The sequence below is a fragment of the Thioalkalivibrio sp. ALE14 genome, from assembly GCF_000376845.1.
Classification (GTDB): Bacteria; Pseudomonadota; Gammaproteobacteria; order Ectothiorhodospirales; family Ectothiorhodospiraceae; genus Thioalkalivibrio.
The window spans coordinates 223649-278053 of the sequence record NZ_AQXY01000028.1 but is presented as its reverse complement, the minus strand read 5'-3'; the positions used below and the strand labels follow the sequence as shown (position 1 = coordinate 278053).

The window sequence follows — 54405 nt, the reverse complement described above, 5'->3', positions numbered from 1 at the left end:
CCCGGACATCCTGGTCGTGGCGGCCTACGGGCTGATCCTGCCGCGCGCCGTGCTCGCGATCCCGCCGCTGGGCGGCCTCAACATCCACGCCTCGCTGCTGCCGCGCTGGCGCGGTGCGGCACCGATTCATCGCGCGATCCTGGAGGGGGATGCCGAGACCGGGGTCTGCCTGATGCAGATGGCGCCGGGGCTGGATACTGGGCCGGTGCACGCCTGCCGCCGCGTCCCGATCACGCCGGAGACCACCACCGGGAGCCTGCACGACGTCCTCGCCCGTGCGGGGGCGGAATTGCTGGTGGAACAGCTCCCAATGATTGCGGCGGGCGAATCCGCGCCCTGGCCGCAGGATGACACGCAGGCCACCTACGCCCGCAAGCTGGAAAAACAGGAGGCCTGGATGGACTGGTCGCAGCCGGCCGCGGCCCTGGATCGCCAGGTGCGCGCCTTCAATCCCTGGCCGGTGGCACAGGCCGGCTGGCAGGGGCAGGCGTTGCGGGTGTACGCCGCGACCCCGCTGTCTGCCGCGTCCGATGCGTCGCCGGGAACCATCCTGCGCGCCGGCCCGGAGGGTGTGGATGTGGCCACGGGCGACGGTGTCCTGCGGTTGCAGGCCGTGCAGCTGCCCGGTCGTCGTGCGGTCGCGGCGGCCGACTGGGCCCGCAATGCGGATCTGGTCGGCGAAACCCTGACGGGGGCGGCCTGATGGCGGGCAAGCCGAAACGCGTGGTGCCCTCGCGGGTGGACTCGCGTTCGCCGCGCCAGCGTGCGCTGGAGGCGGTGGAGCGCGTGGTGCTGCAGGGGCAGTCGCTGACCCGGGCGGTGGAGCTGGTCACCGAGGGGCTCGCGTCGCGCGACGCGGCCTGGGTTCAGGCACTCGCCTACACCACGCTGCGCTGGTATCCGCAGCTGCAGGGGCTGGTCGGCGGCTTTCTCGACCGGCCGCTGCGCAAGAAGGATGCCGTGATCGGCGTGCTGCTGGCGCAGGGCCTGGCCGAAGTGCTGCATTTCGGTACGCGGGATCACGCGGCGGTGCGCGAGACCGCCGAACTGGCGCGCGAGATCCATCGCCCTGGTGCGGTGGGCCTGATTAACGCGGTGCTGCGCCGTGCCCTGCGCGAGCAGGACGAGCTGGCCAGCCAGATCGAGGCCGACCCGATGCTGCGCTATGCGGTCCCGGAATGGCTGCTGGAGGCCATTCGCGAGGCCTGGCCGGAAGACTGGGAGACGCTGCTGGAGGCCGCGACCCGCCCCGCGCCGATGACCCTGCGCGTGAACCTGCATCGCGACAGTCGCGAGGCGGCGCTGGAGGCCCTGTCCGCGGCCGGCATCCCGGCGCGCGCGCACCCGGCGCTGCCCTGCGCGATGACCCTGGACGACCCGGTCGACGTGGCCGCACTGCCAGGGTTCGGCCACGGGGCACTGTCGGTTCAGGACGCCTCGGCGCAGTGGGCCGGCCAGTTGCTGGACCCCCAGCCCGGCGAACGCGTGCTGGACGCCTGCGCGGCGCCGGGCGGCAAGACCGGGCATCTGCTGGAGCGCGCCGGCGGGAAACTGGACCTCACCGCGCTGGACAACGATCCCGAGCGCCTGGAGCAGGTGCGCGAGAACCTCGACCGGCTGGGGTATGACGCCTGCCTGGTCGCGGCCGATCTGGACGCAATCGATGACTGGTGGGATGGCGAGCCCTTCGACGCGATCCTGCTGGACGTTCCCTGTTCCGCCACCGGTGTGATCCGGCGCCACCCGGACATCAAGACCCTGCGCAGGGCGGATGACATTCCGCGCCTGGCCGCGGAGCAGGCCCGCCTGCTGGCGGGTGCCTGGAAGCTGCTCCGGCCGGGCGGCCGGTTGCTGTACGCCACCTGTTCGCTGCTGTCGCCGGAGAACGAGGCGGTGGTTGCCCCGTTCATGGAGGCGAACGCGGATGCGCAGGCCCGGCCGCTGGAGGGCGAATACGCCATCCCGGGCAGCAAGGCCCGTCCGGTGGGCGTGTCGCTGCCGCTGGGGCTGGAAGGCGGGGACGGCTTCTATTACGCGCTGCTGGAGAAGCAGGCCCCCTGATGCCGGGGTATTCGACGGCCTGGCGCGGCGGGCCCCTGGCAGCGCTGTGCGGGCTGCTGGCCCTGCTGGCACTGCCCGCGACGGCGCACGCGGTGGAGATCCGGGGTGCTAATCACATGTGGCTGGATGACGCCACCGTGTTGGTGCGCCTCGATATCGACATGCGCCTGCCCGCGGTGCTGGAGGATGCGCTGGCCAACGGCGTGACCCTGGAGTTCGAGGCGGAGGCCCGGCTGGAGCGCGGCCGTCGGGTGGGGCGCGACACCCTGGCCCGCGAGACACGACGGGTCCAGCTGCAATACTTTGCGCTGAACCGGCATTACCTGGTAACCGCGGTGACCGACGAACGCATAGACCTGAAACCGACCCTGGGGGATGCCCTGGACGCGGTCGCCCGGCGGCTCGGGCGGCTGCGCCTGGATGAATTGCCCGAAGCGGCCCGCGCGAACCCCGGCGAGTTCGATCTGGCGGCGCGGCTGATGCTGGTGTATTCGGCCCTGCCGCTGCCCCTGCAGCTGGATGCCGGATTGCGTGGTGACCTGACGACGCGACAGGAGTGGAAGCGATGGTCGCTGGATTAGGGAAACGCTGGTCAACGTACACGCGCGCTGCTTCGTCGCTTTTGCGTGCGAACAAGGCGCGGCGACTGCCGTGCAGTCATTCTGCACAAGGGAGCCGCAACGCCGTGCGCGCGCCCGCTTTCATCAACAACGGGCGGCCGAGCCCCTGCTTTCGATGGTTCGTGGGGTTGGTAACGCAGGTTCCCCGATCCGGCGTTGCGGCCCGAATCAGTCAACAACGGGCCGGTAGAACCACTACCGGCTGCGGAGCACGCCTTGTTTCGGAAAACCTGGGTTGCCAACGCGAGGGTGTACGTTGATCAGCGTTTCCCTAAGGGGGTTCCCGTGGGGGCTCTTCGGCATCGGGCTTCTGTTCGCGCTGCTGCTGACCTCGCTGGTGGTGATGGGCGATGCCGCCCAGAATCAGGCGCGCTTCGAGCAGCTGTTCCTGTGGCTGCTCGTGTTCCATGTCGCCGTGCTGGTGGTGCTCGGGGGGCTGATTGTCTACCAGCTGGTGCGCATGGCGGTTCAGTACCGGCGCGGGGTGCCCGGCAGCCGGCTGACCCTGCGCCTGGTCGCGGTGTTCATGCTGGTCGCCGTGTTGCCGGTATCGGTGGTCTATTACTTCTCCTTCAAGTTCCTCAACGAGGGCGTGGACGCCTGGTTCGACGTGCGCGTGGAGTCGGCACTGGAGGATGCGCTGGAGCTGTCGCGTTCGTCGCTGGACCTGCGGGTGCGCCAGCTGGCGACCGAGACCCAGGAACTGATGAGCGACCTCGAGGGTGTGTCCGAGGGCCTGGTGCCGCTGGCGCTCAATGACTATCGCCGCCAGGTCGGGGCGCAGGAGCTGACCCTCGTCGGTTCCAACAACCGCATCATCGCCTCCAGCACCGACAGCCCGATCCGCCGCCTCCCGACCCCGCCAGGTTCCGACATCCTGATGCGGGTGCGCCCGGAGCAGCCGTATTCGCGCCTGGAGCCGCAGTCCGACGGCTCGCTGATCATCCGCGTGGTGGCCACTACCAGCAGCCGTCGGCCGGGCTCGGAGAACCGCATCCTGCAGGGGATCTACCCGGTGGACCCGCGCATGAGCGCGCTGTCGCTGCGGGTGCAGGACGCCTTTGCCGACTACCGCGAATTCGCCTATCTGCGTGGCCCAATGATCCAGGGGTTCGTGTTCACCCTGTCGCTGGCACTGGCGATCTCGCTGATGGCCGCGTTGTGGGCCGGGCTGCTGGTGGCCCGGCGCATGGTGCGCCCGATCTCCGACCTGGTGCAGGGCACGCGCATGGTCGCGCAGGGGGACTACAGCACCCGCCTGGCGGTGCAGCGTGCCGACGAGCTGGGATTCCTGGTGCAGTCGTTCAACACCATGACCCGTACCCTGAACGAGGCGCGCGACGAGGCCGAGCGCAACCGCCGTCTGCTGGACGCCGAGCGCGCCTATCTGGAAAGCGTGCTGCAGCACCTGCGCTCCGGCGTGCTGGCACTGGACGGCAGCCTGCGCCTGCGCACGGCGAACGCCGCGGCCAGCGAGATCCTGGAATGCGATCTGCAAGGGGCGCGCACCCGGGTGATGTCCGAGGTGGGCGACGAGTGCCCGCTGGTGGCCCAGTTCTTCGAAGCGATCAGCGACGCCCTGGTGAGCCAGGAGACGGAATGGTCGCGCCAGGTGGTGGTGTTTACCCGCAGCGGGCGCAAGGTGCTGATGACCCGCGCGGTGTGGCTGCCGACCTCCGGCTCCAGCCGCGGCCTGCACGCCATCGTGTTCGACGACATGACCGAATTCCTGAAGGCCCAGCGCGATGCCGCCTGGGGCGAGGTGGCGCGCCGCCTGGCGCACGAGATCAAGAACCCACTGACGCCGATCCAGCTGTCCGCCGAGCGCCTCTCAAGGCGTCTGGGCAAGGTGCTGGAGGGGGCCGATCGCGAGGTGCTGGATCGCGCCACGGGCACCATCGTGCAGCAGGTGGAGGCGATGAAGACCCTGGTCAACGCCTTCCGCGACTATGCCCAGGCCCCGCAGCTGGAGCGCGCCTCGGTGGATATGAACCAGCTGATCCGCGATGTCTGCGAGCTGTACCTGGACCAGGACGGGCGCTCGCGGGTCGGGGTCACGCTGGATGCCGGGCTGCCGCGCATCCACGGCGATGCCGGGCGCCTGCGCCAGCTGCTGCACAACCTGATCAAGAACGCGCTGGAGGCGGGCGAGGGCCACGAGGACATGGAGGTGCACGTGACCACCGCCTACCTCGACGATCCCGCCGGGCCGCACATCGAGCTGCGCGTGACCGACACCGGTCCCGGCATCAAGCCGGAGTTCCTCGAGCGGATCTTCGAGCCCTACACCACGGACAAGCCACGTGGAACCGGTCTCGGTCTGGCGGTCGCCCAGAAGATCGTGGAAGAACATGGCGGCATGATTGAGTGCCATAATGCGGAGTCCGGGCAGGGGGGCGCGGTCTTCCGCATCCGCATCCCGGTGGAGCATGGTCCGGTGGTTCACGAGGAGCCCGAATGAGCGAAGCCTACATACTCGTGGTCGACGACGAGCCGGACATCCGCATGCTGCTGCAGGATGTGCTGGAGGACGAGGGCTACCAGGTGGCGCTTGCCGGCTCGGTCGCCGAGGCCAAGGCCCAGCGCCGGAGCCGCCGCCCCGACCTGATCCTGCTGGATGTCTGGATGCCGGACGGCGACGGTATCTCGCTTCTGAAGGAATGGAGTGACGACGAAGGCCTGCCCTGCCCGGTGGTGATGATCTCCGGCCATGGCAATGTCGAGACCGCCGTGGACGCCACGCGACTCGGGGCCTACGACTTCATCGAGAAGCCGCTGTCCATCGACAAGCTGCTGATTACTCTTAACAACGCCCTGGAGGCCGCGCGCCTGCAGCGCGAGAACGTGGGCCTGAAGCGCCATGCCGGCACGGTCCAGGACCCGGTGGGCGATAGCGCGACCATGGTGAATCTGCGCGACCAGGTGCAGCGCATGGCGCAGCATGACACCTGGGTGTTGATTACCGGCGAACCCGGCGTTGGCAAGCAGACCTTCGCGCGGCTGCTGCATGCGCGCAGCGCGCGCCGCGAGAGCCCGTTCATCGTGGTCTCGGTAGGGTCGCTCTCGGGCGAGGAGGCGATCGCCGAGCTGTTCGGCAGCGAGCAGGGCGAGCACGTGCGCTACGGCTTGCTGGAGCAGGCGGCGGGTGGCGTGCTGTTCCTGGACGAGGTCGCGGAGATGGACCTGCAAACCCAGGGGCGGCTGCTGCATGCCCTGGACACCCAGCGCATCACGCGGATTGGCGGCAACCAGCCGATCAGCGTGAACGTGCGCGTGATCGCGGCCAGCCAGTATGACCTGGCCGAGGCAGTGGAGCAGGGCCATTTTCGCGAGGACCTGTACTACCGGCTCAACGTCCTGCCACTGGCGATCCCGCCCCTGCGCGATCACGCGGAGGATATCCCGGAACTGCTGGAGTGCCACATGCGCCACCTGCATCAGCAGGAGGGGCTGCCGGTGCGCGCCTTCCAGCGGCCGGCGCTGGAGCGGTTGCAGCAGTACCACTGGCCCGGCAACGTACGCGAACTCCGCAACCTGGTGCAGCGGCTGATGATCCTGGGCTCCGGCGACGAGATCACCCGTGACGAGGTGGAACGCACCCTGAGCGGGCAGCCGCAGCGGGCCGAGGAGGCCGGCGAGGGCACGGTTGCCATACCCGACCTGCCCCTGCGCGAGGCGCGCGAGCAGTTCGAGCGGGAATACCTGCAGCAGCAGCTGGAGCGTTCCGAGGGCAACATGACGCGCCTGGCGGAACGGGTGGGGCTGGAACGCACCCACCTGTACCGCAAGTTCAAGGCGCTGGGGATCGACCCCAAGCGCGTGAAATCCGATAGCTGAATCCGCTCCGGGACGGGAGACGCATGAAGCACATCATTATCCTCGGGGCCGGGCAGGTCGGGCAGTCGCTGGCGGAGGCGCTGAGCGCCGACGGGATCGACATCACCGTGGTCGACTATCGCGCCGAGATGCTGTCGGAGCTGGAAGATCGCTACGATATCAAGACGGTGCACGGTTTCGCCGCCCATCCGTCGGTGCTGGAGGCGGCGGGGGCGCGCGATGCGTCGATGCTGATCGCGGTGACCAACTCGGACGAGACCAACATGGTCGCCTGTCAGGTGGCCTCCACACTGTTCAATATCGAGACCAAGATCGCCCGCGTGCGGGCCCGTGACTACCACGACACGCCGGCGCTGTTCGCCCAGGACGCGATGCCGGTGGACATGCTGATCTCGCCCGAGGCGATCGTAACCAGCCACATCCAGCGGCTGATCGAGCACCCGGGTTCGCTGCAGGTGCTGGAGTTCGCCGAGGGCCGGGTATCACTGGTGGGCGTGCGGGCCTACTACGGCGGTCCGCTGGTCGGGCACGAGCTGAAGAACCTCCAAAGCGATATGCCCGGCATCCATACCCGGGTCGCCGCGATCTTCCGCAAGGACCGACCGATCCAGCCGGACGGCTCCACGGTGATCGAGGCGGACGACGAAGTCTTCTTCGTCGCCGCGAAGAAGAACATTCGTGCGGTGACGTCCGAGCTGCGCAAGCTGGAAAAGCCCTACAAGCGCATCATGATCGCGGGTGGCGGCAATATCGGCGAGCGTCTGGCCGAGACGTTGAGCAAGCGCTATCGGGTCAAGGTGATCGAGCGCGATTCCGACCGCGCCGACCATCTGGCGCGCACGCTGCCCAGTAACGTCCTGGTATTGCACGGGGACAGCTCGGACGACCGCTTCCTCGAGTCCATCAATGTCGAGCACAGCGACGTCTTCTGCGCGGTCACCAACGATGACCAGGCGAACATCTTCGCCGGGATGCTGGCCAAGCGCTGGGGTGTGCGCAAGGTGATGTCGCTGATCAATCGCCCGAGCTACGTGGACCTGCTGCAAAGCGGCACCATCGACGTCGCGATCTCGCCGCAGCAGGCGACCATCGGGGCGTTGCTGGCGAGGGTGCGCGAGGGAGGCACCGCCACCGTGCACACCCTGCGGCGCGGGGCGGCCGAGGCGATCGAGACCGTGGTCAACGGCGATGCCCGCACCTCGCAGGTGGTCAGCCGCCGGATCGACGAGATCGACTTTCCCGAAGGCACCAGCGTGGGCGCCGTGGTGCGCGAAGAGGAGGTCATCATCCCGCATCGCGACACGGTCATCGAGGCGGGTGACCACGTGATCCTGTTCGTGACCGACCGGCGCAAGGTGAAGCAGGTCCAGCGCCTGTTCCAGCCCACCGCGCTGTTCTTCTAGGCGGAGCGCGCGGATGCTGCATCTCGCCTCCACGGCCCGGTTGCTGGGTGTCCTGCTGACGCTGTTCAGTCTGGCGATGCTGCCTCCGGCGGCCATCGGCTTCCTGTACGGGGAGTCCACCGCCTTCGTTTTCCTGCAGGCCTTTGCCCTGCTCCTGCTGGTCGGCGGGTTGCTGTGGGCGCCGCTGTACCGAATGCGCCAGGAACTGCAGGCGCGCGACGGCTTCATCCTGGTCGTGCTGTTCTGGCTGGGTCTGGGGATCGCCGGGGCGACACCCCTGTTCCTAGATCCGAGCCTGCAGATCTCCTTTACCGACGCGGCCTTCGAGTCCATGTCCGGGCTGACCACCACCGGGGCCACGGTACTGACCGGGCTGGACGACCTGCCGCGGGCGCTGTTGTGGTATCGCCAGCAGCTGCAGTGGATGGGCGGCATGGGGATCATCGTGCTGGCGGTGGCCATCCTGCCGCTGCTGGGCGTGGGCGGCATGCAGCTGTTCAAGGCGGAGACCCCGGGCCCGATCCGCGACAACAAGCTGACGCCGCGCATCGCGGAGACCGCGCGCAACCTCTGGTACATCTACCTGGGCTTGACCGTGGCCTGTGCGCTGGCCTACTGGGCCGCCGGGATGGATGCCTTCGATGCTGTTGCGCATGCCTTTTCCACCGTCGCGATCGGAGGCTTCTCGCCCTACGACGCGAGCATCGGCCACTTCGACAGCGCCCTGATCGAAAGCGTGGCGATTGTCTTCATGATCATCGCGGGGATGAACTTCGCTCTGCACTTCCTGGTCATCCACCGCGCCACCGTTGCCCCCTACCGCCGCGATGAGGAACTGCGGACCTACCTGCTGCTGCTTGGCGGGGCCAGTGTGGTCGTGGTGACCTTCATGCTCGTGACCGGTTTCGCCAGCGACACGACGGAGGCGCTGCGCAAGGGTCTCTTCCACGTGGTGTCGATTGCCACCACCACCGGCTATGCAACCGACAGCTTCTACCTGTGGCCGGGCTTCCTGCCGGTACTCCTGATCTTCCTGTCGTTCATCGGCGCCTGTACCGGGTCCACCGGGGGTGGCATGAAGGTGGTCCGGGTGCTGTTGCTGGTCAAGCAGGGGCTGCGTGAGATCAAGCGGCTGATCCACCCGCACGCACGGATAACCGTGAAGGTGAACGGCAAGGAGGCCCCGGATCGCGTGGTCCAGGCCGTGTGGGGCTTTCTCGCCGCCTACGTGATGGTGTTTGTCGTGATGATGCTGCTGTTGATGGTGACCGGGCTGGATCAGGTCACCTCGTTCTCGGCGGTCGCGGCGACCCTGAACAACCTCGGGCCGGGGCTCGGCGAGGTCGGGGCGAACTACGCCGGCATTAATGACTTCAGCAAGTGGGTGCTGGTGTTCGCCATGCTGATGGGGCGGCTGGAAATCTTTACCGTGCTGGTGCTTCTGTCGCCCGCCTTCTGGCGGCGTTAGCCTGAACGCATCGTTTGGCCGGCGGCGCGGGAGGTGCCCCATGAGTGACATGATCGAACGTTTCCAGAACATGCTCGACGGCGGACAGGACTCTGCCATGCTGCGTTTCTCGCTGGGCAACGCCCTGGCGACCGACGGCCAGCTCGAGGCTGCGGTGCCGCACCTGGAGCGGGCGCTGGAACTGGACGGCGGCTATTCCGCCGCGTGGAAGCTGCTGGCCAAGACGCTGGTCCAGCTCGAACGCCCCGAGGCGGCGCTGTACACCTGCGAGCGCGGCATTCGCGTGGCCACGGACAAGGGTGACCTGCAGGCGGTGAAAGAGATGGAGGTCTTCGCCAAGCGCGCCCGCAAGCAGCAGGCCGCAGCGGACGGGACTGGCGACGAGTCCGGGGGCGCATGAGCGCAGCAGAAAGCGACCGAACCCGGAGCGAGGACGCCGGCGCCTACCAGGCCCCGCTGACCGCGGCCCACTTCGCCCCGCGCTACTGGGGCAGCTGGCTGCTGCTGGGCCTGGCGTGGGTCCTGCAGGAGCTGCCGCGCCCCGCCGTGCGGGGTCTGGCCGGCGGCCTGGGCCGGCTGATCCGCCGCTTTGCCGGGCGCAGCCGCGCGGTGGCGGAGCGAAACCTGGAACTGTGCTTTCCGCAGCTGAGTGCGGCCGAGCGCGCCCAGCGTCTGGAGGCCTATTACCGCTACCAGGCCCAGACGGTGCTGGATTACGGGCTGCTGTGGTTCGGCAAGCCGGGCCAGCACGCCGCGCGCATCCGCATCGAGGGCCTGGAGCACTACGAGCGCCTGCGTTCGGCCGGCACGCCGGTGATCATCCTGGCCCCGCACTCGCTGGCGCTGGACTACGGCGGCGTGCGCATGAGCCAGATGTTCGATGGCGTGTCCTTCGCCAAGCCCATGAAAAATCCGGTACTGGAGTGGATCAACCACCGCAGCCGCACGCGCTATTCCGGGGACATCTTCGCCCGTGACCAGGGCCTGCGCCCGGCGATCCGCCAGCTGAAGCGTGGCCGTTTCTTCTACTACCTGCCGGACGAGGACCTGGGCGCCGAGGGGGCCGTATTCGTCGACTTCTTCGGCGTGAAGAAGGCCACGCTGACCGCCCTTGGCCGCCTGGCGCGCATGTCGAAGGCCGCGGTGCTGCCCAGCTTTGCCTGGTACGACGCGGCGGCGGACCAGTACGTGATGCGCCTGTGGCCACCCCTGGAAGGCTACCCCACCGGCGACGACGAGGCGGATGCCCGGCAGATGAACGCGGCCGTGGAACGCGGCATCGAACAGGCCCCGGCCCAGTACCTGTGGTCCATGCGCCTGTTCCGCACCCGCCCCGAGGGCGAGCCGCGCCTGTACCCCGACCGCAGGCGCAAGGGAAACACTGATTAATGCACACACTCGCGTTGGCACCCCAGGTTTCCCGAGACAAGGCGCGTCGTGCAGTGGGTAGCGGTTCTATCCGCAAGCGGCGCAACGCAGGATCGGGGAACCTGGGGTACCAACCCCACAAACCATTCAATGCAGGGGCTCGGCCGCTTTTGAGCGCGCACGGCGTTGCGGCTCCCTTGTGCAGAATGACTGCACGGCGGTCGCCGCGCCTTGTTAGCACGCAAAAGCGACTCGAGCGCGAGCGTGTGCATTATTCAGTGTTTCCCTAACTCCGCCAGCCATGCCCGAGGGCGATACGATCCACAAGCTGGCGGCGGCGCTGCGCCCGGTGCTGGAGGGGGCGGCGTTGAGCAGAGTGGCCACGCGTGCGCGGCGGGGGGATCCGTTGCGGGAACACGGCGCGATGACTGCCGAAGCCGTGCAGGCCCGGGGCAAGCACCTGTTGCTGGATCTGGAGGCGGCGGATGGAAGCGCCTGGCAGCTGCGCACCCATCTAGGGATGTACGGGACCTGGCACCAGTACGCGCCGGGCGCCGCCTGGCACAAGCCGGCATCCGGTGCGTGGGCGTTGCTGACGCTGCCGGATCGCGTGCTGGTCTGCTTCCACCCGCGCGAGCTGCAGTGGCGCCCGCGCAAGACCGGGGAGCTGGATGCGCCCCGGCTGGATGCGCGGGTCGGCCCCGACCTGCTGGATCCGGCCGTCGACCTGGACGCGGTGGTTACCCGCGTGCGCGAGCGTGCCGATCCGGCGCGCCCCATCCTGGATGTGCTGCTGGACCAGTCGCTGGCGGCCGGCATCGGCAACATCTACAAGTCGGAGGTGCTGTTCCTGCAGGGTTGTTACCCGTTGCGGCCCTTGGGACAGATGCCGGCGACGAAGGTGGAGGGGTTGTACCGCGATGCGGAACGCCTGCTGCGGCGCAACGTGAAACCGGGGCCGCGCATCACCCGCGAGCGCGCGGAGGAGGGCGCGTTCCTGCACGTTTACGGCCGTCGTGGCAAGCCCTGCCACCAGTGTGGTGCGCCGATCGAATATGCCCTGCTGGGCGAGCACCTTCGTTCGACCTACTGGTGTCCGGTCTGTCAGGCGGGGAACCCGTAGACCGATTGGGGGCACCAACAGGGTACGACGTGCTTGCGAATCCTCGCCGCTTCGTGCGGGACCGCGTAGTACCCGCGAGGCGAAGGATCGCGTTTTCCAAGGAGGCGAACCATGCAGACGCGCACGATGAAAACGGGCCGCATCACTCTGGTCCCCGTGCTGGCGGGGTTGGTGATGGCCTGTACCGGGTCCTCCGGTGTCTCGGCCGAGGGCCTCGAGGCCGGGCAGCAGGACCTGCAGGTCAGTGTCCTGCACGAAGAACTCAACCACCCCTGGGCCATTGCCTTCCTGCCGGAAGGCGGGGCACTGATCAGTGAGCGCCCGGGCACCCTGCGCTGGTTCGAGGACGCCGAATCCTTCGAGGGTCGGGGCGCGCTGGTGCCCGGGCTACCGGAGGATATGGAGGCCCGCAACCAGGGCGGGTTGCTGGACCTCGCGCTGCACCCCAATTTCGCCGAGAACCGCTGGCTGTACTTTACCTATTCCGCCAGCGTGGACGGCGGGCTGACCACGCGCCTGGCACGCGGGCGCTTCCAGGCGGGCGAACTGCAGGACGTGGAGACGCTGTTTACCGCCGAGCCGGGCGTGCGCGGCGGGCGACACTTCGGTAGCCGCATCGTGTTCGATGATGCGGGTTACGTGTACATCAGCGTGGGCGATCGCGGCAACCGCGACCATGCCCAGGACACCGCCACGCATATTGGTACCATTATCCGGCTGCACGACGACGGGACGGTGCCGGACGACAACCCGCTGGTGGACGACGCCGATGCCCGTCCCGAGATCTGGGCCTGGGGCGTGCGCAACCCGCAGGGCATGGTGATCGATCCGGAAACCGGAACCTTCTGGCAGAACGAGCACGGCCCCCGTGGTGGCGACGAGGTCAACATCATCGAGCCTGGTCTGAACTACGGCTGGCCGGTGATCACCCACGGCCGGGAGTATGCCGGTGGCCAGGTGGGCGAAGGCATCACCGAGAAGGAGGGGATGGAATCGCCGCTGCATCACTGGACGCCGTCCATCGCCCCTTCGGGCATGGCGATCCTGCGCGACCCGGCCTTCGCCGACTGGGACGGTGATTTGCTCGTCGGTGGCCTTGCTCACCAGACGCTGCGCCGACTGACCTTCGACGGGCGCGAATTGGTGAACGAGAGCGAGGTGCTGCCGGATCTGAACCGCCGCGTGCGTGACGTGCGCGCCCATGAGGGGGCGATCTACGTCCTCACCGACCACAACCCGGGCGAGCTGATCCGGCTCGCCCCCGCCGACTGATGGAGCCGCCGATGTTTGGATTTTCCGAGCCGCGCATGCCGGCCCCCGAACAGGCTCTGCCGGGACGCGACGAACTCATGCCGGTACCCCAGCGCCACATGGTTCTGGGGGCACCGCTGGCGCCGCCGTACCCCGAGGGCATGCAGGTGATCCACTTCGGCATGGGCTGCTTCTGGGGCGCCGAGCGCCTGTTCTGGCAGCAGGACGGCGTGTATTCCACCAGCGTGGGCTACGGCGGTGGTTACACCCCGAACCCGACCTATCGCGAGGTCTGCAGCGGCCAGACCGGGCACACCGAACTGGTGCGGGTGGTGTTCGATCCGCAGCGGGTCGGGCTGGAGGCGCTGCTGCGTACCTTCTGGGAAGGACACGACCCGACCCAGGGCATGCGCCAGGGCAACGACGTCGGTACCCAGTACCGCTCCGCGATCTACACCACCGACGCGGACCAGATGGCGGCCGCCGAGGCCAGCCGCGAGCGTTTCCAGGCGGCGCTGGATGCCGCCGGGCGCGGGGCGATCACCACCGAGATCGCCGACGGCCCGGCGTACTACTTCGCCGAGGACTACCACCAGCAATACCTGGCCAAGGTCCCCAACGGCTACTGCGGCCTCGGCGGCCTCTCCGTGCCGTACCCGGCCTGAGCACCCACCCGGTTCTTGCCCACTACGAAGAAAAGCGATTCACAGGAAGACGCGAAGATTGGAAGAGAGAGGATGTTGGCGCCCTCTCGTGGCTGGGTGCGCGGTGCTTTACGAAACGATCACCGGTCCGATTCTCCACCCAAAAAAACCTTCCTGTCTTCCAAACTCCCTGTAAATCGCTTTTGACCTGCCCTCGCCTCGCCTCGCAGAGCGTTTCGTGGTGCGTCGGGTTTTCAGTCGTTCATGGCAGCGCGGACGAGGGCGTGGAACAGGCGCTGGTGGCGGCGCTTCTGGGGGAGGTATTCGGGGTGCCACTGCACGCCGATGCACCAGCCGCGTTCGGCCTCGATCGCCTGGACGACGCCGGTGGACTCACGCCCGGCGATTTTCAGGTCCTGCCCCAGGTTGTTGACGGCGTGGTTGTGGAGTGCGTTCACGTGCAGCGTCGTGTCGCCCAGGATGTCGGCCAGGTGGCTGCGCGGGTCCAGTTGCACGGGCTTGACCGGCAGCAGGCTGCGGGCCTGTGGGGTTTCCACGTAGAAGTCGGCCAGGTCGCGGTGCAGCGTGCCCCCGCGTACCACGTTGACCAGCTGCATCCCGCGACAGATGCCGAGAATCGGGCGGTGATCGTCCAGCGCGCGATGGATCAGGGCCTTTTCCAGCCGGTCGCGATCGCTGTCCAGCACGCCGCCGTGGGACTGGAACAGCCGACGCAGCAGCCACAGCGCCGGGTAGAAGAGGTAGCCGATCAGGCGCTGCGAGAGGCGTCGCTCCGCCTGCCGGATGGCGGCCGCATCCGGCCCTTCCGGCAGGGTCTCGCCATAGAGCTCGGGGTCGACGTCCGCCCCGCCGCCGACGATGAGGCCATCAAAACGCCGGTGACTGCGCGGCCTGCCCGGACGCAGCCGCAGCGGGCGGCCGCCGGCGCGCCATACCGCCAGTGCGGTAAACAGCCAGGCCGGACCGCCGCCCTGGTCGGGCCCGGTGATGGCGATCACCGGGCGGCGCAGGCGTGGTGCCGGGGAGTCGGCGATGGCCGGGGTGTCCTCAGAACCAGTCACGGAGGCGCTGGCTCCAGTCGTCGGCCCAGCGGCCGAGGGCCTGGCCGGGGCGTTCCAGGTATTCCCGTGACAGGCGCTCCAGGCGTTCCGGATCCGCCGCCAGGCGTTCGACCTCCACCCAGCCGTTGAACGGCCGCGCCAGGCTCCACTCCGCGTTGTCGATCTCGCAGTTGGGCAGGCGGTAATGGAAGGCGGGCCGTGGCTTGATCAGCTCGTGTTCCACCGGGGCGGCATCGACCCGCTCCGGGTCCAGGTGGGCGAACAGCGGCAGCAGATCCAGCGGACGGTTGCGGGTCGGGCTGTGTGCCAGGTAGGCATCGATCAGCCCGGCCTGGTCGGGCTGGAAGTCCGGGTCCAGCACGTAGCGCACGAAGGCGCCGGGGAAGGCGCGGATGTAGGGGGAAAGCCGCCGCGCCAGGTCGATCGCACCGGCCGCGGTCAGGACTTCGACCATCAACAGGAAGCTGCGCAGGATTGCGAGCAGCCATTCGGCATCGGTGCGGTGCACCTCGATGTTGATCTGCAGCCCGAAGGCATAGAGAAACGAGCGTTCCGTACCCAGGGCACCGGCCTGCTGCAGGGCCGCGCGCACCCGGTCCAGGCGGGGCAGGTCGGTGACCGGGATCGGCGGTGCCACGATCTCGTGCGGCACCAGGCGGCCCGCTGCGCCAGCCAGCCAGCGATCCAGTGCGGCCTCGTCGGAGTCGTCCAGCTCGATCCCCAGGCGCGCGAGGTGTTCGCGATACGCCCGGTCCTTCAGTACCCGCGCGTCCAGCTCCAGCTGGAAGTCGCCGACGTCCGTCTCGCGCACATGGAAGACGAAGGCGCTGTCCGACTCGACATGACCCCCGAACTCGGCCTGCACGGTTTCCGCCATCGACTCCAGCGAGACGCCGGCCATCTCGATCTCGACGCCGATGCGCCGCGGCTCCCCGTCCGGGTTGGCGGGCCAGGGGAGTTCGTGAAAAGGCTCGCTCATGCGGGTCTCGAGGCGGGTCAGTGCGGCCCTCCATGATAGCGGTTCGGTGTACCTTGTGTGGCCCGGGCAGTAGGATAGGCGCCGACTGACAGGAGCCGGCCGACCCCATGGATCGAATCTATCTTCGCAACCTCGAGATTGACGCCGTTGTTGGCGTCTACGACTGGGAACAGCGGATCCTGCGACGTCTGCGATTCGACATCGAACTGGCGGCCGATACCCGCATCGCCGCCCATTCCGGCGAGATCGGCGACACCGTCGACTACGAGGCGGTGGCCAACGCGGTACGCGCGATCGTCACGCGCGAGCCGCACGCCCTGCTCGAATCCCTCGCCGAGGAGATCGCCGAGACCCTGATGGCTCAGTTCGGTACTCCCTGGGTGCGCATCAGGCTGGGCAAGCCGGGGGCCGTCCCCGGCGTCCGCGAGGTCGGCATCGAGATCGAACGCGGCACCCTCGCAACGTCCGACTAGCCCCTCTTCTACTGCGGGCCCTTTCGGCCCGCTTTCCTGTCTCTTGTTTCGTGTCTGCCCCGCGCGGAGGCCGGACCGTGTTCACACTTTTCGTTGATCGCACTCTTTTGGTGCGTGTGCACTTTTAGTGCGCACCAATTAAAGGCAAAAGCCCGTGGTTGGGCCGCAACAGGTGTTGCGAAAAGCCGATTTTGCTCCCTTTTGGTACTTGGCACAGCCCGTGCAAGGACCGGGTGTCGACTACGCGACACTCGATTGACCAATCTGGGAGATGACCAACATGAAGAAGTTCACCCGTTCCGCGCTGGCCGCCGCTGTCCTCACTGTGGGCTCCACCGGTGGCGTTGCCTTTACCTCCACCGCCGCCGCGGAGCTGTCCGTGAACATCGGCGCGGTGTCCAATTACTACTTCCGTGGTTTTTCCGAAACCGACGACGGTGCTGCCGTTCAGGGTGGTATCGATTTTGAGCACGACTCCGGCTTCTATGTCGGTACCTGGATGTCCAATGTCGATTTTGGTGATGACACCGGCTACGAGCTCGATCTTTACGCCGGCTTTGCCGATGAGTTCGCCAATGGGTTCGGCTACGACGTCGGTTACATCTATTACGCCTATCCGGATGCCCGAGACGATACCGGTTCCCTGAGTGCCGACTTCGGCGAGATCTACGGCGAAGTCAGCTTCGATACCGGCGTTGTAGGACTGTACGGCGGTATGGCCTATGTCATTCACGACAGTGATGACTCGGCCCTGCAAGACGACGATATGTATTTCTACGCCGGCCTGGATGTCCCGTTCATGGATGTCTACAGCGCTGGTTTCATGGTGGGGCGCACCCGCTTCGACGATTCCAGCCTGGATAACTACACCCACTACACCGCCAGCCTCACTCGCGATGCCGGCGACTGGGGCGAGTTCAGCTTCAATCTCGAATATGTCGACGAGACCGACGAAGACCTGGGCGCCTGGGTGGGCTGGTCCAAGACCTTCTGATTCCGCATTACCGCCTAAAGCAACAGCGGGTCCGCCAGGTGGCGGGCCCGCCTACAGGAGTCTGACATGAAGATGATTACCGCCGTAATCAAGCCGTTCAAGCTTGATGATGTTCGCGAGGCGATCTCGGAGATCGGCGTACAAGGGATGACCATGACCGAAGTAAAAGGGTTTGGTCGTCAGCGCGGCCATACCGAGCTCTATCGCGGTGCCGAATACGTGGTCGATTTTCTGCCCAAGGTGAAACTGGAAGTGGCTGTCGACGAGAACCTGGTCGATCAGGTGGTCGAGGCCATTTCCAAGTCTGCCAGCACAGGCAAGATCGGCGACGGCAAGATCTTTATCACCCCGGTGGAGCAGGTCGTGCGAATTCGCACGGGCGAGACCGGCCCGGAAGCCCTTTAAGGCCTCCGTCATTCCATCGAATGAGGAATTTCAATCATGGAAATTGAACAGCAAGTTGTCGAACTCGCCTACGCAATGGACACCTTTTACTTTCTGGTGGCCGGCGCGCTGGTGATGTGGATGGCCGCGGGCTTTACCATGCTCGAGGCCGGGATGGTGCGCACCAAGAGTGTGGCCGAAATTGCAACCAAGAATATCGCCCTGTATTCGATCGCCAGCATTATGTACATGCTGATCGGCTACAACATCATGTACAGCGACGGCCTGAGCTCCATCATCCCGGGCCTGGGCTTTCTGATCTCGGGCGACAACGCGGTCGCGGACGTGCTGGGTAGTGGTGGCGACATCTACTACTCCGATCGTGCCGACTTCTTCTTCCAGGTCGTGTTCGTGGCCACCGCGATGTCCATCGTCTCGGGTGCCGTGGCCGAGCGCATGAAGCTGTGGGCCTTCCTGGCCTTCGCGGTCATCCTGACCGGCTTCATCTACCCGATCCAGGGCTTCTGGAGCTGGGGTGGCGGGATCCTCGACCAGATCGGCTACCTGGACTACGCCGGTTCCGGCATTGTCCACTTCACGGGCGCCGTTGCCGCGCTGGCCGGTGTGCTGCTCCTCGGGGCGCGCAAGGGCAAGTACGGCAAGGATGGCCAGATCAACGCGATCCCGGGCTCCAGCATGCCGTTGGCCACCCTGGGTGTGCTGATCCTGTGGCTGGGCTGGTTTGGCTTCAACGGCGGCTCCGAGCTGAAGGTCTCGGATATCGAGTCCGCCAACGCTGTGGCCGCCGTGTTCGCCAACACCAACCTGGCCGCGGCCGGGGGTGTGGTCGCCGCTCTGATCACCACCCGTCTGGTGTTCGGCAAGGCGGACCTGACCATGGCGCTGAACGGCGCGGTCGCGGGCCTGGTGTCTATCACCGCCGAGCCGCTGATGCCCAGCCCGTTCCTGGCGATGATCATCGGTGCCATCGGTGGTGTGATCGTGGTCTTCTCGATCGTCGCGCTGGACAAGCTGAAGATCGACGACCCGGTCGGCGCGATCTCCGCGCACGGTACCGCCGGTATCTGGGGTGTGATGGCGGTGCTGCTGTCCAACCCGGATGCGACCTTCTTCGGTCAGATTGCCGGTCTGCTCGCCATCTTCGCCTTCGTCTTCGTGGCCAGCCTGATCGTCTGGGCCATCCTCAAGGCGGTGATGGGCATTCGCCTGAACGAAGAGGACGAGGATGTGGGCGCCGACATCGCCGAGTGCGGTCTCGAGGCCTACCCGGAGTTCACCGGGAAGCAATAAACCCTCGTTAACCTGAACCGGGGTCGGGCCACAGGCCCGGCCCCGACATCGTCTCCTCCGACGCCGACAAGACAGTCTCCCAGGACTTGGATGTTGGCCTTTGGGCGCCCCTCCCCGGGCGCCCTTTTTTTGTTTCCAGAGCTGTGGGGCGGGCTCGCCCGCGAAGCCCCTGCCCGCGTCCGATAGTGCGATCGACATCCGCCGAGGCGACCCGTCACGGCGGAGCGTTCGTCTCGCAGCAAGCAGCGCCTGCCTGTCCGGCCATTCATCCCGCCGCCCCGGCTTCGGTTACGATCGCCATTTCGCCGCACCGGAACCCTGTCGCATGGATCGCCTGCTGGACGTTCGCCAACTGAAAACCGCTCATCTCGGCCCGCTGGATCTGGCGCTTCAGCCCGGGGAGCTGGTGCAGGTCACGGGCGCCTCCGGTTCCGGAAAATCGCTGCTGCTGCGGGCCCTGGCCGATCTTGACCCCAATACGGGGCAGGTCATGCTGAACGGGAAGCCGCGGGACGCCATGGCGCCGGTCGACTGGCGTCGGCGCGTGGCGTATGTGCCGGCGGAGACCGCCTGGTGGGGCGAGCGCGTGGACGAGCACCTGCCAGTGGACTTCGCGCGCGCGGCGGCCCTGCACCTGCTGGAGCAGGTCGCCCTGCCGGAGGCCTCTCTAGGCTGGGAGGTCGAGCGCCTCTCCAGCGGCGAGAAGCAGCGCCTGGGGCTGGTGCGCGCGCTGCTGAACCAGCCGCGTGTTCTCTTGCTGGACGAGCCCACCGCCAATCTGGATCTGGAAAACACCAAGCGCATCGAACGCGCGGTACGGGGGTATCTCGCCGAGGAAGACGCGGCGGCGTTGTGGGTTAGTCACGACACCCTGCAACGTCAGCGCCTGGGCGGCCGCATCCTGACCATCGCCAACGGCAAGCTGGAGGTGACCGCGTGGAGCTGATCTCGCTTTCCGCGCTGGATTTGTCGCTGGCGGCTTTGCTGGTCGTCGCGCTGGCAGGGCTGACCGTCTGGGCACGTATGGGGCTGGGGCGCAGCCTGCTGATCGCCGGGGCGCGCACCGTGATCCAGCTGCTGCTGGTCGGGCTGATCCTGCAGACGCTGTTCGACCATGCGCAGCTCGGTTGGGTGGCCTTGATGGCGGTGATCATGCTCGCTGTGGCCGGCTACGAGGTGATGGCACGCCAGCAGCGCCGCTTCGCCGGGCTGTGGGGCTATGGCATCGGTGCCGTGACCATGTTCATCTCGGCGTTCGCCGTCACGGTGCTGGCACTGACGACGATGGTCGGCCCGACCCCCTGGTGGGAGCCGCAGTACGCGATCCCGCTGCTGGGCATGCTGCTCGGCAACACCATGACCGGCATCGCACTGGGGCTGGACCGCCTGACCCAGACCGTCTGGCGCGAACGGCGCACCATCGAGGGCCGGCTGGCGATGGGCGCCTCCTGGAGCGAGGCGGTGACGACCATGCGTCGCGAGGCCGCGCGCTCCGGCCTGATGCCGACCATCAATGCCATGGCCGCCGCCGGCATCGTCAGCCTGCCGGGCATGATGACCGGCCAGATCCTGGCCGGCGCCCCGCCGGTGGAGGCGGTCAAGTACCAGATCCTGATCATGTTCCTGATCACCGCCGGCACGGGCTTCGGCACCCTCGGCGCGGTCTGGTTCGCCTCGCGCCGCCTGTTCGACACCCGCGAGCGCCTGCGCCTCGATCGTCTGAAGCCGGGCCGACACACGTAGCCATATCCACCACGAACGGTGTATTTCGCATTCGCTCAATGCGCCCTGCGGCGTTTGTGATGCCCGTCATCGCGAGGCGCGCAGCGCCGTGGCGATCGCCGTGGGCGCTCCCGACGCCGGCCCGGGCCGACGTCGGGGTTGCGTCGGGAGGTTCCTCGCTGCGCTCGCCCTTCGGGCCGGCCTGTGCGGCCGTTCAACGCGCTTCGCGCTTTTGTGCCAAGCCCCCCGGGGCCTCGCAATGACAGGAAGGGAATCCCGTCATTGCGAGCGCAGCGAAGCAATCTCCCGGCGATGGCACCGCGCTAAGGGGAGTTCGCCCGGGGTCAGGCGAACAGCTTGCGGCGGAAGAACTCGGGCGTGGCGCCGGCGGCGCGGTGGATGGCGGCGTTGTAGTAGTGGGTGACGAAGTCCAGCTCTTCCGCTGCCTCCTCGCGCAGGAAACTGACCGGGCAGTCCTTGGCGGCAATGGTGCAGGTCCACCAGCCGGAGGGGTAGGTGGCCTGCGGGAAGTGCATCGTCAGGGCGTCGATGAAGTTCGCCGCGCGCAGGCTGTCGTGCATTGGGCGGATGATGCTGTCGGTGTGCAGCAGCGGCGATTCGCTTTGCTGCACCAGCAGGCCGTCCGGGCCCAGGGCCTTCACGCAGTCCTTGTAGAACGCGGTGGAGAACAGGCCTTCGGCCGGGCCGACCGGGTCGGTGGAGTCGACAATGATCACGTCGATGGAGCCGGGGGCGGCGTCCTTCAGGTACTGCACGCCGTCGTCGAACAGCAGTTCGGCGCGCGGGTCGTCGTTGGCGTCGCACAGTTCGGGGAAGTACTGCTCGGACAGCCGGGTGACGCGTTCGTCGATATCCACCTGCACGGCCTTTTGCACCTCGTCGTGCTTGAGCACCTCGCGCAGGGTGCCGCAGTCGCCGCCGCCAATAATGACCACGTTCTTCGGGGCGCTGTGCGAGTAGAGCACCGGGTGCGACATCATCTCGTGGTAGATGAAGTTGTCGCGGCTGGTGAGCATCACGCAGTCGTCGATCACCATCAGGTTGCCGAAGGCCTCGGTCTCGTAGATCTCGATCTTCTGGTACGGGGTCTGTTCTTCGTGCAGCTTCTGCTTGATGCGAAGCGACAGGGCCATGTCTTCGTGCGGCTCGCTGAACCAGTGGTTGTCGAGTGCCATTGGGCGGCTCCCCTTGCGGATGCGGTGGACGGTATGATGCGCCGCTATGATAGTGCCCCGCACGCTGCGGGCAACTGGTCACACTCATGCGCAACCCCGGGATCGCCATGTCTGTCACGCCCTGGAATCTGGACGAGGCCCGCGCCACCTACGGGATTGATCACTGGAACGGTGGCTTCTTCGAGGTGAACGCCGCGGGCAACGTGGCGATGCGCCGCGCGGACTGGCCGGATCACCCCGGCGTGGACCTGTACGAGCTGGCGGGTCGCCTGCGCGAGGAGCATGTGGGTCCGCCGGTGCTGGTGCGGTTCCAGGATGTGCTGGACGGGCGCGTACGCCGCCTGGCGCGGGCCTTCGATACCGCTGCGCGCGAGCTGGAGTACGAAGGCGCCTTCACCGCGATCTACCCGATCAAGGTCAACCAGCAGCGCAGCGTGGTGGACCAGATCCTGGCGGCTGGCGATCAGCCGGATGCCGAGGGGCTGACCCCGCGCGTGGGGCTGGAGGCCGGCTCCAAGCCGGAGCTGATGGCCGTGCTGGCGCAGTCGCGCCCGGGTGCGGCGATCATCTGCAACGGTTACAAGGACCGCGAATATGTGCGCTTGGCGCTGATCGGGCGCCAGCTCGGGCATCGCGTGTACATCGTGATCGAGAAGCCCTCGGAGCTGGAGGAGGTGATCCGCCAGGCCGAGAATATGGATATCGCGCCGCTTTTGGGCCTGCGCGTGCGCCTGGCCTCGATCGGCAAGGGCAAGTGGCAGAACACTGGCGGCGAGAAGGCCAAGTTCGGCCTGTCCGCGGCAGATGTGCTGGGCATCCTCGAGCGCCTGCGCGGCCTTGGCTGGCTGGACCGGCTGCAACTGCTGCACTTCCACATGGGTTCGCAGATCGCGAACATCCGCGACATCCAGAACGGCATGGGCGAGGCGGCCAGCTACTTCGCCGCGCTGACCGAGGCCGGGGCGGCGCTGCGGGTGGTGGATGTCGGCGGTGGCCTGGGCATTGACTACGAGGGATCGCGCTCGCGCAACGAGTGCTCCATCAACTATTCGGTAGAGGAGTACGCGCTGAACATCCTGCGCCCGCTCAAGCGCATCTGCGACGAGCAGGGCCTGGCCATGCCAGAGGTCTTCAGCGAGTCCGGCCGTGCCCTGACCGCGCACCACGCGGTGCTGATCACCAACGTGATCGACTGCGAGCCGGCCCCGGGGGATGGCGATGTCCCGCCCGCGGACGATGGCGAGCTGCCCGAGATCGCCGCCATGCGCGCCTTGCTGGAGGACGGCGAGCGCCCGGCCTCCGAGATCTACCACGATGCCGCCTATGGCCTGGCCGAGGTGCAGGCGCGCTTTGCCCGCGGGATGCTGTCGCTGGTGGACCGTGCCCGCGCCGAGGCGATCTACTTTGCCCTGTGCCAGCGCCTGCTGGCGCGGCCCGAGGCCCTGCCGGCGGAGGTGCACGCGGAGCTGACCGACAAGCTGGCGGACAAGGTCTTCTGCAACTTCTCCGTGTTCCAGTCGATCCCGGACACCTGGGCGATCAACCAGATCTTCCCCATCATGCCGCTGCATCGCCTGGACGAGCGGCCCACTCGGCGCGCGGTGCTGCAGGATCTGACCTGCGATTCCGACGGCCATGTCGAGCACTACGTGGAGCGCGAGGGCACGCACACCACGCTTGCCCTGCACCCGTGGAACGACCGCGAGCCGTACTATCTCGGCATCTTCCTGGTCGGCGCTTACCAGGAGATCCTGGGCGATCTGCACAACCTGTTCGGGGACACCGACACTGTAAACGTGGAGCTGCTGCCGGAGGGTGGCTACCGACTGGTGGACCCGGAGCGTGGCGATACCGTCGACGAGCTGCTGTCGTACGTGCACTTTGCCCCGGATGACCTCCGCCGCGCCTTCCGCGCCAAGATCGACGCCGCCGGACTGCGTGGCGAGGCCGCCGGCCGGCTGCTGGCCGAGCTGGAACAGGGCCTGACCGGCTACACCTATCTCGAGGACTGAACCCATGCAGTGCTATGTCTACCGCGCGACCCGGCGCGCCGATACCTACGTCTACCTCCCAGAGAAGGACGACTTCTCCGAACTCCCCGACGGCCTGACCCGAGCACTCGGTCGCCTCGAATTCGCATTGGAGTTCGAACTGACCCCGGTTCGCACCTTGGCCCAGGAGGATCCGCAAAAGGTCCTGGCCAACCTCAAGGAGCAGGGCTTCCACCTCCAGTTCCCGCCCCCGGAAGACGAGCCCAGCACCTGATCTCCCGCGCGGCCGCCCGCACATGGCGCCGCCACACTCCCAGAACCAGCGCTCTCTTGGTCATCCCGGAAACCGCGAAGCGGTTATCCGGGATCCCACGCGTCGGGGTATTCCAAACCGTGGGGTCTATTCGGCGTGGGAGATCCCAGCTCTTCGTTGCGCTGCGGCCGGGATGACGTAGGGGGGTGTGGCTGTAGTGGGGTGACGCCGTGAAGCGTTTGCGACCGGCGCGGCAATTACCGATGCGGGTCTGGTGACTGGTGCGATGCGCCATCGACTCCTGGTGGTGACGGTGCCTGCGCATAAAACGCGGGAGTCGCAGCGCGGTCACGCATAAGTCTGTATAGTGTCGGCCCTTTTGCCAGTATCCAGAGTTTGCATTCCATGACCGAGAAGCTTCGCAACATCGCCATCATCGCCCACGTTGATCATGGCAAGACCACGCTGGTCGACCAGCTCCTGCGCCAGTCCGGCACCCTCGACAAGCGTGGCGACCACGGCGAGCGGATCATGGACTCCAACGCCATCGAGAAAGAGCGCGGGATCACCATCCTGGCCAAGAACACGGCCATCGAATGGCAGGACTACCGCATCAACATCGTCGACACCCCCGGACACGCCGACTTCGGTGGCGAGGTCGAGCGCGTGCTGTCGATGGTCGACTCGGTGCTGCTGTTGGTAGATGCGGTGGACGGCCCGATGCCGCAGACGCGTTTCGTCACCCAGAAGGCCTTCGCGATGGGCTTCAAGCCGATCGTGGTGGTCAACAAGATTGACCGCCCCGGCGCGCGCCCCGACTGGGCCGTGGATCAGGTGTTCGACCTGTTCGATCGCCTGGGCGCGACCGACGAGCAGTTGGATTTCCCGATCGTGTTCGCCTCTGCGCTGAACGGCTTTGCCGGCATGGATTCCAGCGTGACCGAAGGCGACATGACCTGCCTGCTGGAGACGATCGTCAAGCATGTCTCGCCGCCGAACGTCGACGCGGACGGGCCGTTCCAGATGCAGATCTCCTCGCTGGACTACAACAGTTACCAGGGCCTGATCGGCATCGGTCGCGTGAAGCGCGGGCGCATCAAGCCGAACACCTCGGTCAAGATCGTCGACCGCGAAGGCGGCATCCGCAATGGCCGCATGCTGCAGATCATGGGCTTCCACGGCCTGGAACGTGTGGAGGTCGAAGAGGCCCGCGCCGGCGACATCATCACCTTCACCGGGATGGACAAGCTGTTCATCTCCGACACCCTGTGCGATCCGAACCACGTCGAGGCGATGGAGCCGCTGACCGTCGACGAGCCGACCGTCAGCATGACCTTCCAGGTGAACACTTCGCCGTTGGCTGGCCGCGAGGGTAAGTACGTCACCTCGCGTGTGCTGCGCGATCGCCTGCAGGAAGAGCTCAAGCACAACGTCGCCCTGCGCGTCGAAGAGGCCGAGGACCCGGACAAGTTCAAGGTATCCGGCCGTGGCGAGCTGCATCTGGGCATCCTGATCGAGAACATGCGCCGCGAAGGCTACGAGCTAGCCGTCGCGCGCCCCGAGGTCGTCATCAAGGAAGTCGACGGCGTGAAGCAGGAGCCCTACGAACACGTCACCGTGGACGTCGAGGAAGAGCACCAGGGCACCGTCATGGAAAAGCTCGGCGAACGCCGCGGCGACATGACCAACATGGTCCCGGACGGCAAGGGCCGCGTGCGCCTGGACTTCATCGTCCCGTCGCGCGGGCTGATCGGCTTCCAGACCGAGTTCATGACGGCCACCTCCGGCACCGGCATCCTGCACCACGTTTTTGACCACTACGGCCCGTATCAGAGCGGTGCCGTGGCCTCGCGCCAGAACGGCGTGCTGATCGCCAATGCCGCCGGCAAGGCGCCGGGCTTCGCCCTGTTCAACCTGCAGAGTCGCGGCAAGATGTTCATCGGCCCCGGCGAAGAGGTCTACGAGGGCATGGTCATCGGCCTGCACTCGCGCGAGAACGACCTGGTCGTGAACGCGCTCAAGGCCAAGCAGCTCACCAACGTGCGCGCCTCCGGCACCGACGAGAACATCCAGCTCACGCCGCCGATCCGCATGACGCTGGAACAAGCCATCGAGTTCATCGATGACGATGAACTGGTCGAGGTCACCCCGGAAAGCCTGCGCATCCGCAAGAAGTTCCTGCTGGAGCACGAACGCAAGAAGGCCTCCCGCGCCGCCTCGGCGTAAGGCCGACGCCAACGCCCCGCCAGTGGGCAAGGCAGACAGAAGCGCCCGGTCGGATCATCCGCCGGGCGCTTTTTTGTGTCTCGTCCGCTGGGACCACGATTTTCGCCATCCCGAAGTCGCAAAGCTATTATCCGGGATTTCCATGCCGCAACCCCCGGAGTTCAGGGTTGTCGGTTTTACCATGAACGATGAGTCGAGTCGGGCGGGCCAGCGTGTTACCAGACGCAGCGTATCGGAAAGTCGCGTAAGGCCGGATCGGTGGTCAGTAAGGGGATCTGCTCGAGCTCTGCCTGGGCAGCCAGTATGCGGTCAAACGGGTCGCGATGGTCGACGGAATACGTCCCGGCGTGAATGGCTTGCGAGTAGTTAACGGCCAGATGCGTAAAGCCATCTGCGGTGACCAGCTCATCGAAGCGCTGGATGACCACACCGCCAATTTGCAGTTTGCCCAGGCGGTGCTTGGTCGCAATCTCCCATGCGCTGGCGGCGCTTACGAGGACGGTGCTTTCCAGGTCTCCAATAACTTCCCGTGCGCGTGCCGATAGCCGCGCATCGTTTGTGAACCACCAGAGCAACGCATGGGTATCGAGCAGGACTCGCACACTACTGCTCCCAGGCGGCGAGTTCATCCTCCGGCAAGGGGGCGAAGAATGCGTCTTCAACCTGGCCCGTTACGCGCCCGGGTTGGCGCCGTTGCGGAGTGGGCTCCAGCGGCACCAGCCGCGCATACGGCCGCCCGGACTTCGCCAGGATGATCTCCTCGCCGTCATGCGCGCGCTTCAGCAGTCGCGACAGGTGCGTCTTTGCTTCGTGTACGTTGACTGTCGTGCTCATGAGTTCGCCTCATCTGACTAAGTCCTATGACTAAGCCTATATGCCGGCGTTGCATCAATCAATGTTTCAGCGGGTTGCTCTGTCGATTGGGTCTCCGCCGGGCCCAGCGCAAAAGGCAAGGTTTGACCCCGAAGGCTTAACGCCGGGCGCTTTTTTGTGTGTATAGCCAACGGGCGTCTTACGCCCTATCCGTATCCGAAGGTAGATCTGTGGCCGTGGCTACCAGCAACTGGCGACGTCGCCGGTTCCACTGACGCCGCGCTCCCCGGTGTGATCCAGGGACAGCGTGCCGCAGCGGGTATCCCGTGTTGCCTGGACGCCTTGGGGAACGGCTGTCAGGTCAAAGCTGCTTCGCGCCGCATTGTTCACGTTGAACTCGTACAGATCATCCATTCGGCCTTCGGAGGCACACCCCAGGGTTGGGTCAGCGTTCTCGTAGGTGAGGTTGCTCGTGTGGTAGCGCTCCATGAACTGAGCGTGCTCGGTCAGGCAAGCTGTGGCGGCGGCCCGGTTCGAGGTTGTTACGTGGTTCTGGTAGGCGGGCCACGCGATGGCGGCCAGGATCGCGATGATTGCGACTACGATCATGACCTCGATGAGGGTGAAGCCCTCGTGCTGACCGGGCGTGCGACTCGCCTTCCGCATGTGGTGGTTCATGGTGTCATCCTGTTTTACTCGTGAAGCCTGCCAGCCGCGGGCGAGGCAAAACGCCCCGCCCGGGTCCGGCCGACTATTGCATGATGATCTCGCGCCAGGACATGCGGCCGGTGTCGGTCCCCAAGGTCTGGGTACGCACCGATTCGATCTGGCCGTCCTCGGTGCTGATCTGCATGGAATCCCCAACGAACGTTGGCTGGTTCGGGCTGCTCACCGTGCCGATGGCGGATACAGGTACCAGTTCGCCGTTGACGTCCATCATGTCGGCGTCGGTGAAGTCGCCGTCGCCATCCACGTCGAAGAATGTGAACGGGAGACGTGCGCCTGTAAACGGATTGATGGCGTAGATAAACCCGCGCCCTGTCGGTTCGCAGGGGTCACTTCCGTCGGGGATGCGGGTTTGCCCGATCAGCACGTTCGCCCGGAACTGATTGGGGGTCACCATGCGTTCGCCTTGGGGATTGCTGTTGGCGACCAGGTCGATGTACCAGCCGCGACGCTGTTCTCCAGTGGTGGCGTCTTCGAAGTCCGAGGCCGAACCATCCTCGATAGTCCTCACTTCGCGTCCGCTGACTGTGGTTTGTGCTTCGATCTGGCGTTCTACCAGATCATCGCGGTCGTCGATTGTGGAGCCGTCGTCGATCAGGCCATACCAGGTCTGCACGCTGGTGTCGTCGAGATCGCTCTCGCCCAGGTAGCGGCCGGTCCCCACGAACACCCAGGTGCGGCCGGTTTGCGGGTCAATTCCGACCAGCGGGGCGGCGGTGATGGGCTGAGGGTTGCCGCTGCTGTCTTCGGCAGCGAACAGCAGTTCCCGGCTGTTGTTGTCCAGATCAAAGCGCCAGACGTTGCCTTCCATGTCGCCGGCGTAGACCGTGTCGGTGAAGCCGTCGCCTTCGGCATCCCATGCCGCGATGCCGGCAAGCGCGTTGGAGTCACCCGTTTCCGCCAGGATGGTGGTGATGTCGCCATCGTCGATGCCGACCGAGACCAGTCGGGCACCGCCGTCGGAAGCGTTTGCTCCGTTGCCCATTAGTACGCGCCAATCACCATCGGCTACTTGCGCGATGATCGGCTTGCCGAGGTTTTGCCCCAACTCGTCGCCAAAGGCATCGCCGTCGAGTTCCCACAGGATTTCGATATCGTTGGGATCGGTTACGTCGAGCGCGAAAGCTCCTGGGCCACCGCGGCCCAGGGTCCCGACGAGTATCGTTTTCCAGCCTCCCTGCCCTCCGGGAAGGTAGACGTCCGCCACAGTGAGCTCGCCGTCGACGAAGTACTGGTGTTCGTAGGCGGGATCCGCCAGGGCGGCCAGGTCGTTCACGAGGAATCGCGGAATAAACGCAAAAAGCTCTTCACCCGTGTCGGCATTGAATCCGTGAAGCATGCCGTCATTGCCCCCAATGTAAACTACCGGTGTGCGGCCGATGTTGTCTTCCGCAAACTGCTGGTAGTCGTCCGAGCCGGAGAACCCCGCACCAAGAAAGCGTGTTAGCGACGGTGCACCAACGAAGACGGGTTGAGAGTTGATAAGAGATCCGAGAACCGATTCTCGGTCCCGGAAATCGCCGACGCCGTTTTGCTGCTCTAACGACTGGTCGCCCCGGATGTAGTCGAGAACCGCTTCGGAGCCAACCTCGCTGAATTCCGGCCACTCAAAAGGCTCCAGCAGCAGGGAATTCCCTTGGACCCGGGTAGAGTAAATCCCTCGATCATTCGGGAGGGGGAGTTCTTCGGAAGCCGACCACACGGGGTTGTCCGATGCGACTCCGGTATCCGGGTCCAGATCAAATGCGCGCAGATCCCCTGCCCACGTTCCGCTGACGTACTGGGCCTGATAGATGCGCGAGTCCGTCTCCAGTTCGGTAGAGTTCGCGGCAACCGACGAGCTCGCGCCAACCCGTTCGGTTGCTCTGCGAACGGCTTCGCGGATGCCGTCCGCGAACTCTTCCGGGCTTTGAGTGGCATAGAATTGCCCCCGGCTGTTGACCGCCGCGTGAGCTAAGTCGGTGATCGTTGTTGCTGTATTCGCGACCGGAGTGGGCCAGCCATCCTCGGGAAACTCGTCATCGTCATCGAGAATGGACGCGAAGATGCGATCAACGTCCCAGCCAGACGGTAATCCTGCCGGTTCTACCCCCAAGCCGAGGCCGATGGTGACCATGTGTTGCCAGAATGCTGGATTTTCCCGGTTAGTTGGGACGTTGTTGGTCAGGTCCGGTTTCAGGTCCCTTTTCCAGAAGTGCATGGCAATATCGGCCAGCATGTCGGAGTCATCGGCTGCGAACGGAGGTCCAGGTTGGTACTGGAACGCGCGCCCGGATGGGCCGGTGATTTCGCCCCCGCCCTGTCCATCCGCGTTCCCTAGTCCCGAGAAATTCCCGTTCCAGAACCCGTCCGTATTCAGGATGGTGTAGGACTGGCGGCACGATACGCCATCGTCCCAGGCATTCTCTTCATAGTATTCGCCTGCTTGATAAAGTGCGCGGCGTAGGGGCGTGCTGCCCGAAGCAGGCGTGTCGAAGATCCATTGAAAAAAGTTCTGGCGGTGTGTGCCCCCGAATTGGGCTAAGTCTTCTTCCACGGATGGGCTTTGGTTGATTCTCCCCCATCCGAGCTGGATATCCTGCCCGATCTCTGTCGTGCCATCTGACGCTAGGCCAAATTCCGAAAAGGCGATCGTCATGCTGGCCTTGGCGGACATGAGTCGTGTCCGGTAATAGCTGTACCAGTTGGCGAAATTCGTCCGTTCGTCCGCGCCGCCGGGTCCGGATGTGGCGCTTACCTGAACTTTGCTGTAGCAGGCATCATCATTCACGTTGCCGCAGCTGGGGGCGTATTCGAAGTAGTAGGCGGGCTCCTCGGGGCCTGCATAGGCTTGGGCAGTCCAAGAGTAGTACCAGGTAGGCCGGAAGTCGGCACTTAAATCCACCGTACTGTTATCACGGTTTTCGGCATACCCATTCGTCCATGCGGCGGTGAAGTCGGCATCACCCAGGGATTCTCCGTCGGCATCAACCGGCGGCTGATACGTGTACTCAGGGTCGTAATACTGGGCATTGAATGTGGAAGACTTGGCGCGGTCCGTGGTACGGGCACCGAATATCCCATCCGGAATGAAAGACCATTGCATGGACCCAGAATCATCCAGGATAAACAGGATGTTCGGGGGAATCGCCGGAGCGACGATCAATGGTTGTTGTGCCACGTCGACATTCGCCTGAGCGGTAGTGCCCCAGGTGAAGGTCGCAATGGCCAGGGCCAAGGCCATGAGGGCTTTTGTCTTGATGGTCGAGCGATGGATAGGTTTCATGATGTTGGCTCCGGGGCGGTTGGCCCGAGATCTAGTTCGCGACCTTGATGGTGCTCTGCAGAACCACATAGGAGCGGTCTTCGTCGACATTGGGTGCGCGGTTGCGCGCGGTGACGCGGAAGAAGTTGGCGATGGCGGTGCCATCGGTCGCGCCATACTGTTGGGCACCTGCGCTGCGGTCCTGTCCGAGGTCACTTTCGCCCGAACCGACCCCGAGAAACTGGATGTAATATTGCGCGGTGGTCTCCGTCAGGGCGGTGTTGACGGTGAAATTGCCTCCGACGTTTTGCCATACACCGCCGGTCCCCATCGGCACCACGTCGCAAAGCTCACCGGGGCGGCAGTCTTCGTGGGTTAGGGACTGCAGATCCGGGTCACTCCGGATTGCATCCTCGCCAGCACGGAGCGCAGCTTCGGCGGCCTGGAAGGCCAGGCTTCGGTCGTACTGGTTGCCGCTCATGCGTTCCTGGAGCGTAACGCCCTGCATGCCGGCGACACCCACCAGGGTGATGATGACCAGGAGGACCAGGGTGACGACGAGCGCTACACCACGCTGGTGGTGCTGTGGGGAGAAGTGTCGGCTGCCCAGGGGGTAAGGGTGGTTATTCATGGCAGACGGTTCCTCAGGGCGATCACGTGGGTGACGTCGCGCGACAGACGGCCATCGTCCTGGTTGGGGTTGGTGGTAATTCGATCGGCAGCGCTCAGGAAGCTCAAGGTCAGTTCAAGGGCGTCGACCTGTTCCCACGCCGTGGCATTCAGTGCGCTGGGGTTATCCCAGCCGTCCATGCCACTGCGGTGGGCCCGGATGGTCATGTCGCTAACGCCCGCTACAACCTCCTCGCGGACAACATTTCCCTGATTCACGCGTGCGCGGTAGAGCGAGAATCCGCCTTCGTCGTCGCGTCCGTTATGGCCGATGTACCAAGTGACAGATTTGAAGTAGGCGACGGTGGCGTTTGTGTCGTAGATGTAGGGGGTCCCGGGGTTCTGACAAACGGTTGGGTAGCCCTGTCCTGTAGAGCAATTCCCTGGGTTTCCGGCACCGGAATTGGCGACGACTGTGGTGTTCTGTTGCTGGTAGTTAGTGACCTGAAAAATCGTTGCCTGATTGGGGTCGCACACCATCAAGATGTCACCGGCTTCGAACTCGTCGGTCGGGAGATTCAGGAAGAGGTTCGCTGACTGTGCGGCGGACTGACGGTCGGCCAATCCAACCCCGAGGCCATCCGTACCTTGGATGTGTACCGCATGGGTGCCCTGCACACGATCGCCGGGATCAGTGCCGAACGGAGCCATGCCCGTTGCCTCGTCCCCTTCATAAGCGCGGATGCCGGCCCAGGTGGCCCATTCGTCGCTACCCGCATTGTTCAGGACGTTCGCGACCCGGGTGCTGTCTCCGCAGGCATTTCCGGCCGCCTGGCGAAGTTCGCGACCCAAAATTTCAAACGAGGTTCGGGCGCTTTCCTGGATCTGTGAAAGGCCTTCGTTGATGCGGTAGGTCTGCTGGTTGGAGAGGAAGACGCCGATGGTTGCGCCGACCACAAGCAGCCCGAGCACCATCGCGATCATCAACTCCACCAGGGTGAAACCATGGAGGGTGCGGGACGACATCCGCTTGCTGGAATGACGCTTGTTCATATCCGGACCTCGATTGTCAGAGTCTGCAATTCGTCGTCGTCAGCGCTTTGCGTGGCACGTGCCTGGTTCCAGCGGGTGGAGATGGTGCAGCGTTCGTTCTGGCAGTTGATCGACCCGGTCGCTTCCTCGCCCAGCAGGGCCTGGAGGTTTTGGCGCCAGGAGCTGACCGCCGTCGCGGCGAAGCTGCTACCCGTGGGGGCGTCATCGTCGATGCCGATCTCGAACGAAGAGAGGGGCTGGCCAGCGGGGTTGGCCCGAAGGGCGTCGGCGATGGAGTAGCTCTCCATCACCGCGACGCTGCGCTGGAATGCCGATTCGTTGTTGGCAAGGGCGCGGGTTTGCAGCGCGGCCAGACCCAGCAGACCAATGGAGAGCACAAGCACTGCGATCAGTATTTCAATGAGGCCGACCCCCCGAATGTGTGCGGGGTTCAGCCGATGGCTGCGGTTAGCGGTCGAATTCATGAACAGTCCCCCGACTGGCGGGCGATCGAGATGCGGCTGCCGGCGCCCAGGTTGATGCAACGGGTGTTCTCCGACGGGCCCGTGTTGGATTGCACCTGGATATATCGATCCTGAATGAGGTTGTCGCCGTCGTAGGTCAGACCGTCCCCGCGGATCAGCATCTCGTCGGAAGAGAGATCGGAGGTCGTCGTGAAGCGCCCGCCGAAATCGCTGACGGTTCCCCGACGGATGACGTCGGTCCCGCCGGCGGTGGTATTGGTTAACACGGCCCAGTCGGTCCATGCGCCCGAGTTGCCTGCGCATTGGGTGGCGGTGGAGCTGGTCGTGCGGCAAAACCGAACGCTGCGGTTGCGCTTGATCGCCTCCGAGCGCGCGATGCTTACGGCTGTAATCAGCTCGTTAGCCTGCGTGGTCAGGCCGTTGCTGATGCGCAGGTTCATGAAGCTGGGGACCGCGATTGCCATCAGGATGGCGGCCACCGCGATGGTGATCATTAGCTCTACGAGCGTGAATCCGTGGGGTCGGGTCATTGGGCGTCAGCCGTTCGGGGTTTCCGTAACCCTAGTGATAAGCACGCCATGCGTACACTGCAAGGTGCGGCCGGGTTAGTGGTCGAATCGCGCCGATGAGCGGTTGCCGTGACGGCTGCAGAGGCGTTATCGGGGGCGTGACGGCAAGCAGCCTCGGTTCAGGTGCAGTCGGTAGTGGCGACGCGAGGGCGGCCGGCGCTGCTGATGACGATGGCCCGGCCTTCGGCTCCTGTGGCGCAGATGGTGACGGTGCCCATGAGCAGGGCGCCGGAAAGTCGTTCGGATTGGCCGAGGGGATTGTAGGAGATGTGTTGGCTGACGGGCTGATTGCCGGTTACCGCGATGCTCGGGTCGGTCCAGGCGTTGCCCACGCGCAAGATGCTGTCAGGGTCAGTTGGCTGGTTGGAGCGGCCCGGATTGGCGAACAGGATCCAGCCAGCGTCCCAGTTTGTGTCGGTGCAGGTGGCGCCGTCGGTGGAGGTGCACAGCGTGACCAGGGCGCCACGGCGGATGGCCTCGCTGCGGGTCATGTGCAGGTTGGTCAGGAACTGGTTGGTCGTGGTGGTGAGACGGGTCTGTTCAGCGAGGTTGCTGAAGGCAGGGACTCCGATGCCGAGCAGGATCGACGCCACCAAGAGGGTAACCATCAGCTCCACGAGCGTGAAGCCACGCATATGCGGCATGTTTGACTCCTCCCTGAGTCCAAACAAGATCCGAAGCGTAAAATGGCGTTGCAGAGCCTGCAAGTGAAGGCGTGTCGGGGCGAACCTCGGGCGTTGGCGCTTGCCTACAGGAAGGCGGCGCAGGTGGCAGGCGGCGCTATCGTGTTGTCTGCATTGCCGGGTAGTTCGAACCGCCGGTTGGGATGGGTGGCGAAGAAGCGCCTGGGTTCAGGCAGGCGATTGCTTCGCTTCGCTCGCAATGACGGAGTGGGGATGGCAATGACAGGGTAGGGCTGGCAGTGACGGGATGTTGCGTCTGCTGCGAGATTGAAGGTGTTGGAGGTGAGCAGGCCCATGGTGAAGGACGTGCAGCGGTTGGATCAGGCGGATTTGCTGGATCTGCAGCAGCAGGCGGCGCGCCAGGCGGGCGTGGCGGTCGGGTTTCGTGACGAGGCGCGCTCCGGTGCGCCGACGCCGGAGCTGCAGGTGATCCCGGCCGGGGAGTTCGAGATGGGTTCGGATGCCTCGGAGTACGGCCATCAGCCGCACGAGGGGCCGCGCCGCTTCGTGGCGCTGGAGCGACCCTTCGCCCTGGGGCGCTACGCGATTACGCGCGAGGAGTGGGAGGCGTTCCAGGCGGCGACGGGTTGGGAGCCCTGGGAGTGGCTGGTGTGGCCGAGTACGCCGCGCATGCCGATCTTCAATATCAAGCCGGATAGCATCCAGCAGTATCTGGACTGGCTGAGCGAGGAGACGGGCAAGCGTTATCGCCTGCCGACCGAGGCGGAGTGGGAATACGCCTGCCGGGCCGGTACTCGCACGCCGTTTGCCTTTGGCGAAGTGGTGGGGTGTCGCGACGTGCACTTCAATTCGCTGTTCCCGTACGAGGAGCGACGCCAGCGGCGCAAGTGGTACATCCCGGCGTGTTTCCCGCTGTCGCGGCCTCTGGATGTGGGCAGCTTTCAGCCCAACCTCTGGGGGTTGTACGACATGCACGGCAATGTGCAGGAGTTTACTTCGACGCCATGGCACGACAGCCACGCGAACTGCCCCCGCGACGGTGTCTATCGCGCCGACCCGGACAACGAGTGGGTGGTCACCAAGGGCGGTTCCTGGTTCGATGCCGCCGTGAATACTCGCAGCGCCGCCCGGCGCCGCCGCAACATCGACGAGATGGATACCAACCTGGGCTTCCGCGTCCTGCGCGAGCTGGACGATTAATCGCTGGCCGCCCTTCGCACGACGCGTTTCGCTGCGCTCAACAGCATCCTGCGGCCGGGCTTGGGCACGTAGGGTGCGCTGAGCGTAGAGAACTGCACCATTGGTTTGCTGGTTACCGTTAAGCGTTATATTCTGTATCACATGATCAGGAGCTTTCGGTGTAGGGAAACCCGGGCGCTGTTCGAAACCGGAAGGAGTCGGCGTTGGTCCGGTATCAGAGCGATTGCGGAGCGCAAGTTGGTCCAGCTTCAAGCGGCGGAGACGCTGCAGGATTTGCGTTCGCCGCCGGGTAATCGGCTGGAGGTCCTGTCTGGAGATCGCGAGGGACAGCACAGCATTCGCATCAACGCCCAATGGCGTGTCTGTTTCCGGTGGACTGACGAAGGGGTCGAGGATGTGGAGATCGTCGATTACCACTGAGCACGAGTCTTCGGGAGGATTACTAGCATGAGCACAAACGGAATGCGGCCCGTCCATCCGGGAGAGATCCTGCGCGAAGAATATCTGGTACCGCTCGGGATGAGCGTGAACGCTCTCGCCGGTGCCCTGCATGTGCCGACGACACGCATGAATGACATCGTGCGCGAGCGGCGGGGAGTCTCTGCCGACACGGCCATGAGGCTGGCACGCTACTTCGGCACATCCGAGCGTTTCTGGCTGAACCTGCAGGTTGAATACGAATTGCGGCGCGCCCAGATCGAACTCTCGGACCGTGTGCGTGGCGAGATCGACCCCCGCGCTGCGTGACCGCGATTGAATGTAGGGAGCGCTGAGCGCGGCGAGACGCGCCGTTGGGCGATGGGGTGGCTTACAGCCAGCGGGCGAGCCAGAGGCGCAGGCGGAGTTCGAACGGGGGGGCGTAGCCCTGCTTGCGGAAGACGATCTCGCCGTCGGGGTTGATGATGAAGGTGGCCGGGACGCCACGCACGTTGTAGCGCGCGGCCAGGGCGCCGTCCGGGTCGTTGATCACGGCCAGTTCCCGCTCGCGCTCATTCAGGTGGTCGAGCACCTCTTCTTCCACGCCGGACTGCATGGCGACTGTCAGCACCGGGTGGCTTTGCGACAGGCGCACGATCTCGCCTTCCTCCAGGCGGCAGATCGGGCACCAGGTGGCCCAGAAGTGCAGCAGCATGGGTTCGTCCGCGTAGTCCGCGAGCGTCACGGGCGTGCCGTCCAGCAGGTGCGCCTCGAACGCGGGGGCCGGGCCCTCGACCATGTCGCGGGCCATCCAGGCACGCACGGCCAGGAAGATCACCAGTGCGAGGCCGATCTGGATGCCCCATGACAGCGCGCGGCGGCGCCCGGAGGGCTTCGGGCGTTTCGGTTTTTCGGGCGAGGTTTCGGTCAACGGATCATCTCGGCTTGTCCGGGGCGGGCGCGGGTGCCCCGCTTCTTGGGGCCCTTGCGCACGGCGATGCGTACCAGTTCGTCCTCGTCGTCCATCAGGCGTTCCCGCTGCGCTTCGGTCAGCAGCGGGTTGCGCGCGACGAAGTAGCGCAGGTTGGGGTCGCGGTCGTTCACGCAGGCCTCGACCTGCTCCGCGCTCAGGTCCGGGCGCTTGGCGCAGTTCAGGCGCACGGTCTGATTGGGGTCGGCCAGCAACAGCGTGACCTCCTCCGGCGTCAGGTCCATGCGACGGGAGAAATAGGCCTTCACCTGGGCGTGCTGGTCACGCACCAGCAGCGGGCGCCAGTGGTCCTCGAGGTCCCCGGACAGGGCCAGATCCATGCGTTCCTCGAACGTCATCGCCTTGTATTGCTGCTTCAGCTCGGTCATGGCCGGGGCATTATAGGCGGGGTGGTTGGGATGCGTGGGGGCGCCCCCACAATGTGTAGGAACGACAGCGCCCGGGGGCCTGTCGTACTATTAGAAGACAATGATCTACCCCGATCCCGGGGTGAGAGGACGCATGAACGCTCCGGTGACCGAAAAACCGATCTTCCACGTGCCCACGACGGCGCATGTGACGGCTTCGCTGCACGCGCTGACCGACTCCCAGCGTGATGAACTGGTGCGCCGTATCAAGCGGCTCCTGATCGAGCGCAACGCGGTGCTGGTCGCCCATTACTACGTGGATGAATCCCTGCAGCGCCTGGCGGACGAGACCGGCGGCTGCGTGGCCGACTCCCTGGAGATGGCGCGCTTCGGCAAGGATCACCCGGCCGAGACGCTGGTGGTGGCGGGGGTGCGTTTCATGGGCGAGACGGCCAAGATCCTGAGCCCGGACAAGCGCGTGCTGATGCCGACGCTGGAGGCCGAGTGCTCGCTGGACCTGGGCTGCCCGGCTGACGAGTTTGCGAAGTTCCGGGCTCAGTATCCGGACCACACCGTGGTGGTGTACTCGAATACCTCGGTGGACGTGAAGGCGCAGGCCGATTACGTCGTCACCTCCAGCATCGCCGTGCCACTGGTCGAGCACTTGCGTGATCAGGGCAAGAAGGTCCTCTGGGCCCCGGACAAGCACCTGGGCGACTACATCCGCCGCACCACCGGCGCCGACATGGTGCTGTGGGACGGCTCCTGCGTGGTGCACGACGAGTTCCGTTCCTGGGCGCTGGAGGACCTGCGTGGCCGCCACCCCGGCGCCGCCGTGCTGGTGCACCCGGAGTCTCCGCGCGAGGTGATCCACCAGGCCGATGTGGTCGGCTCCACCAGCCAGTTGATCGCGGCGGTGAAGAACCGCCCGGAACAGGAATTCATCGTGGCGACCGACAAGGGCATCTTCTACAAGATGCAGCAGGCCGCCCCGGACAAGAAGCTGATCGAGGCCCCGACCGGCGGTCACAGTGCCACCTGCACCAGTTGTGCACACTGCCCGTGGATGGCGATGAACGACCTGGTCTCGCTGGCCGAGACCCTGGAAGACACCAGCGAGCCGGCGAACAACGAGATCTTCGTCGACGAGACCGCGCGCCGGAAGGCCCTGGTCGCGACCCAGCGCATGCTCGATTTCGCCGCCGAACACCGCAAGGCCACCGCAGGCGACGCCTGACGAGGTGTCTTGTAGGAGCCTGCTTGCAGGCGAAGCCCCTGCCCGCGCCCGACTCTGGCGAACATGACATTCGCGGACCCGCTTGCTCCAGCAGTGGTCCGATAACGATACACTCCGCTGATACATTCTCTGGTCGTCTGCGCAGGAGGCCATCATGAGCGAGATGCAACGCATCACCTTTGATCCGGAAATCTGTGGTGGCCGCCCTTGCATCCGCGGTACCCGGATGCGAGTGCGGGATGTCCTTGACCTTCTGGCGGCAGGGGCCTCGCGGGAGGAAATTCTGGAGGACTACCCCTACCTGACGGGCGAAGACATCACCGAGGCTTTGCGGTTTGCCGCGCGCCAAACGGATCATCCTGTTCTTCACGTTGCCTGAATGCGCTTCTTGGTTGACGCACAGCTGCCGCCGGCCCTCGCGCGTTGGCTGGTTGATCAGGGTGTTGCAGCCGAGCATGTTGCGGATGTCGGACTGCTTGAGGCTTCCGATAAAGAAATCTGGGCGGAAGCTCTCCGCACGCGGGCTGTCATCGTGACCAAGGATGAGGATTCCGCTGTGTGGCGCTCTGCGGATTCGGGGGACTATCCGGCCGTCGTCTGGCTTCGAATCGGCAATACCCGGAAAGCGGCCTTGCTTGAATGGTTCAAGCCGCTTCTACCTCGCGTGTTGCAGGCTCTGGAGCACGGCGAATCGCTGATTGAAGTCGACTGACCGAGATTTCCCTCGGTGAGCGGCGCCCGACATCCCGTCTCTGTAGGAGCCTGCAAGCAGGCTCCTACGATGGGATTGCTGTTTACCGGTCGTTCAGCCAGGCGGCCCATTGAGAGTGGGTGGAGACGTCCACGCCGTCGGTCTTGGCGGCCTGCTGGAGGAAGGTCTGCAGGTCGGCCATCAGTTCGGAATCCATCAGATCGGGCTCCAGTGTCAGCTGCGCATGCAGCGTGCTGTAGACGAGCTTCAGTTCATTTACCGGGTAGTTTGACCAGTCGAGGTGGGCCATGGTGTCCGTTCTCCGTATGCGATGGGGAATCAGTATCGATCACGACAGCTTGGTGTTGACACCGGTCAGCGGACAAATGGGCTTGCGGGGCGTCGGAGATGTTTAAGCGCCGCGCGCGGTTGCTGGTGGCGGCCGAGCACCCCGATGGGCGTGCCGCCCGCGTGGCCGAACTGGCCGGGGCGGCGGAGTTCGAGGATTGGATCGAGGTGCGTCCCGCTCGCGCGATGGCCGAGGTGACGCAGGAGGAGCTGGACTGGGCGGACCTGCTGGTGGCGGTGGATGAACCTGCCGCGCGGGCTATGCCGGCCGGGCGCCCGGCTACCTGCCGTCCAAAGTACTGGCGACTCCCGCGCGAGACCGGGGCCGACTTCGATCTGCAGACGCTTGAGGCGCTTCGCTGCATGGTGGGTGGTATGCGCATGCTGGCGCGGGTGGATGCCGACGACGCCTGACGTCGTCTATCCGTTGGTCCCGCGCGGCACCTTCACCGAAGAAATCGTGATAGCCCATCCCTGGCCATCCCGGCCGCAGCGAAGCGGAGAGCCGGGATCTGCGGTCGTTACTTTGACCGGACGTATTAGATCCCGGATAACCGCTGCGCGGTTTCCGGGATGACGTCGAGAGGGGTGATCGGGGATACCCGGGCGTGATCGCGAGGGGCGCGCCCGGGTTGGTTCCGACCGATCGCCACGGCGCTGCGCGCCTCGCGATGACGATGCTTCTCGCAGTCCGCGTCATGGCGAGGCTCCGTCAGGGGCCGTGGCCATCTGCGGACGCAACCGCTGCGGGTTGCCTGGCTCTGCGTCGGGGCTGTCCACGCGGCTCGCTGCTGCACGTCACGCGATGACGGGTCAGTTTTCCCTGTAGGCCTCCTAGTCGGGGGTGTAGGGCGTCGGGGCGCGGGCGTGCAGCTGGGCCAGATGGTCCTCGTAGAGCGCCCAGATGCGCGGGGCGATGGCGCCGCGCGATCCCGGGTAGGTGAGGCGGTCGGGGTTGAAGCTGATCAGGCGTTCGATCTCGGTGCAGCGCAGCTCCTCGTTGATCACGTTGAAAATCAGGATCTGCGTGCCCTGGTCGGCGATGGGCAGCAGCGCCCCGATGATCCCGGTGTCGTTCAGGCCGGGTTCGCCGCGGGCATCGCCCAGTTCGGCCGGCGGGCGGACCAGCGTGCCCAGCAGCTCCTGATAGGCCTGGTCGCAGGCATAGCAGATCTCGGGCGCGCGCAGCCCCTGTACGCGCTCGCAGGCCTGCTGCACGGTGGTGTCGGGCAGGGCCATGCGTTCCGGCGAGAGTGCAATGCGGTTGTTCTCGCCGTTCGGCAACAGGCGCGGCACGGACTCCTGGCAGGAGGAACAGCGCCAGGTGGCGACCCGGGGGCCGTCGATTACGTTGCTGGGCGGCATCTGGCGACCATCATCCGGGGGTTCGGGGCGGTATGTGGCACGCGGTAGCGACCGCCTGGGTTGTTGGCTGATGAGGGCTGGGCAATTCGCGGGCAGACCCCCTCCCACAGGGGCGGGCCCACTTGTCCAGCCCCTTGGATCGTCCTCGATTCAAGCGGGGCGCTCAGTTCAGCCGAAGTAATCGGGCTCGTTGCCGGGGCGCCACTTGATATTGCAGCCGAGGCTGGGGTGTTGCGGATCCGGGGCCGGCTGCCCGGCGAGCAGGGCGTCGCTGGCGGCGCGCAGGTCGCGGCCGGTGACCGGAGTGTCCGATCCGGGGCGGGTTCCGTCGAACTGGCCGCGGTAGTACAGCTTGCGCTCGGCGTCGAACAGGTACAGATCCGGGGTGCAGGCCGCGTGATAGGCCTTGGCCACGGACTGGTCCTCGTCCAGGCAGTAGGGGAAGTTGTAGCCGAAGCGGCGGGCGTCATCCTTCATCTTGTCCGGGGCGTCGTCCGGCACGGCCTGGATGTCGTTGGAGTTGATGGCGATCACCGCGATGCCCTTGTTCGAATATTCGCGGCCGTAGCGGGCGAATTCGTGGCGGATCAGCTGCACGAACGGGCAGTGATTGCAGATGAACGCAATCATGTAGCCTTTTGCGTCGGGAAAGCTGTCGAGGCTGATGGTCTCGCCGGAGACGACGTCCGGCAGGGAGAAGTTCGGCGCCTCGGTGCCGAGTTCGATCATCTGCGAAGGGGTGCGGGCCATGACTGCTCCAGTAGTCGGATTTGCGACAATTATACGGCGTTGGCCGGGGGTGCTTGAAACCTTCCGGGCGCGCCAGCACTCTTTCAAATAATACCTGAGTAATGGAGTAAGGAATATGGGCTGGGTGACCGGTGTCGTGCAGGAGCGCAAGCAGTGGACGGACCGCCTGTTCTCGCTGCGCGTGGATGCCGAGGTCGAGCCGTTCAAGGCGGGACAGTTCAACCGCCTGCGCCTGGAGATCGGCGGGGAGATGGTGGGGCGACCGTATTCGTACGTGAACGCCCCGGGCGAGACCCCGCTGGACTTTTACCTGATCACCGTGCCGGACGGCCCATTGTCCAACCGCCTCGTGCAGCTGGAGCCCGGTGACACGGTGGAGCTGATGCCGCGCGCGACCGGCTTCTTCACTCTGGATGAACTCCCGGACAGTCGCGACCTGTGGCTGCTGTCCACGGGCACGGCGCTGGGGCCATTCCTGTCCATGCTCAAGACGGACACCCCCTGGGAGCGCTTCGAGAACATCCGGCTGATCCATGCGGTCCGCCAGGCGGAGGAGCTCACCTACCAGGAGACGATCCAGCAGTTTCAGGAGCGTGCCCCGAAACAGTTCCAGTACATCCCGTTCGTCAGTCGCGAGCCGTTCCCTGGCGGGCTCGAAGGCCGCGTACCGGCCGCAATCGCCGAGGGGCGCCTGGAACACCATGCGGGCCTGAAGATCACGCCGGAGCATTCCCAGGTGATGCTGTGTGGTAACCCGGCCATGGTGCAGGACACCACCGCCATCCTGAAGGAACGCGGGCTGGCCAAGAACCGCCGCCGCAAGCCGGGGCAGATTACGACGGAGAATTACTGGTAGGCCCTCGGATATGTAGGAGCGTGCTTGCACGCGAAGCCCCTGCCCAACTCGAACGCGGGCAGGAGCATTCGCCTGCAAGCAGGCTCCCACGAGCAGGAAATCTTCGGAGTGGGGCCCCCGACGCTAATCCAGCAGGTTGGCCGACCAGGCGCGGATCAGGCCCGCCACGTAGCGGGTGTGTTCCGGGCGCGAGAGCAGGTGGTCGGTCTGGTGCAGGGCGACGAAACTCTTGGGATGGTGCGCCTGCTGGAAGATCTTGCGGGCGTGATCGACGCTGACCACCGTATCGCCCGGTGCGTGCAGCAGCAGGAGCGGCTGCTCGAGCGTGTCCAGCGCGGTGTCCAGCGTGGGTTCCTCGATCGACTCGATGAAGGCGCGGCCGATCTCCACCGGACGGCCGCCGATGCTGATGCGTGCCGAGCCCTCGCGCCGAATCTCGTCGGCGGTGTCGCCGAACAGGTGGGCGACATGGTCGGGTCGGCTGGGGGCCGCGATGGTCACGATGCCATCCAGCGATTCGCGTTGCGCACCGACATGGATGGCCATGGCGCCGCCGAAGCTGTGGCCGATCAGCAGGTTGGTATGACGCCCTGTGTGGGTCTCCAGCGCCTCGAGGGCGGAGTGGAGGTCCTCGCAGTAGGTCTCCAGCGTGCTGTCGCGGAATTCCCCTTCCGAGTCGCCCAGCCCCATGAAGTCGAAGCGTAGCGTCGCGATGCCCTCCTCGGCGAGCGCGCGCGCAAGCCGTACCGTGGCCGGAAAGTCCTTGGAGCAGGCGAAGCAGTGGGCAATGCAGGCCTGGCCGCGGATGGCCTCTGCCTCGGGCGCGACGATCACGCCGCCCAGCTGGGTGCCGCGCGGGGTCTGGATGGTGAGCGTCGTGTTGTGGGTCGCCATCGGGTGGTCTCCGGGTGTCCTGATTAGCAACCAGCTTCAGCCAATTGCAGGGAATATTCGCCCACGGGTCGGCTCCCTTCCGCCGCGGCAGGGTGCCGTTGAGCGCAGCGAAACGCACCATTACCCGCGTCGTGCCAGTCCCTTGATGGGATTCGCTGCGCTCATCCCATCCTGCGACCCGGCGGCTGGCTGAACGTCATTGCTCGTCAGGCCGGCTGTTAGGGAAGCACTGGTTATGGTGGTCCCGCCGGGGGCGGTCTGCGATCATACGGGTTTGATGATCCGAATGGCCACGCGGGGAGTCCCCCGGTACACGGCCACCACTTCACGGGACCACTGGGGGCCGGCTTGGAAACCGAGAGTCAGATTCGCGCACGCCTGGCCGAGCTGGAGGCCGAGCACCGGGCCCTGGATTCCGCCATCGGCGTGATGCACGAGCAGGCCGCCCCGGACATCTTCGCGATCCAGCGATTGAAGAAGCGCAAGCTGCAGCTCAAGGATGCCATCCAGCGCCTGCGCAGCCGCCTGATCCCCGACCTCAACGCCTGACCCGCCTTATTCACCACGAAGCACACGGGGACACGCAGGAGAGAAAAGCGCCTGACAGGAAGATTAGAAGAAGCGAAGAAAGGCAAGGCTATTGGTCTTGGGTCAAGATCGATCTGGTAAGCGTTCACCCGTCGGTCGGGTCCGGGGCTCACGACCAGCCGCAAAACAATCTGTTTGTCTTCCGCTCTTCCATCCTTCCTGTTAACCGATCTTGACCTTCCATTTCCTCGCGCGCTTCGTGGTGAGCAAAAAAAACGGCGCCCGGAGGCGCCGTTCGAGTGTGTTCCGTACAGGAACGCCGGGGACTAGCCCCAGATGTCGTGGGTGATGCCGGCGTACCAGGCCCGGGTGTATTCCGCCTCGCGGCGGCGGAAGCTGGAGCTGGCACCCGACGGGCTGACACCACCCGCACCGGATACCCCGGCCATCGCGCCATCCTGGTACTGGTAGACCGCGGCCACGCTGATCGCGTAGTCCGGGGTAACCAGGCTGTAGCAGGTGTTGGCGGAGGACGGGTTGATCGGCTCCTGGCCAGAGACCTCGCGCACGATGGCGGCGGCCACGATCTTGCCCTGGTTGTTGGCCGAGTGGCCCGACTTCGGCATGGCTCCGGCCACGCTGGAGTCCCCCAGGACGTAGATGTTGTCGTCCATCTCCGACTTGAAGGTCAGCTGGTCCACTGGTACCCAGCCTGCGTCGTTGGTCAGGCCCGCGTCATGGGCGATCTGCGCAGCCCGCTGGGCGGGGATGAAGTTCAGGACGTCGGCGCGAACGCGTTCGAAGCCGCTGTCAGCCAGAACGGTCATGTTGTTGACGTCGATCTCCTCGGCGCGACCGCCAGCGGAGCCGGCACGCCACTCGATCATGTCGCCGTAGTGTTCGGCCCAGCCTTCCTCGAACAGGCCCTGCTTGGAGAAGCCGTCCTTCGGATCGAGGATGATGATCTTGGACCGCGGCTTTTCCTGCTTGAAGTAGTTCGCCACCAGCGAGACACGCTCGTACGGACCCGGGGGGCAGCGGAACGGGTTCGGCGGGGCGACCATGACGAACACGCCGCCATTGGGCATGTTGCGCAGCTGGGAGCGCAGCAGCTCGGTCTGCGAGCCGGCCTTCCAGGCGTGCGGGATGCGGTCGGCGTCGGCCTCGGAGATGCCCGGCATGTCGTCGTAGCGGAAATCGATCCCGGGCGACATCACGAGCTTGTCATAGCCCATGCTGTCGCCACCGGCCAGGCGTACGCTGCGGGCGGCGGCGTCCACCGCCGTGACGCGGTCCTGGACGATCTCGATGCCGTAGTCGTCGCGCAGGGTATCGTAGCCGTGAGCGATGTCATCCATGCCGGCGAAGCCGCCGATCACCCAGTTACTGCCGTAGCAGGTGTAGTAGGTGGCGTTCGGCTCGATCAGCGTCACGCGCATGTTGGGCGAGAACTGCTTGATGTATTTCGCGGCGGTGGCACCGCCGGAACCGCCGCCAACGACGACCACGTGGGCCTTGTCGGCTCCGCGCATGCCGTTGGTGGCGCAGCCGACCCCGGTGAGGGCCGCGGCACTGCTGATGCCAGCGACCTTCAGAAAATTGCGTCGATTAAAGTTATGCATGTGAGATTCCCCCTGATCAGAAGCGGCTGAAGTAGCCGGCCATCGCTTCCATTTCCTCGTCGGTATAGCCCTTGGCGTGACGATCCATGATCGTCGCGTCGCGGTCTCCGTCGCGGAATGCCTTCATCTGACTCACGATGACGTCAGCGGGAATACGGTTCAGGTCAGGAACCCCGCTGTCAGCAGCAGCGGCGTTGTGGCAGGCCTTGCAGGATGCGGCCATTAGCTGGCCCCGGGTGATTTCGTCGTCGGCAAGGGCCTGGGTAGCAGTGCCCGCCATCGCCAGCGAGGCAGCGAGCCCCACCAGGTACAAGTGCGATTTCTTCATTGAAACGGACTCCTCCGTAAGAAGTGGCTGTTTGCGAGCGACAGCTGTGGAGTACTGCCTTCATCCTCTGGCCCGGTGTGATGATCCGGGTTGTGATATACGCCACCGGGTTCGAGCCCGGTAGTTGCGCCTGATCGCGGAAACCAACGATCATGAACCCCGTATAGCACATAAAAATCGCCTTTTCGATAGATTGCAAAGGCAACTGCGGTCAGGAGGAGTGCCATGACAGGGGAACGACGACGTCATCCACGGATCCCCATGACGGTCGAGGTCGTGGCCGAATGCGAGAGCGGGGACCGGGTGACCCTGACCACCAACGATATCTCCGGCGGCGGGGCCTTCCTGCAATGGGACGACCCGGAAAATGCCTGTGTGGGCCACCTGATGAAGCTCGCCTCGGACGACGAACTGATGCTGCAGGTCTTCGGGATGCTGGGCGATGGTGGCGAGGCGCCGCGGGTGAAGGCCCAGGTGGTGCGGGTGATGGACGGCGGCATCGCCGTGCGCTTCGACCCCGAGGAACTCGAATAGGGTTGCCGCAATACCCGGCACCGCAGCGCTACGCCTCCCGCTCGATCTGTTCCATGCCCGCAGCCCATTCGTCGGCGATCTGCGGGTTGGTCAGCAGCCAGTGCACGGTGTCCGCGCTCCAGTCGTCGCGCGCCTCCTGCAAGGCCATGTCCCAATCCTCCACCGCGTAATCGCCGCGCCCGACGGCGCTCAGCGTCTGCAGCTCCGCCTGCTGTTCGGGACCCAGATCGCGAAGCGTCTCCTCCAGTTCCTGCAGGGTCAGGTCGCTGGCGTGGTCGGCCAGAACCTGCAGGGCCCAGTCGTCGTCGCTGCCCTCCGCGCCGGTGTCGGGGAACACGACGTCTTCCTTGGCATGGAACTCCCGCGCGGCCTGGATCAGCCGCTCCAGGGTCTCGCCGGTGATTCCAAGGGAGACGGCCATCGCTGGGCCCTAGTGGGCCGGGGTCCGTTCCTGGGCGAGGACCCAGGGGGCGGCCACGATGGCGGTGAAGATCGGGTCGTTCGCGGCCCAGCGGCGGGCGTCGTCATCCGAGGCGCGCGCGACCTGGTCGTTGGCGATCCATTCGCTGACCTGATGGGTGGCATCGTCACGGATGGCGCGGGCCACTTCGATCAGGTCCAGCTCCGGGGCCACGCGGATCACCACGCCACGGGCGAAATGCGGCATGAGTTCCTTCCATGGCAGCGGGCCGGCCTCTTCTTCAAGCGGGATTTCGGGTTGTTCGGCGGGGGCGTCGTGCATGACGGTTCCGGTCGGTTTCAGATATGGTTCAGGCTAGGCCGATACCCTTGCATCTTCAAGACCTTTCCACGCAAATGCCCGGAGGATGCACCGACATGCGACCGACGCCGGACCTGCAGCCCGGATACCACGGGCGGGACCTGACGCGGCCCCGCACGGGTCCGGTGCTGGTACTGGCAACGCTGCTGCTGGTCGCGCTTCCGGCCCAGGGCCAGTTCAACACCGATGACCCCGAGGCCGCGGTCTGGGACCTCGACGAGGCCGTCGCCCAGATCGAGGCGCATTATCCCGGTCGGGTCCTGCATGCGCGCGAAGACGTCAGCCGCTTCGGGGCGCGCCTGTTCGTGATCCGTATCCTGACCAACGACCAGCAAGTGCGTACCCTGCGCATCGAGGAAGGCACCGAAGTGGAGCTCCCGGAATGAACCTGCGCGTGGTATTGATCGAGGACGACGTTGCCCTGCGCAACCAGATTGGCGAGGAGCTGGACCGCAGTGGCTGTCGTGTGGATACCGCCTCGGACGGCGAGACCGGGCTGTACCTGCTGACCGAATACCACTGTGATATCGCCGTGGTCGATCTCGGCCTGCCGGGTATGGACGGGTTGGACGTGATCCGCAAGGCGCGCGAGTCGAAGCCCCGGCTGCCCATCCTGATCCTGACCGCGCGCGATCGCTGGCAGGACAAGGTCGAGGGCCTGGAGGCCGGCGCCGACGACTACCTGGCCAAGCCCTTCCACATCCAGGAGCTGCTGGCGCGGCTGCGTGCTCTTGCGCGGCGCAGCCTCCAGTCCGGCCAGGAGCGACTGCACTTCGGCCCGCTGGTGATCGATACTGCCGGGGACGAGGTCTGGCTGAACGGCGAACCGGTGACCCTGACCACCTTCGAGTACCGCCTGCTGATGACCCTGGTGCGCCAGGCCGGTCGGGTGCTCAGCAAGGATGCGCTGGCGGACTACCTCTACGATCACGACGAGGATCGCGAGAGCAATGTGATCGAGGTCCTCATCGGGCGTCTGCGCCGCAAGCTGGATGGCGACGGCAGCCTGGGCCTGATCGAGACCCTGCGCGGGCGCGGCTACCGCTTTGCCCGCGAACCCGACGCCGCGCCGGAAAACGAGTCGGACAACGCCGGATGACGCGCTGCGAGGCTGCCCGGTCCGCATGAAGGCGGTCCTGCGCAAGCTGCGTGGCAGCCTGGTCCTGCGTCTGGCGGGGGTCACGGCGATCACCGTGCTGATCTTCTCGCTCCTCACGGCCTGGGTGCTGGAGGCAGCGTTTCGCGACAATGCGGCGGATGCCGTGGAGACCCGCCTGGAGGCCCAGGTCCTGCTGCTGATGGGGCTGGCCGACGTGATCGGCCCGGCCGATGTGCGGGTTCCCGAGATGCTCCCCGAGAGCCGGCTGCAGCTGCCGGTCAGCGGGCTCTACGCGCGCATCCTCGGCGAGGAGGGCGAAACCCTCTGGCGTTCGCCCTCGACGGTGGGCGTCTCGTTGCGCGGCTGGTCGGAGGACGAGTACTTCAGCTTCAGCCTCCCGGTGCAGTGGGAGCTGGAGGGCGACCAGATCGGCCTGACCTTCCAGATGCTGGAGGATCGCGAGGCCTTCAACGAGCAGGTCGAGCAGTATCGCACCAGCCTGTGGCAGGGGCTGGGCGCGATGACCCTGTCCATGATCCTGGTCCTCTCTCTGGCGTTGTGGTTCTGGGGCCTGCGTCCGCTGCGCCAGGTGCGGCGGGATCTGGATGCCCTGCGCCATGGTGACCACGCCCGCCTGGCGGGCGATTACCCCACCGAGGTGCGTGCCCTGACCGGCAGCATCAACGACCTGGTCGAGTTCGAACGGGCGCGTCTGGTCCGTCAGCAGAACGCCCTGGCGGATCTGGCCCACAGCCTGAAGACGCCGATCTCCGCGCTGCGCCTGAATCTCGAGAGCACCCGCCCGGACCCCGACGACATGCAGCGCCAGGTGGACCGGCTGCAGGCGATCGTCCAGCACCAGCTTAACCAGGCCCAGCGCCTTGGCCCCGCCCCCTTCCAGGCCGCCGAGCCGCTGACCCCGATCATCGAGCGGACCGGTCAGGCGCTGGGCCGGCTCGCGGCGCAGGAGGGGGTGGCGCTGGAGACCGATCTGGCGCCGGGCTGTGCCCTGCGCATGGACAGTGGTGCCATCTTCGAACTCCTGGGCAACACCCTCGACAATGCCATCCGCCACGCCACCACACGGGTGCGCATCACCACCCGCTGCCAAGCCCGCGAGGTGACGCTGATCATCGACGACGATGGTCCCGGCATCCCGCCGGACGACCGTGCCCGGGTGCTGGAGCGTGGCCAGCGAGCGGATACCCGGGGTGGCCAGGACGACGGCCCGGGCGAGGGTCAGGGGCTGGGGCTCAGCATCATCCACACCCTGGTGACCGACCACGGCGGCGCCCTGTTCATCGAACAGGCACCGGACCTCCACGGGGCGCGCATCCGCATGGTGTTCTCCGCGTCCTGAAGACAGTGCGGACGGAGTCGGGGCTCTCCCTTGATGCGTTTCGCTGTGCTCAACGCATCCTACGGCGGACGGTGTCCAGCCGGGGAGTGCCGTTGCGGAGCCTTGTAGGATGCGTTGAGCGTAGCGAAACGCATCGACCAGGGCTGTCTCGCGCCCCAAACGGTTGGAAATCAGAGCGTCAGGCCGTCCAGCGGCAGCGCCGGGGGTTCGCCCAGTACCTGGTCGCGCACCAGCGCGGCGGCACCGCAGGCGAAGGTCCAGCCGAGGTGGCCGGAACCGGTGTTGAGATAGAGCCCCGGCACTTTGGTGGCCCCGAGGATCGGGGTGCCACGTGCGCTCATCGGGCGCAGACCGGTCCACGGCGCCATGGTTTCGGTGTCCAGCTGCGCGGGTAGCCCCACTAGGGTGTGGCGGCAGTGGTCCAGTACGCTGGCGGCGCGCTGCGGGTTCAGCCGGCGGTCGCGCCCGGCGAATTCCGCCGTCCCGGCCAGACGCAGGCGCCCGCCCAGTGGCGTCATCACCACCTTGTTGGCGTCGTCGATCAGCGGCAGCTTCAGCCGCGTCCCGGCGTCCATCGGCAGGGTCAGGGAGTAGCCCTTTACCGGTGCCACGGCCAGCCGGATGCCCAGCGGGCGCAGCAGATCCGGCGCGTGGTAGCCATTGGCGACCACACAGGCATCCGCGGCGATCGGCCCTTCCGAGGTCTCCAGCGTGTCGAGGCGCCCCTGGAAGGTGCGCAGGCGCCGCACCGTCACGCCCGGGTAGTAGGTCATCCCTCGGCGCCGGGCGATGGCCAGCAGGTTCGTGGTAAAGAGGGCGGCATCGCCAATGGCATCGTCGGGGAAGTACAGCCCGCCGCACAGCTGGTCGCGCACGGGTTCCAGCGCGGGCTCCTCGGTGATGATGCGGTCCACGTCCCAGTCCTCGAAGCGCACACCGACGTCTTCCATGTCCTCGCTGGCCGCACGATTGCGGGCCTGGCTGGCCGGATCCTGAAACAGCTTGAGGATCCCGCTGCGCCGAAAGCCGAAGTCCAGTCCCTCGGGGCCAAGCTCGCGCTGCAGGCGGTCGATCTCCTGGAGAGAGTAGGCGGCCAGGCGCGCGTTGATCCGGGTGTGTTCCTCGAAGCGCGCCCGGCGGCTGTTGGCCAGGAAGCGCAGCCCCCAGCCGATCAGGCCCGGTACGGCGCGCGGGCGCACCAGCAACGGCGAGTCACTGCGGCCCAGATAGCGCAGCAGGTCGAGTCCGACCCCGGGAGTATTCCACGGTTCGGCATGGCTGGCATGCAGCATGCCGCCATTGGCGAAGCTGGCCCCGCTCGCCGGTTCCGGCGCGGCATCCAGCAGCACCACCTCCGCTCCGGCCTCCTGCAGATACCAGGCTGTGGTCACGCCAATCACCCCGGCGCCGATCACCGCTACGCGCATTCCTTGATCCTTACGAAAGCGTGGCTCATGTGCCACTCGCCAGTTGTTGGATCAGTGTCGCGTATTCGCGTTCCAGGCGCTTGGGGGAGACCTTCTCGCGAGTGCCCAGCTCCTGGGCGAACTGGGAGACGCGGAATTCCTCGATGCGGTAGCGAAAGGCCAGCACATCCGGATGGTCCGGCGCGCGTGCGATCAGCTCCTGTGCCTGCTGCCACAGCGGTTCCACCGCGACGCGCCGGGCGCGGTCCTTGTCCGGGGCCTGAGTGATGCGTTCCAGGCGCTTGTCGATCGCGTCCAGGTAGCGCGGCAGTTCCGGCAGCACGTCGTGCGGGATGCGCAGCAGGAAGTCGGCCGGGACCAGGGCATCCAGTTGCCCGCGGATGTCGCGCGCGGCCTCGATCCAGGACAGGGGCAGATCGCCCTGCAGGCGGGTGCGCAGGTCGTGCCAGCGGCGCAGGATCTCGGCCGTCAGGCGCGAGAGCTCCATCACCGTGGGCGAGAAGCCGGGCAGTGCCTCGTCCAGCCGGCGGGTGAAGGCGTCGGCGTCACGCGGCCAGGGCTCGGTCAGGAACACGCGGTCGGCGGCGGCCTCCAGGATCTGGTCGCGCAGGGCCTCGCAGCTACCCAGCGTCGAGTAGTTCAGGCAGGCGCGCTCGATCTCCGGGAGCTGGCGGCGCAGGTCGCGCGCGGTCTTGCGCGCGCCGAGCAGGAACAGCCGGCGCAGGCCCGCACGGTGGGCGCGTTCGGCCTTCGCGGGGTCGGGTTCCAGCTCCAGCGAGACGGCGTCGCTGCGGTCGACCAGGACCGGGAAGGCGCGCAGCTGGGCCCCCTGGTGGTCGAACTCGACGCTCTCCGGCAGCGTGCCGAAGTCCCATTCGGTGATGCCCTCGCGGGTAACCTCGTCCGGGCGGCTGGCGTCGAAATGGGCCTCGGCGCTGTCGCCCAGCTGGCGCTTCAGCGCGGCCAGGTCGCGGCCGGTGGCCTGCTCGTGGCCCTCCGGGTCGAGGATGCGGAAGCGCATCACCAGGTGCGGCTCCAGCGCCTCCGGGCGCCAGGCGTCCAGCGGGATCTCGGTGCCGGTCATCGCGCGCAGGGCCTCGGCCAGCGCCGGGATCAGCGGGCCCTGGCGGTGCTCGATGCGCGCCAGCGCGGCGCTCGCGAAGTCCGGGGCGGGGACGAACTGGCGGCGCAGGCCCTTGGGCAGGCTCCGCAGCAGCGCGGTCACGCGCTCCTCCAGCAGCCCCGGCACCAGCCAGTCGCCCAGCCAGTCGGGCACCGCGTTCAGCGCGGCAATGGGGATGGTGACGGTCACGCCGTCGTCCGGCTGGCCGGGCTCGAAGCGATAGGCCAGCGGCAGGCGCAGGCCCTCCAGCTCCAGGTGATCCGGATAGGCGCCCTGCGGGAGGGTGGCGTCCGGCTCGTTCAGCAGCTCCGCGCGGTCGATCCGCAGGGCGTCGGGGTTCTGCTTCTCGGCCTTGCGCGCCCAGGTCTCGAAGCGCGTGCCGTCGGTGATGTCCGCCGGCAGGCGGGCGTCGTAGAAATCGAACAGCCGGTCTTCCTCCACCAGCAGGTCGCGCCGGCGCCCGCGCGCCTCCTGCTCGGCGATCTCGGCGACCGCCGCACGGTTGGCCTGCACGCCCTTCGAGCGGGTGCGCAGCTCGCCGCCGACCAGGCCCTCGCGGATCAGGATGCGCCTTGCCTCGGCCGGGTCGTGTTTCGCGAAGTCCACCGGCTTCTTCGGCGCCACGACCAGTCCGTAGAGGGTGATGCGGTCGAACGCCCCGACGCGCCCGCTGCGGCGCTGGAAGTGCGGCTCGAAGATATGGTGCTTGAGCAGGTGCGGGGCAGCAGCCAGGATCCAGTCGGGTTCGATGCGCGCGTTGTCGCGGGCGTAGACGCGCGTGGTCTCGGCGATCTCCGCACTCATGACCCAGGCCGGCTTCTTCTTCGCCAGCACCGATCCGGGGTGGATCTGGAAGCGACGGTTGCGCGCGCCGAGGTAGTCGCCACGCTCGGTCTTCTGCCCGACCTGGCTGACCAGGCCCGTCAGCAGCGCGCGGTGCACGGCCTCGGCGTCGGCGGGCTGGTGATTCGGATTCAGGTCCATCTCGCGTGCCAGGCGCAGCAGCTGCACGCGCAGTTCCTGCCACTCGCGCATGCGCAGGAAGTTGAGGAAGTGCTCGCGGCACCAGCGTTTCAGGGCATTCGAGCCGAGGTCCTCGCGCGCCGTGTGCCAGGCGTCCCACAGGCGCAGCATGCCCATGAAGTCGGAGCCCTCGACCTGGAATTCGCGGTGGGCCTGGTCCGCGGCCTGGGTCGCCTCGGCCGGGCGCTCGCGTGGGTCCTGCAGCGACAGGAAGGCGGCGATGGTGGCGGTCTCGGTCACGCACTGGTGATCGGTGCCGGCCAGCAGCATCGCGCCGTGGCGCGGGTCGATGGGCATGCGCGCGAGCTGGCGGCCGCGTGGCGTGATGCGGCCGCGCGTATCCACCGCGCCCAGTTCTTCCAGCAGGCGGTAGCCGTCCTTGACCAGGCGCGGGTCGGGCGGGTCGACGAACGGGAACTGGCGCGGCTGGCCGAGCTTCAGCGCGGCCATCTGCAGGATCACCGAGGCGAGGTTGGAGCGCTGGATCTCGGGATCGGTGAACGGCGGACGCAGGTTGAAGTCGTCTTCCGAGAAAAGGCGGATGCAGATACCGGGGCCCAGCCGTCCGCAGCGCCCGGCGCGCTGGTCGCAGGCGGCCTGCGAGATCGGCTCCAGGCTCAGGCGCTGGACCCGCGAGCGCCAGGAGTAGCGCGAGATGCGCGCCAGTCCGGAGTCGATCACGAAGCGGATGCCGGGGACGGTCAGGGCGGTCTCGGCCACGTTGGTCGCGAGCACGATGCGCCGCCCGCGGTGCGACTGGAACACCCGCGCCTGCTCGCGCGCGGAGAGGCGGGCGTACAGCGCGAGGATCTCGGTGTCGGTGCGGACCTGGCCGCGCAGTGCCTTGTGGGCGTCGCGGATCTCGCGCTCGCCGGGCAGGAACACCAGCACGTCGCCGGGGCCGGCGCGTTCGCACTCGGCCACCGCGTCACGGATGCCGTCGAACAGGTCGCGTTCGCCGCGGCCCTCGTCATGA

Annotated in this window: 58 protein-coding genes (2 of these 58 only partly in view); 34 read left to right on the top strand and 24 right to left on the bottom strand. The window is 66.1% G+C overall.

The features are described 5' to 3' along the window. From fmt to msrA, 12 genes are all read left to right on the top strand, one after another. A protein-coding gene (gene fmt / locus F572_RS0109180; protein WP_017942614.1) for a methionyl-tRNA formyltransferase crosses the window boundary here: on the top strand, window positions 1-703 show its 3' portion. 263 nt of this gene lie to the left of the window's left edge; 703 of the gene's 966 nt are visible here — the last part of the coding sequence; its start codon lies beyond the left edge, outside the window; it ends in the stop codon at window positions 701-703. Beyond that, a complete protein-coding gene (rsmB, locus tag F572_RS0109175; RefSeq protein WP_017942615.1) occupies window positions 703-2061 on the top strand; it encodes a 16S rRNA (cytosine(967)-C(5))-methyltransferase RsmB in 1359 nt (452 codons plus the stop codon). Before fmt ends, rsmB begins: the two co-directional genes overlap by 1 nt. Then, window positions 2061-2642 carry a DUF4390 domain-containing protein gene (locus F572_RS0109170; RefSeq protein ID WP_017942616.1) on the top strand — a complete coding sequence of 194 codons (582 nt, stop codon included), beginning with the start codon at window positions 2061-2063 and terminating at the stop codon, window positions 2640-2642. Before rsmB ends, F572_RS0109170 begins: the two co-directional genes overlap by 1 nt. A gap of 295 nt (window positions 2643-2937) precedes the next feature. Then, entirely contained in the window at window positions 2938-5142 is a 2205-nt protein-coding gene (locus F572_RS0109165) for an ATP-binding protein (RefSeq protein ID WP_017942617.1), read from the top strand. Continuing rightward, on the top strand, window positions 5139-6518 hold the full coding sequence (locus F572_RS0109160; RefSeq protein ID WP_017942618.1) for a sigma-54 dependent transcriptional regulator: 1380 nt from the start codon (window positions 5139-5141) through the stop codon (window positions 6516-6518). Before F572_RS0109165 ends, F572_RS0109160 begins: the two co-directional genes overlap by 4 nt. Window positions 6519-6541: 23 nt before the next feature. Further along, entirely contained in the window at window positions 6542-7921 is a 1380-nt protein-coding gene (trkA, locus tag F572_RS0109155; protein ID WP_017942619.1) for a Trk system potassium transporter TrkA, read from the top strand. Between the two features lie 13 nt (window positions 7922-7934). Next, window positions 7935-9389 (top strand): TrkH family potassium uptake protein, encoded by a 1455-nt coding sequence (locus F572_RS0109150; RefSeq protein WP_017942620.1) that lies wholly within the window; start codon window positions 7935-7937, stop codon window positions 9387-9389. Between the two features lie 40 nt (window positions 9390-9429). After that, window positions 9430-9789: a tetratricopeptide repeat protein gene (locus tag F572_RS0109145; protein ID WP_017942621.1), complete on the top strand. Its 360-nt coding sequence runs from the start codon at window positions 9430-9432 to the stop codon at window positions 9787-9789. Continuing rightward, window positions 9786-10778 (top strand): lipid A biosynthesis acyltransferase, encoded by a 993-nt coding sequence (locus F572_RS0109140; protein ID WP_017942622.1) that lies wholly within the window; start codon window positions 9786-9788, stop codon window positions 10776-10778. Before F572_RS0109145 ends, F572_RS0109140 begins: the two co-directional genes overlap by 4 nt. 280 nt (window positions 10779-11058) lie before the next feature. Next, window positions 11059-11880: a DNA-formamidopyrimidine glycosylase family protein gene (locus F572_RS0109135; RefSeq protein WP_017942623.1), complete on the top strand. Its 822-nt coding sequence runs from the start codon at window positions 11059-11061 to the stop codon at window positions 11878-11880. Between the two features lie 111 nt (window positions 11881-11991). Further along, complete coding sequence (locus F572_RS0109130) at window positions 11992-13152, top strand: PQQ-dependent sugar dehydrogenase (RefSeq protein ID WP_017942624.1); 1161 nt, start codon at window positions 11992-11994, stop codon at window positions 13150-13152. A gap of 11 nt (window positions 13153-13163) precedes the next feature. Then, window positions 13164-13796 (top strand): peptide-methionine (S)-S-oxide reductase MsrA, encoded by a 633-nt coding sequence (gene msrA, locus F572_RS0109125; protein WP_017942625.1) that lies wholly within the window; start codon window positions 13164-13166, stop codon window positions 13794-13796. Between the two features lie 233 nt (window positions 13797-14029). On the opposite strand, the gene F572_RS0109120 is transcribed toward msrA, so the two are convergent. Both F572_RS0109120 and F572_RS0109115 read right to left on the bottom strand, forming a co-directional pair. Beyond that, the gene (locus F572_RS0109120) at window positions 14030-14794 is read right to left on the bottom strand and encodes a gamma-glutamyl-gamma-aminobutyrate hydrolase family protein (RefSeq protein ID WP_231291127.1); all 765 of its coding nucleotides are present in this window, start codon (window positions 14792-14794) and stop codon (window positions 14030-14032) included. 49 nt (window positions 14795-14843) lie between these two features. Continuing rightward, complete coding sequence (locus F572_RS0109115; RefSeq protein WP_017942627.1) at window positions 14844-15836, bottom strand: amidoligase family protein; 993 nt, start codon at window positions 15834-15836, stop codon at window positions 14844-14846. 107 nt (window positions 15837-15943) lie between these two features. Between F572_RS0109115 and folB the strand changes: the two genes are divergently transcribed. The 6 genes from folB to fetB all read left to right on the top strand — a co-directional run bounded on the left by folB (window position 15944) and on the right by fetB (window position 20741). Next, window positions 15944-16309 (top strand): dihydroneopterin aldolase, encoded by a 366-nt coding sequence (gene folB, locus F572_RS0109110; protein WP_017942628.1) that lies wholly within the window; start codon window positions 15944-15946, stop codon window positions 16307-16309. Between the two features lie 280 nt (window positions 16310-16589). Next, window positions 16590-17303 carry a TorF family putative porin gene (locus tag F572_RS0109105; protein WP_026143106.1) on the top strand — a complete coding sequence of 238 codons (714 nt, stop codon included), beginning with the start codon at window positions 16590-16592 and terminating at the stop codon, window positions 17301-17303. Between the two features lie 66 nt (window positions 17304-17369). Then, window positions 17370-17708: a P-II family nitrogen regulator gene (locus F572_RS0109100; RefSeq protein ID WP_012981610.1), complete on the top strand. Its 339-nt coding sequence runs from the start codon at window positions 17370-17372 to the stop codon at window positions 17706-17708. A 36-nt stretch (window positions 17709-17744) separates the two neighbouring features. Beyond that, entirely contained in the window at window positions 17745-18998 is a 1254-nt protein-coding gene (locus F572_RS0109095; protein WP_017942630.1) for an ammonium transporter, read from the top strand. A gap of 325 nt (window positions 18999-19323) precedes the next feature. Further along, entirely contained in the window at window positions 19324-19944 is a 621-nt protein-coding gene (locus F572_RS0109090) for an ATP-binding cassette domain-containing protein (RefSeq protein WP_017942631.1), read from the top strand. Beyond that, window positions 19935-20741: an iron export ABC transporter permease subunit FetB gene (gene fetB, locus F572_RS0109085; RefSeq protein WP_017942632.1), complete on the top strand. Its 807-nt coding sequence runs from the start codon at window positions 19935-19937 to the stop codon at window positions 20739-20741. Before F572_RS0109090 ends, fetB begins: the two co-directional genes overlap by 10 nt. A 323-nt stretch (window positions 20742-21064) precedes the next feature. Here the strand turns inward: fetB and speE are convergent, their stop codons facing one another. After that, entirely contained in the window at window positions 21065-21916 is an 852-nt protein-coding gene (gene speE, locus F572_RS0109080; protein WP_017942633.1) for a polyamine aminopropyltransferase, read from the bottom strand. 107 nt (window positions 21917-22023) lie between these two features. On the opposite strand from speE, the gene speA reads away from it, so the two are divergent. From speA to typA, 3 genes are all read left to right on the top strand, one after another. Beyond that, entirely contained in the window at window positions 22024-23928 is a 1905-nt protein-coding gene (speA, locus tag F572_RS0109075) for a biosynthetic arginine decarboxylase (protein ID WP_026143107.1), read from the top strand. 4 nt (window positions 23929-23932) lie between these two features. After that, on the top strand, window positions 23933-24181 hold the full coding sequence (locus tag F572_RS0109070) for a YcgL domain-containing protein (protein WP_017942635.1): 249 nt from the start codon (window positions 23933-23935) through the stop codon (window positions 24179-24181). Window positions 24182-24565: 384 nt separating this feature from the next. Then, complete coding sequence (gene typA / locus F572_RS0109065) at window positions 24566-26386, top strand: translational GTPase TypA (RefSeq protein WP_017942636.1); 1821 nt, start codon at window positions 24566-24568, stop codon at window positions 26384-26386. Window positions 26387-26601: 215 nt separating this feature from the next. On the opposite strand, the gene F572_RS0109060 is transcribed toward typA, so the two are convergent. From F572_RS0109060 to F572_RS0109020, 9 genes are all read right to left on the bottom strand, one after another. Next, window positions 26602-26988, bottom strand: a complete 387-nt coding sequence (locus tag F572_RS0109060; protein WP_017942637.1) for a type II toxin-antitoxin system VapC family toxin — start codon at window positions 26986-26988, stop codon at window positions 26602-26604. Between the two features lies 1 nt (window position 26989). Continuing rightward, window positions 26990-27220 (bottom strand): type II toxin-antitoxin system Phd/YefM family antitoxin, encoded by a 231-nt coding sequence (locus F572_RS0109055; RefSeq protein ID WP_017942638.1) that lies wholly within the window; start codon window positions 27218-27220, stop codon window positions 26990-26992. A 219-nt stretch (window positions 27221-27439) separates the two neighbouring features. Next, on the bottom strand, window positions 27440-27877 hold the full coding sequence (locus F572_RS0109050) for a type IV pilin protein (protein ID WP_017942639.1): 438 nt from the start codon (window positions 27875-27877) through the stop codon (window positions 27440-27442). 73 nt (window positions 27878-27950) lie between these two features. Next, window positions 27951-31190 carry a pilus assembly protein gene (locus tag F572_RS0109045; protein ID WP_017942640.1) on the bottom strand — a complete coding sequence of 1080 codons (3240 nt, stop codon included), beginning with the start codon at window positions 31188-31190 and terminating at the stop codon, window positions 27951-27953. 31 nt (window positions 31191-31221) lie between these two features. Further along, the gene (locus F572_RS0109040) at window positions 31222-31800 is read right to left on the bottom strand and encodes a PilX N-terminal domain-containing pilus assembly protein (RefSeq protein WP_017942641.1); all 579 of its coding nucleotides are present in this window, start codon (window positions 31798-31800) and stop codon (window positions 31222-31224) included. Further along, window positions 31797-32831 carry a PilW family protein gene (locus tag F572_RS0109035; protein ID WP_017942642.1) on the bottom strand — a complete coding sequence of 345 codons (1035 nt, stop codon included), beginning with the start codon at window positions 32829-32831 and terminating at the stop codon, window positions 31797-31799. Before F572_RS0109035 ends, F572_RS0109040 begins: the two co-directional genes overlap by 4 nt. Continuing rightward, window positions 32828-33295, bottom strand: a complete 468-nt coding sequence (pilV, locus tag F572_RS0109030; RefSeq protein ID WP_017942643.1) for a type IV pilus modification protein PilV — start codon at window positions 33293-33295, stop codon at window positions 32828-32830. The genes F572_RS0109035 and pilV overlap by 4 nt, the downstream gene beginning before the upstream one ends. Next, window positions 33292-33825 (bottom strand): GspH/FimT family pseudopilin, encoded by a 534-nt coding sequence (locus tag F572_RS0109025; RefSeq protein ID WP_081602046.1) that lies wholly within the window; start codon window positions 33823-33825, stop codon window positions 33292-33294. Before F572_RS0109025 ends, pilV begins: the two co-directional genes overlap by 4 nt. A 158-nt stretch (window positions 33826-33983) precedes the next feature. Next, a complete protein-coding gene (locus F572_RS0109020) occupies window positions 33984-34508 on the bottom strand; it encodes a GspH/FimT family pseudopilin (protein WP_017942645.1) in 525 nt (174 codons plus the stop codon). A gap of 333 nt (window positions 34509-34841) precedes the next feature. Between F572_RS0109020 and F572_RS0109015 the strand changes: the two genes are divergently transcribed. The 3 genes from F572_RS0109015 to F572_RS0109005 all read left to right on the top strand — a co-directional run bounded on the left by F572_RS0109015 (window position 34842) and on the right by F572_RS0109005 (window position 36455). Then, window positions 34842-35708, top strand: coding sequence for an SUMF1/EgtB/PvdO family nonheme iron enzyme (locus tag F572_RS0109015; RefSeq protein WP_017942646.1), 867 nt, complete (start codon window positions 34842-34844; stop codon window positions 35706-35708). Between the two features lie 141 nt (window positions 35709-35849). Then, a complete protein-coding gene (locus F572_RS0109010; RefSeq protein ID WP_026143108.1) occupies window positions 35850-36128 on the top strand; it encodes a type II toxin-antitoxin system RelE/ParE family toxin in 279 nt (92 codons plus the stop codon). 27 nt (window positions 36129-36155) lie between these two features. After that, window positions 36156-36455, top strand: a complete 300-nt coding sequence (locus tag F572_RS0109005) for a HigA family addiction module antitoxin (protein ID WP_026143109.1) — start codon at window positions 36156-36158, stop codon at window positions 36453-36455. Window positions 36456-36516: 61 nt separating this feature from the next. Here F572_RS0109005 and F572_RS0109000 read toward each other — a convergent pair whose 3' ends face one another. Continuing rightward, window positions 36517-37056 (bottom strand): protein disulfide oxidoreductase, encoded by a 540-nt coding sequence (locus F572_RS0109000; RefSeq protein WP_017942649.1) that lies wholly within the window; start codon window positions 37054-37056, stop codon window positions 36517-36519. Beyond that, window positions 37053-37484 (bottom strand): hypothetical protein, encoded by a 432-nt coding sequence (locus tag F572_RS0108995; RefSeq protein ID WP_017942650.1) that lies wholly within the window; start codon window positions 37482-37484, stop codon window positions 37053-37055. The genes F572_RS0109000 and F572_RS0108995 overlap by 4 nt, the downstream gene beginning before the upstream one ends. Before the next feature lie 133 nt (window positions 37485-37617). Here F572_RS0108995 and nadA point away from each other — a divergent pair, with 133 nt between their 5' ends. From nadA to F572_RS0108980, 3 genes are all read left to right on the top strand, one after another. Further along, window positions 37618-38700, top strand: coding sequence for a quinolinate synthase NadA (gene nadA / locus F572_RS0108990; RefSeq protein ID WP_017942651.1), 1083 nt, complete (start codon window positions 37618-37620; stop codon window positions 38698-38700). A 154-nt stretch (window positions 38701-38854) separates the two neighbouring features. Further along, window positions 38855-39079, top strand: coding sequence for a DUF433 domain-containing protein (locus F572_RS0108985; protein WP_017942652.1), 225 nt, complete (start codon window positions 38855-38857; stop codon window positions 39077-39079). Further along, window positions 39080-39412 carry a DUF5615 family PIN-like protein gene (locus tag F572_RS0108980; RefSeq protein ID WP_017942653.1) on the top strand — a complete coding sequence of 111 codons (333 nt, stop codon included), beginning with the start codon at window positions 39080-39082 and terminating at the stop codon, window positions 39410-39412. Window positions 39413-39494: 82 nt separating this feature from the next. On the opposite strand, the gene F572_RS0108975 is transcribed toward F572_RS0108980, so the two are convergent. Beyond that, the gene (locus tag F572_RS0108975; protein WP_017942654.1) at window positions 39495-39701 is read right to left on the bottom strand and encodes a hypothetical protein; all 207 of its coding nucleotides are present in this window, start codon (window positions 39699-39701) and stop codon (window positions 39495-39497) included. A gap of 98 nt (window positions 39702-39799) precedes the next feature. Between F572_RS0108975 and F572_RS0108970 the strand changes: the two genes are divergently transcribed. Further along, window positions 39800-40153 carry a hypothetical protein gene (locus tag F572_RS0108970; protein ID WP_017942655.1) on the top strand — a complete coding sequence of 118 codons (354 nt, stop codon included), beginning with the start codon at window positions 39800-39802 and terminating at the stop codon, window positions 40151-40153. Window positions 40154-40573: 420 nt separating this feature from the next. Here F572_RS0108970 and F572_RS0108965 read toward each other — a convergent pair whose 3' ends face one another. After that, window positions 40574-41104: a hypothetical protein gene (locus tag F572_RS0108965; RefSeq protein ID WP_017942656.1), complete on the bottom strand. Its 531-nt coding sequence runs from the start codon at window positions 41102-41104 to the stop codon at window positions 40574-40576. Between the two features lie 168 nt (window positions 41105-41272). Continuing rightward, a complete protein-coding gene (locus tag F572_RS0108960; protein ID WP_017942657.1) occupies window positions 41273-41854 on the bottom strand; it encodes a thioredoxin family protein in 582 nt (193 codons plus the stop codon). A 115-nt stretch (window positions 41855-41969) separates the two neighbouring features. Between F572_RS0108960 and F572_RS0108955 the strand changes: the two genes are divergently transcribed. Next, the gene (locus tag F572_RS0108955) at window positions 41970-42710 is read left to right on the top strand and encodes a ferredoxin--NADP reductase (protein WP_017942658.1); all 741 of its coding nucleotides are present in this window, start codon (window positions 41970-41972) and stop codon (window positions 42708-42710) included. Window positions 42711-42833: 123 nt separating this feature from the next. On the opposite strand, the gene F572_RS0108950 is transcribed toward F572_RS0108955, so the two are convergent. Then, a complete protein-coding gene (locus F572_RS0108950; RefSeq protein WP_018158443.1) occupies window positions 42834-43604 on the bottom strand; it encodes a S9 family peptidase in 771 nt (256 codons plus the stop codon). A 348-nt stretch (window positions 43605-43952) separates the two neighbouring features. On the opposite strand from F572_RS0108950, the gene F572_RS0108945 reads away from it, so the two are divergent. Next, a complete protein-coding gene (locus tag F572_RS0108945) occupies window positions 43953-44153 on the top strand; it encodes a YdcH family protein (RefSeq protein WP_017942660.1) in 201 nt (66 codons plus the stop codon). 305 nt (window positions 44154-44458) lie between these two features. On the opposite strand, the gene F572_RS0108940 is transcribed toward F572_RS0108945, so the two are convergent. Both F572_RS0108940 and F572_RS0108935 read right to left on the bottom strand, forming a co-directional pair. Further along, complete coding sequence (locus tag F572_RS0108940) at window positions 44459-45754, bottom strand: NAD(P)/FAD-dependent oxidoreductase (protein WP_017942661.1); 1296 nt, start codon at window positions 45752-45754, stop codon at window positions 44459-44461. Between the two features lie 16 nt (window positions 45755-45770). Continuing rightward, entirely contained in the window at window positions 45771-46082 is a 312-nt protein-coding gene (locus F572_RS0108935) for a c-type cytochrome (RefSeq protein WP_017942662.1), read from the bottom strand. A gap of 225 nt (window positions 46083-46307) precedes the next feature. Here F572_RS0108935 and F572_RS0108930 point away from each other — a divergent pair, with 225 nt between their 5' ends. Then, a complete protein-coding gene (locus F572_RS0108930; protein ID WP_081602048.1) occupies window positions 46308-46616 on the top strand; it encodes a PilZ domain-containing protein in 309 nt (102 codons plus the stop codon). 28 nt (window positions 46617-46644) lie between these two features. On the opposite strand, the gene F572_RS0108925 is transcribed toward F572_RS0108930, so the two are convergent. Both F572_RS0108925 and F572_RS0108920 read right to left on the bottom strand, forming a co-directional pair. Then, window positions 46645-47037, bottom strand: a complete 393-nt coding sequence (locus tag F572_RS0108925) for a DUF3775 domain-containing protein (RefSeq protein WP_017942664.1) — start codon at window positions 47035-47037, stop codon at window positions 46645-46647. A 9-nt stretch (window positions 47038-47046) separates the two neighbouring features. After that, on the bottom strand, window positions 47047-47358 hold the full coding sequence (locus F572_RS0108920) for a DUF2288 domain-containing protein (protein ID WP_017942665.1): 312 nt from the start codon (window positions 47356-47358) through the stop codon (window positions 47047-47049). A 95-nt stretch (window positions 47359-47453) separates the two neighbouring features. On the opposite strand from F572_RS0108920, the gene F572_RS0108915 reads away from it, so the two are divergent. From F572_RS0108915 to F572_RS0108905, 3 genes are read left to right on the top strand one after another with little or no spacing between them, the layout of a single operon-like run. Continuing rightward, on the top strand, window positions 47454-47783 hold the full coding sequence (locus tag F572_RS0108915) for a PepSY domain-containing protein (RefSeq protein WP_017942666.1): 330 nt from the start codon (window positions 47454-47456) through the stop codon (window positions 47781-47783). Next, a complete protein-coding gene (locus F572_RS0108910; RefSeq protein WP_017942667.1) occupies window positions 47780-48496 on the top strand; it encodes a response regulator transcription factor in 717 nt (238 codons plus the stop codon). Before F572_RS0108915 ends, F572_RS0108910 begins: the two co-directional genes overlap by 4 nt. Window positions 48497-48521: 25 nt before the next feature. After that, a complete protein-coding gene (locus tag F572_RS0108905) occupies window positions 48522-49856 on the top strand; it encodes an ATP-binding protein (protein WP_017942668.1) in 1335 nt (444 codons plus the stop codon). 170 nt (window positions 49857-50026) lie between these two features. Here F572_RS0108905 and F572_RS0108900 read toward each other — a convergent pair whose 3' ends face one another. Beyond that, window positions 50027-51283, bottom strand: a complete 1257-nt coding sequence (locus F572_RS0108900; RefSeq protein ID WP_017942669.1) for an FAD-dependent oxidoreductase — start codon at window positions 51281-51283, stop codon at window positions 50027-50029. A 25-nt stretch (window positions 51284-51308) separates the two neighbouring features. Continuing rightward, a protein-coding gene (gene hrpA, locus F572_RS0108895; RefSeq protein ID WP_017942670.1) for an ATP-dependent RNA helicase HrpA crosses the window boundary here: on the bottom strand, window positions 51309-54405 show its 3' portion. The gene runs 842 nt beyond the window's last position; 3097 of the gene's 3939 nt are visible here — the last part of the coding sequence; the start codon falls outside the window, past its right edge; its stop codon occupies window positions 51309-51311.

Coding starts and splice junctions, on each gene's coding strand:
- rsmB (WP_017942615.1), top strand. CDS start 703: ATGGCGGGCAAGCCGAAACGCGTGGTGCCCTCGCGGGTGGACTCGCGT.
- F572_RS0109170 (WP_017942616.1), top strand. CDS start 2,061: ATGCCGGGGTATTCGACGGCCTGGCGCGGCGGGCCCCTGGCAGCGCTG.
- F572_RS0109160 (WP_017942618.1), top strand. CDS start 5,139: ATGAGCGAAGCCTACATACTCGTGGTCGACGACGAGCCGGACATCCGC.
- trkA (WP_017942619.1), top strand. CDS start 6,542: ATGAAGCACATCATTATCCTCGGGGCCGGGCAGGTCGGGCAGTCGCTG.
- F572_RS0109150 (WP_017942620.1), top strand. CDS start 7,935: ATGCTGCATCTCGCCTCCACGGCCCGGTTGCTGGGTGTCCTGCTGACG.
- F572_RS0109145 (WP_017942621.1), top strand. CDS start 9,430: ATGAGTGACATGATCGAACGTTTCCAGAACATGCTCGACGGCGGACAG.
- F572_RS0109140 (WP_017942622.1), top strand. CDS start 9,786: ATGAGCGCAGCAGAAAGCGACCGAACCCGGAGCGAGGACGCCGGCGCC.
- F572_RS0109135 (WP_017942623.1), top strand. CDS start 11,059: ATGCCCGAGGGCGATACGATCCACAAGCTGGCGGCGGCGCTGCGCCCG.
- F572_RS0109130 (WP_017942624.1), top strand. CDS start 11,992: ATGCAGACGCGCACGATGAAAACGGGCCGCATCACTCTGGTCCCCGTG.
- msrA (WP_017942625.1), top strand. CDS start 13,164: ATGTTTGGATTTTCCGAGCCGCGCATGCCGGCCCCCGAACAGGCTCTG.
- F572_RS0109115 (WP_017942627.1), bottom strand. CDS start 15,836: ATGAGCGAGCCTTTTCACGAACTCCCCTGGCCCGCCAACCCGGACGGG.
- folB (WP_017942628.1), top strand. CDS start 15,944: ATGGATCGAATCTATCTTCGCAACCTCGAGATTGACGCCGTTGTTGGC.
- F572_RS0109105 (WP_026143106.1), top strand. CDS start 16,590: ATGAAGAAGTTCACCCGTTCCGCGCTGGCCGCCGCTGTCCTCACTGTG.
- F572_RS0109100 (WP_012981610.1), top strand. CDS start 17,370: ATGAAGATGATTACCGCCGTAATCAAGCCGTTCAAGCTTGATGATGTT.
- F572_RS0109095 (WP_017942630.1), top strand. CDS start 17,745: ATGGAAATTGAACAGCAAGTTGTCGAACTCGCCTACGCAATGGACACC.
- F572_RS0109090 (WP_017942631.1), top strand. CDS start 19,324: ATGGATCGCCTGCTGGACGTTCGCCAACTGAAAACCGCTCATCTCGGC.
- speE (WP_017942633.1), bottom strand. CDS start 21,916: ATGGCACTCGACAACCACTGGTTCAGCGAGCCGCACGAAGACATGGCC.
- speA (WP_026143107.1), top strand. CDS start 22,024: ATGTCTGTCACGCCCTGGAATCTGGACGAGGCCCGCGCCACCTACGGG.
- F572_RS0109070 (WP_017942635.1), top strand. CDS start 23,933: ATGCAGTGCTATGTCTACCGCGCGACCCGGCGCGCCGATACCTACGTC.
- typA (WP_017942636.1), top strand. CDS start 24,566: ATGACCGAGAAGCTTCGCAACATCGCCATCATCGCCCACGTTGATCAT.
- F572_RS0109055 (WP_017942638.1), bottom strand. CDS start 27,220: ATGAGCACGACAGTCAACGTACACGAAGCAAAGACGCACCTGTCGCGA.
- F572_RS0109050 (WP_017942639.1), bottom strand. CDS start 27,877: ATGAACCACCACATGCGGAAGGCGAGTCGCACGCCCGGTCAGCACGAG.
- F572_RS0109045 (WP_017942640.1), bottom strand. CDS start 31,190: ATGAAACCTATCCATCGCTCGACCATCAAGACAAAAGCCCTCATGGCC.
- F572_RS0109040 (WP_017942641.1), bottom strand. CDS start 31,800: ATGAATAACCACCCTTACCCCCTGGGCAGCCGACACTTCTCCCCACAG.
- F572_RS0109035 (WP_017942642.1), bottom strand. CDS start 32,831: ATGAACAAGCGTCATTCCAGCAAGCGGATGTCGTCCCGCACCCTCCAT.
- pilV (WP_017942643.1), bottom strand. CDS start 33,295: ATGAATTCGACCGCTAACCGCAGCCATCGGCTGAACCCCGCACACATT.
- F572_RS0109025 (WP_081602046.1), bottom strand. CDS start 33,825: ATGACCCGACCCCACGGATTCACGCTCGTAGAGCTAATGATCACCATC.
- F572_RS0109020 (WP_017942645.1), bottom strand. CDS start 34,508: ATGCCGCATATGCGTGGCTTCACGCTCGTGGAGCTGATGGTTACCCTC.
- F572_RS0109015 (WP_017942646.1), top strand. CDS start 34,842: ATGGTGAAGGACGTGCAGCGGTTGGATCAGGCGGATTTGCTGGATCTG.
- F572_RS0109010 (WP_026143108.1), top strand. CDS start 35,850: ATGATCAGGAGCTTTCGGTGTAGGGAAACCCGGGCGCTGTTCGAAACC.
- F572_RS0109005 (WP_026143109.1), top strand. CDS start 36,156: ATGAGCACAAACGGAATGCGGCCCGTCCATCCGGGAGAGATCCTGCGC.
- F572_RS0108995 (WP_017942650.1), bottom strand. CDS start 37,484: ATGACCGAGCTGAAGCAGCAATACAAGGCGATGACGTTCGAGGAACGC.
- nadA (WP_017942651.1), top strand. CDS start 37,618: ATGAACGCTCCGGTGACCGAAAAACCGATCTTCCACGTGCCCACGACG.
- F572_RS0108985 (WP_017942652.1), top strand. CDS start 38,855: ATGAGCGAGATGCAACGCATCACCTTTGATCCGGAAATCTGTGGTGGC.
- F572_RS0108980 (WP_017942653.1), top strand. CDS start 39,080: ATGCGCTTCTTGGTTGACGCACAGCTGCCGCCGGCCCTCGCGCGTTGG.
- F572_RS0108975 (WP_017942654.1), bottom strand. CDS start 39,701: ATGGCCCACCTCGACTGGTCAAACTACCCGGTAAATGAACTGAAGCTC.
- F572_RS0108970 (WP_017942655.1), top strand. CDS start 39,800: ATGTTTAAGCGCCGCGCGCGGTTGCTGGTGGCGGCCGAGCACCCCGAT.
- F572_RS0108965 (WP_017942656.1), bottom strand. CDS start 41,104: ATGCCGCCCAGCAACGTAATCGACGGCCCCCGGGTCGCCACCTGGCGC.
- F572_RS0108960 (WP_017942657.1), bottom strand. CDS start 41,854: ATGGCCCGCACCCCTTCGCAGATGATCGAACTCGGCACCGAGGCGCCG.
- F572_RS0108955 (WP_017942658.1), top strand. CDS start 41,970: ATGGGCTGGGTGACCGGTGTCGTGCAGGAGCGCAAGCAGTGGACGGAC.
- F572_RS0108950 (WP_018158443.1), bottom strand. CDS start 43,604: ATGGCGACCCACAACACGACGCTCACCATCCAGACCCCGCGCGGCACC.
- F572_RS0108940 (WP_017942661.1), bottom strand. CDS start 45,754: ATGCATAACTTTAATCGACGCAATTTTCTGAAGGTCGCTGGCATCAGC.
- F572_RS0108935 (WP_017942662.1), bottom strand. CDS start 46,082: ATGAAGAAATCGCACTTGTACCTGGTGGGGCTCGCTGCCTCGCTGGCG.
- F572_RS0108930 (WP_081602048.1), top strand. CDS start 46,308: ATGACAGGGGAACGACGACGTCATCCACGGATCCCCATGACGGTCGAG.
- F572_RS0108925 (WP_017942664.1), bottom strand. CDS start 47,037: ATGGCCGTCTCCCTTGGAATCACCGGCGAGACCCTGGAGCGGCTGATC.
- F572_RS0108920 (WP_017942665.1), bottom strand. CDS start 47,358: ATGCACGACGCCCCCGCCGAACAACCCGAAATCCCGCTTGAAGAAGAG.
- F572_RS0108915 (WP_017942666.1), top strand. CDS start 47,454: ATGCGACCGACGCCGGACCTGCAGCCCGGATACCACGGGCGGGACCTG.
- F572_RS0108910 (WP_017942667.1), top strand. CDS start 47,780: ATGAACCTGCGCGTGGTATTGATCGAGGACGACGTTGCCCTGCGCAAC.
- F572_RS0108905 (WP_017942668.1), top strand. CDS start 48,522: ATGAAGGCGGTCCTGCGCAAGCTGCGTGGCAGCCTGGTCCTGCGTCTG.
- F572_RS0108900 (WP_017942669.1), bottom strand. CDS start 51,283: ATGCGCGTAGCGGTGATCGGCGCCGGGGTGATTGGCGTGACCACAGCC.